This window comes from Bacillus sp. T2.9-1 (assembly GCF_950097965.1).
Lineage (GTDB): Bacteria > Bacillota > Bacilli > Bacillales > Cytobacillaceae > Niallia > Niallia hominis.
The window spans coordinates 57672-115342 of record NZ_CATNHG010000024.1; the positions used below are offsets into that span (position 1 = coordinate 57672).

The window sequence follows — 57671 nt, forward strand, 5'->3', positions numbered from 1 at the left end:
TCTGTAGGTAATGAACCAAATGGTAAACCAGCCCAATCTAACTCATCGTTATCAAACATGCTTAATTCCGTTGTTGGATCTTCTACCATTGACATTTCCACTGTCTCTAATTTAACCGAGTCAGCATCCCAATAATCTTCATTTTTTTCTAAAAGAATAGACTCACTATGATTCCACTCTGTCATTTTGAAAGGACCGTTTGTAACATAATCATCGCCAGCATCTTTATACCAATCTGGATTTGCTTCTGCTACATTTTTATTCACTGGGAAATAAGTATAGAAAGCTAGTAATTGTAAGAAGTATGGTGTTGGATTTACTAAAGTTACTTCTAAAGTTTTTTCATCCACTGCTTTAATAGCAACATCATCAAGTTTACCTTCTCCATTATTAGCTGCTTCAGCACCTTTTATGGCATATAATTGATAGGCATATTGTGATTGGTTTTGAGGATCAATAGCCCATTTCCAAGCATATTCAAAATCTGCTGCTGTTACTGGATCACCGTTTGTCCATGTTGCATCTTCACGAATTTTGAATGTATAGTTTAATTGATCGTCTGAAACTTGAATATCTTCGGCCATTGCAGGCTGAGGCACTCCATCTTTATCAATACGAGTTAAACCTTCAAACGTTTGAATTAACACTCCACCAGACGTTGAATCTGTTGCTAGTGCTGGATGTAATGTTGGTGGCTCTGAAACGATGTTCAAGCGCAAGTTCTGTGATGATTTATCACTTCCACCATTGTCATTACCACATGCAGCAAGAAATGCACTTAGCACAAGCACTAAGCTCATTAGTACAAGCATTCTTTTTCTCATGTAATTACCCCCTAAATAATTTTCCTCAAATGGAACTTCGAAAATAGCTTTCCCATTCTAAACCTTAGAATACACAAGCAATCATTTCCTAAATAGTCTGTTAATTATAATAAACGACTATTGATGTATTAAAAACGATTAAATGCAAACCCCCATACATAGCGTTCAATATTATTATTTCGAAATAACTATTTCGCTAGTTCAACCTTATATGTATTCTTATGTGTTTTAAAAAGTCTGAAAATACAACTACCTAATCCATTCGTAATCACAATTATATAATTGGAATATTTTTTACGCAAGAACTATGTAGAATTTTGTAGAATAAAAACAAATCAGAAATATACAAATCTACAGAATAATTATATTAATATAAATTTATCTAAATTTTTTTAATTCATAGAATTCATTTAACCGTTCTCATCTTCCTCATTTACCTTTAGACGAATCATTTATCTTTCTTTTATCTGGCTCACTCTTTCTGTTTCTTCCACATATAGACTAAGCTGTTTTAAATCTGCATCTACCATCTACTACACTAAATCCAATTTACATGCCGTATACCTTCAACACTCCTTTAGAAACAACATTACTAATAGAAATCCACCATTTTTTCTATGAAAAACGACAAACTTTGAGAAAACAGCCTTTGAATATCAACTAATCATGCTAAAATGGTTATAATAATGAATATAATGTAGTTTCTGGGTTCTCTCTTTTTTGCTCTTTTTAACGAAAAAGTTGCTTTCTGATGCGAAGTGTACTTCACTAACGAGCGCTATACCAACGAATAGAAACCTAGTAAATAATATGAACAGTTTGTTTAGAGGATGCTTTCAACTAAACATTCGTGTCTAGAATACATAATGGAGGAAGTATTATAATGAAAACTATCTTTTCTGGGATTCAACCAAGCGGCACTATAACTTTAGGAAATTATATTGGTGCTTTAAGTCAATTTGTCGAGCTACAAGATGAATATAATTGTTTCTTCTGTATCGTCGATCAACATGCGATTACAGTACCTCAAGATCGAATGGTATTAAGAAAAAATATCCGCAGTTTAGCTGCACTTTACTTAGCAGTAGGTATTGATCCTAATAAAGCAACTCTATTCATTCAATCAGAAGTACCTGCCCATGCCCAAGGAGCATGGTTAATGCAATGTATCTCTTATATTGGAGAATTAGAGCGAATGACACAATTTAAGGACAAATCGACTGGTAAAGATGCTGTTTCTGCTGCATTATTAACATACCCACCATTAATGGCGGCAGATATTCTTCTATATAGTACAGATATCGTTCCAGTTGGAGAAGACCAAAAGCAACATCTTGAATTAACGCGTGATCTCGCAGAGAGATTTAATAAAAAATACAATGATATTTTGACAATACCTGAAGTTAGAATTCCAAAAGTAGGGGCAAGAATTATGTCTCTTCAGGATCCTACGAAAAAAATGAGTAAATCGGATACTAACAACAAAGCTACTATTACGTTATTAGACGAGCCAGCACAGATTATTAAAAAAATCAAAAGTGCCGTTACAGATTCAGAAGGTGTTGTTAAATTCGATCGAGAAAATAAACCGGGAGTTTCTAACTTGCTTTCCATTTATTCTATCCTCTCTGGAGAAAGCGTGGAGAGTCTGGAAGCCAAATATGAAGGAAAAGGATACGGAGATTTCAAGTCAGATTTAGCAAATGTTGTGGTTGATGCATTAAAACCAATCCAAGAGAAATACAATGAGCTTATGAACTCTACTGAATTAGATGATATATTAGATGATGGAGCAGCAAAAGCTAATAAAGTAGCTGGTAAAATGATTAAGAAAATGGAAAATGCGATGGGATTAGGACGTAAGCGTCGTTAATTTAAATCTCTTATGGAAACGATGGATAAGAGGATGTTCCATTATTCCTACTGATTTGATTATTTCTTGGAAAAACAAAATTTTCGAGTAATAAATCTTTAAAAACGAAGAGGAATGAAGCGGAAGACACTCGAGGCGCCGGGGAGGAATCTTAAGACTAGCCCATGGAAAGCGACGTGTATTCAGACTGCGAGCTTCTTCCCAAAATAAAAAAAACGAACAATTATGCATATCGTGATTGTTCGTTTTTTTTTATTAGTTGAAATACTTATGTCCGAGCCTTTATACTTATGCAAACTGGAGATTTTCATAAATCCCCATTTTATATAGTAATTTCTCCACTGAAAACGCTTAGTTTACCTTCGGACCATGCTCCATTTCCCATAGCTTTTCAAAAAACGGCTGACCTTTTATAATATTCTCACAAAAATGCTCATGCTTTTTAGACCAACCATACTTTGTACATTCATATAGTTCCTTCCATGCATTCTCAAAATCTAAGTGCTGAATCTCAAAATAACGTTCTGGACTCCATTCTGTGTACCAATAACGAACCTCTGCAACATTTTCAGAAGAATACAGTTGATCTAACGCCATAAACAATAATTGCTTTAATTGTCTTTCTTTTCTTGTTAATCCATTCATCACATGAGGTTCAGGTGATAAAATATGGAATTCTTTCTTTTCTTCATTGTTTTGAAAGTTATAATGAATCGTTTCTTGATTTTCAAGCAATTCATAGGCCAATTGTTCTTGTCTAGGTATCATTCGACTTTTCCTAATCGGAACAGAATATCCAATTGTATCTACTACTAAAAGTCCAATTCCATCAGAAACTACAAAACAATAATCTAATTGAATTCGTTCATGATTTTTTCGTAGATATGCTTTTTGATAAATTTCTTCTAATAATTGTCGTGGTAGTTCCGCCAAATCGTTTTCTATGTAATTGAATAAACAAGAGTCTACTTTTACTAGCGGAACTTGATCTAATAATTCAACACCATCATCTTTTCTCCATTCATGAAAGTGACAAACATTATATCCGTTTTCTTCTCCTTCAAACCAATTTACCCAAACATCATGAAGATACTGCATATTTTATCCCTCACTTCAACAACTGTTTGTCCATAAGTATTGGCAGAGCGTAGTAAATTTATTCCTATTTTCAAAGGATTATTTTATAATCCTCTATCTGATATGAAAAATATCTATCTTTCATGTATTCAGTTTGCTACGTATTTCTCTTTTTCTATAATTACTAAGAAGAAAGATAAGCAGAAGATATTTTCTTATTGAACCTATTATCATAATATGTACAAACTTTCCTTTCATGTCTTTTTTATTTCGTTTTCAGCCCCTTTTGCTAATTATTTATCCAGTTAAATTATTCTAATAGAAAGGAAATAAGTCTAAGACATAAGTACTTAAACCTAAGAAAAAGCCAACCAATCATACGGAATTTTGATTGATTGGCTTTTAGTTTTTCAATAGACATTTATTTATAAAAAGGCTTCACTTTTTATCGTAAACTGCATCTTTGCTGTTTGTTTTTTCTTTTGAAAATAGGAATTGACAAGATAAAATCCTGTATTGTACCCAATCATGCGTGGATAGCGTCCATGTCCATACAAGAGTTGATCATGTTTCGTCTCTGTTTTTTTTACATCTAAATGTTCCTTTAGCTCCTTCTCCCAAAATTGCTTAACCTCTTCTTCCTCATACAGATGGCACCAGCTTGCATTATATGCCTCCCCACAGTTTTCTTTAACAGCGAACTCTGCTAATCCTTCCATGATGATAGAATCTAATAAGGTATAATCCTCTATTGGTTTTTTCAGACAATGCATGCGACATACATGATGATATTCGTGAATAAAAAGAGCCTCTAGTTCTTTATCGTCTGTTACTTCCCCAACAAATAAAAATAGCTGATTAGGAAATGATACACCTGATTTGTTTTCATCCCCTCTCCATGTCATCTGAAAAGGAAAAAGATATATAGGTACATCGGGTCCATCCCATTTTTTCTTATACTTTTTATAAAACCTCTCTACTTTATTCCAGGTTTCTAATTCTTTCATCTTCTCAAAAGTCTGTTTGGAACGTCTTGATGGTTTATACATTCCAAATCCATTTAAATAACGATAAATATTATGAGAGTCGTCTCCATCAAAGGAAGCTTTCATGTTTTCACATATAGAAGTCGGCTCATAAAAATGTTCCTCGAGCCATTTCTTTGTATTGATTATCCCCACCAATATTTCCCCTCTATTTCATTTTATTCTGTTCATTTAATCAGTATATGAATGGTGAATTGATGGCGTTCCAATGCAACTAATCTCTATTATTGAAAATAGGGGCGTGGACAAAATTAAATAACTAATCTTTAAAGACGAACACTCTCTAATTTAGCTCTTAAATAAAGCTACTTTCTCATGATGGTTATCTATGTTTTTTAAATATAGTCAAGTATAAAAACTAAGTCGTACCATTGCGCTACAGACGCTCGCTTTCCGCGGGGAGGAAGCTCCTCGCTGCGCTGCGGGGTCTCAGCCTTTCCTCCACTTCCCGCAGGAGTCGAACGTCCTCCGCTCCATTACACTTCGTTTTTTAAACCTTTTTCTAAAAAAATAAAAGCGAACATTTACGCGAATTAATCACATTATAGTTCGTGTTTATTGTTAGTTGAGATGCTTATGTCCCATCCTCTATATAAATTATCTATGTGTTTCTTTCATGATTCTACTTCCGCATCCACAAATAATGGAGTGTTTTAATTTTTTGATTGGCTGTTTACACTCTAAACAAATGAACTCGCTTTTTCGCTTAGCCTTTTGAACATTGTTCACAGGTTCCGTAAAATTGGAGACTATGGGAGCTGATATTGAATTTAGATATGGATTTCGCAAATGATTCTACCTCCCTTAATGTAGGATACCATATATCCACTATTTCACCGCAATCGCTACAGACAATATGATAATGTTCTTCTTTTTTCCATTCATATTTACTTAATCCTTCGCCAAATTGTATCTCTTTCAATAGCTCTAATTCTATAAATAAATGGATGTTATTATAAACAGTAGTAATACTTACCGAAGGCATATTCTCATTTAGGACATGATAAATTTCATCTACTGTCCAATGCTTATTGTCTTTAGATAGAATATTAATTAATTCAAGTCTCTGTGGTGTAAGACGAATATTTTTTTCTTTCAACAGGTTTTTAGCCTTTTCTATACTAAGCATAGAATTCTTCCTTTCTACGTAATATCTTCTTAAATAGTAAGTTCACCCTCGAAGAAAGCGTTTTCTTTTAAACATTAAAAATTTCCGAATTTATACCTTAAATAATAGAATTATAGTTTTAATTATATACACTTTATAATAATAGTCAATATTAATTTAAAATAATTATAAATAAAGATTGGATTGGTTTCATTTTTGCAATAAAAAAACTGCTAAGATTCAAGTTGTTAATGAATCCTAGCAGTTTTAATACATGACTATTTTATTAGTAGGAGCTTTTCAACAATCCTTGAATTAATTACATAAATAAGCGAAGTATTTATTGATATTTTTTAAATACAATAGTAGCGTTATGGCCGCCGAAGCCTAGGGAATTACTCATTGCTACATTTACTTCTTGCTTTCTATGGGCATTAATTACATAATCTAAATCACAATCTGGATCTGCTGTTTCAAAATTAATTGTTGGTGGAAGAATGTTGTCTCTAATTGCCAAGACGCTAAAAATAGCTTCGACTCCACCTGCTGCTCCAAGCAAATGACCAGTCATGGATTTTGTTGAGCTCATTGGGACTTTATAAGCATACTCTCCAAAGACTTCTTTAACAGCCATCGTTTCAAATTTATCATTATATGCTGTGCTTGTTCCATGTGCGTTAATATAAGAAACATCTTCTGGTGCAAGTCCGGCATCATTAATTGCCATTTTCATGGCTCTTGCTCCACCTTCTCCTCCGGGTGCAGGGGAAGTAATATGATAAGCATCTCCTGTGGAACCATATCCTACTATTTCTGCATAAATGTTAGCACCTCTTGCTAAAGCATGCTCCAATTCTTCTAGCACCACAATTCCTGCACCTTCACCAATTACAAATCCATCACGATTCGCATCGAATGGTCTACTTGCTGTTTTAGGATCTGGATTAAAGGATAAAGCGGTATTTGCGCAGAAACCAGCTACGGACATCTTTGTAATCGGCGCCTCTGCTCCACCAGTAATCATCGCATCAGCATCTCCACGCTGAATAACTTTAAATGCGTCTCCAATAGAGTTTGTTCCCGTTGCACATGCAGTAACAGTACAAGAATTCACTCCTCTTGCACCTAATGTTATCGAAACTTGTCCAGATGCCATATCTGGAATTAACATCGGTACAAAGAAAGGGCTTACTCGTTTATAGCCTCTTTTTTGGAACATTTCATATTGATTTTCGAACGTTTCCATTCCGCCAATCCCGGAACCAATCCACACGCCAATACGAGGAGCATTATCATCTGTTATTTGTAAATTAGCATCTTTTACAGCCATTAAGGATGCTGCAACCGCATATTGTGTAAAACGATCCATTTTTCTAGCATCTTTTTTTTCCATAAAATCTTCCGGATTGAAATCCTTCACTTCTGCTGCTACCTTTGCGGGATATTCATCAGCATTAATTCTTGTGAGTGGTCCAATTCCCGAAACTCCAGCTATAATATTATCCCATGTAGTTACTGCATCATTACCAAGTGGCGTTACAGCTCCAATACCAGTAACAACTACTCTTCTATTCGTACTCATGTCCTATTCTCCTTTTTGCTATATTTATCAACATAAATCTGCTAGTTTTCTTTTTACAAATCAAGGAATCTTTTATCTTCCCCAACGCATAGCAATTGCACCCCAAGTCAATCCTCCACCGAAACCGACCATTACAAGGACATCATCCTCTTTAATTTTACCTGCTTCTAATTCTTCCACTAAGGAAATGGGAATAGATGCCGCACTTGTATTTCCATATTTATGAACTGTTTTGGATAACTTCTCTTCTGGTAAATCCAATCTTTGTCTTGACGCTTCCATGATGCGAATGTTCGCTTGATGTGGAATAAGGAAATCTACATCTTCCTTGGACAATCCTGCTTTTACCAACACATTTTCACTGCTTTCGCCCATTTGACGAACCGCAAATTTAAAGACTTCTCTACCATTCATGTAAATATAGTCTTCATCATCTAAATAAAGATGTTTCCCACCAGAACCATCTGCTCCTAATTCGAATGAAAGAATCCCTCTTCCATCTGAAACTTTACCTAGTACAGCAGCTCCAGCTCCATCCCCAAAGAGTACAGCTGTATTACGATCTTCCCAATTTGTAATTTTAGAAAGCTTCTCTACGCCAACAACCAGTACATATTTATAAACCCCTGTATCAATAAATTGCTTTGCTGTCACCATACCATACATAAATCCTGCACATGCCGCACTTAAATCCATTGCTGCAGCCTTTTTTGCACCTAGTTTTTCTTGAATCATACATGCAACAGATGGAAATGACTGATCAGGTGTAACCGTTGCGACCATTATCATATCAATATCTTCTGGATGAATGCCAGCATCAGCAATTGCTTTCTTTGCTGCTGCTAATGCAATATCCGATGTATCTGTATTGTCGTCCGCTATTCTTCGTTCTTCTATGCCAGTTCGCGTTCTTATCCATTCATCATTTGTATCAACCATTTTCTCTAAATCAAAGTTTGTTAAAATTTTTTCTGGAAGTTCACGGCCAATACCAATTATTCCTGTACCCAAAGCTTTCAGCTCCTTTATATTCACCGGTTACCCGGTATCTCTCTCTTATTTGTTTTAATGCAGTTATTCCTTATCCTCATTTAAAAAATTGTCATGTATATTCATCCCTCAGTGATCTATAAACAAAATAAGGATGTTTTTTTTTAGTTTACCCTAATTTGTTCAATATGGTCTAAATAGAAAGGAGAAAATTACAGTATTACATTAATATATTATTATCAATTATTATGACTTGGTACTAATTTTATCAAATTCCTCCTCTCTTTTGCAACATATTTTGTTTTCTATTACATTGGTCTAAGCATTTACCGATGTTTTTCATAACATATTAAGAGCATAATTTAGAATGTATTATAGGAGGAAGAAATGTGGACGATTATAAAGAGGAACTATCTGATGAGAAAGATCAAAAGGATGTTATAGCAGATGAAAAAACAGAAATGGATCACTTTTCTCTATTTATGTTTGGTACAAACAGTCGTTCCATAAGAAAAAAGGAGTCACCAGAACATTCTCAACAAACGGATGTGGAGCCTTCCATTTCAAGAGGAGTTAAAGGAGATGATTGGATTCTTGGTAGAAGTAATAGGCAATCCAATCAGGTAGAAGAAAAGGAGGAAAATGCAAATTTTGATGCTGTTGCAAACTTTATAAATCAAATAGACCTTGAACTCCTTATGAAGAATGTCGATATGTTTATGACATCAGCGAATGATTTAAAGCCTCTATTCAAAAAAATAACCCCTTTCGTAAAAAAATGGATGGATTAACTTAGTATGAATTGATTACTTGTTAGTCCATTCCCATTTTTGATTCTATTTTATCTTCTTGCAATACATTAAAAATTATTTACGTCGTGTCAGGTCATCATATACTTATTCTTTTTCTCACTAAAGGACAAGGCTTTCCTAAAATAAAAAGAAATACCATCATGACATTATTGGAAGCCTTTTCCTTTTATTCCTCATTTGGCAGCTTTCCAGTCTTCTTATACCGATTTAAATCCTTCTGTATGGATTCAACAATATCTTGATCAATACTTGGACTGAATTTCCCTAAATATATGGTACCCTCTCTAATTCCACAGATTTGAGTACCGGAGTGAAGTTCCCCTTCATCAAATTCAGTGGCAATTTGTTCATAAAGTTTAGGAATATCTTGAACCGTGCTTGTTAGCACTGTGTACTTTCCTAAATTCGCTTGATCAGAAATATAACCAACTACGTGTAGACCTTTTTCTTTAATGCTTTCTACTATTTCTACATTAAAGCCATCTCCTACTGGATAAACAATATCCACATTCTTACTGATTTGATCATTTAATATGTTCATTGCCTTTTCTCGATTATCCCAATCATTCACAAATTCTTTTATGACTTTTGCATTTTTGTTGACATATTTGACTCCATCTTTAAATCCATTAACTTCTTCTTGCCATTCATAGGCACCAATTACACCAATAGTATTTGTTTTTGTCATCTGTCCAGCTACCATTCCACCAAAGAAGCCCATTGGATAATTTTCAAACTTAATATTGGTTGTATTATCTTTTGTCGCAGGCTCTCTCCCATTTATACTGACAAAATGAATGGAAGGATACTTAGAGGAAAGGATATTAAAATATTGGACAAAATCACCACCATGTCCAAAAATCAAATTGACACCTTTCGCTTTAAATTCCTTTACTGCCCTTTCTGTTATGGTATAAGAATCAATTGACTCTTTATAAAAAACATCCACACCAAGTTTAGTATGAATATTTAACAGTCCCTTATATCCTTTTGTACCCCAAACTTGATCACTTACTGTACCACTGACTAGAAGCCCTACTTTTTCAACCTTTCCTTTTTTAGCAATCGATCCATTAAAAAAAAGGAAAAGCAAAAGAACACACATAATTAGAGGAAGGATAATGATAATCTTTCCTCTAATTATTTTATTTCGAATGTTCATTAATGCTTTTTTCATTATTATTACTCCTATAACACTATTAAATTCTATATAATAAATGGTGCTTTTTCTGTTTATCTAAGTTCTCTGAAATACTGCGTTTATTTATTACTATTATCTCTTCTAATCCTTTTAAATTTTCTATATCTTTATGAACGCTTTTAGGTACATTCCATTTTAAATGTTCTAAGCATCTTTGCCAATGGTTTATTACATTACTTTTTAATAGAATATCCTTATTTTGTCCTTTATTTGTCTGTTTTACTACTTCCGATACAGCATCTTCGATATAAATCGCATCTGTAGGATATTCTCGTAAACCTATGCGAACAGCATCCTTTTCATTTCCTTCTACTAGCTGCTGAAACAAAAAATCGCTTGGCTGCCATGGCCCATATAATGTGGGCATATGTATCATCTGAATCATATAGCCTCCAAGGTCATCTCTAATGGAAGAAAGTAATTCTCTTTCTTTTTCTATTGCCATAATATTTACTAAGAAAACAAGTTTTTTATTAAAAAGCAATTCTTTATCACTACAGTCAAAAATGTGCCTTTTCATTGTTCTATACAAGGATTGTAGGCTTTCTATTGTATATAGGTCAAAAAAAAGATGGTCAATGCTTGCATCTTGGAGTATAGATCCAAGTTGATCCCAGCTTATTTCACTAAAATTTGCATTTCTGCCTATTTCCATTCTTTTATCTTCTATATCAGCTATATTTATATGCGGGAAAGATACACCTATTATCTCCTCTCCCTCTTCTAATAGTGCTCCACATATATGAAAACCGAGGAATTGATATGCACCGAATACTACTGCCTTCTTCATTAAAAAGCCTCCCATAAATAATTACTTAATGTATTCATATGCATGTAAAAGGGTAAATATTTCGAAGTACTTTAGGTACCGTACGTCAAAAATCATACACAGGATTACTTAGTTTCATGAAAGAAAAGCAAAAGATGTTGTTCGTTTAACATATGCTCATTGAACAACATCTTTTCTTCTAAAGTTTTTTTTCATACTTTCTAAAAAAAGAAGCAATTTGTTTCGGCATTGCACTTCGTTTTTCTGGTAGAACATAGGAGACAAAAATCGGCAAACTTTTTTCTTCCCAAATTTCAGAAGCTTTTTTTAATGCATGGGATTGATAATAGGACCTACCATTGTGGAGGATTTGAATGATTTTTGTCGGTGTATCAGTCTCCTCTAGCTGGTACTGCTTTTTATCCTTTAATAACTCCATTAATTCATGCCTATTTGTATTAAAAGCAATACTGATTTCATTGGTTAACTTCTTAATAAAAAACTTATGCTCTTTTTCCCTTTCTAAATGCTCCTTTAAAGATAGAATAGGGTTTAACAGAACAACAGATCGAATATTATCCTTCATTTCCATCATCAAGCGAATAGCTGTTAAGGCACCCATACCTTCTGCAATAATATGAATTCTTTGATTCAGTATCTCTGTACGAATAATATGTTCATATAGTCTTTTAGCCATCTGCAAAGCTTTTTCACTACCCCAATTTTTCCCATATAAATTGGAATAAAAAATGGTATAGCCATTATCCAGCAATGATTCAATTAAGGTTCTCTTTCCCTCATTTTGGTTCCAAAAACTATTTGTATCTGTAACAAAATTCCTTTCGTCTCCAATAATTAAGATACCGAAACCATTAGGTCGATGAGGATAATGTATCATGTTCCATTCGGTATCTAACTGGAAGTTCCGGTTCTCCATCTTAAAAACTCCTTTTTAGCATTTTCCTTTTAATAATGTATGTCTCTTTTATTAAAATGTAAGGGAGTTTGCCTATATTCCAAGAAGAAATGCGGAGTTACACGACCAAATGACATTGATTTTTCTCATCTCTCCTCCCTTAAAAATAATCATTGCATATATGGGAAGACAATTTATATGATGAAAAAGTGAAGAATTTAAGAAAGCTATATCATTCACATTTATTATTTATCTACTATGTGGTAAGATGAGTATGATTAGCAAGCTATAAAGAGGTGATTTCGGTTGCGTTACATAATGACAATTTTTTGGACATTTTTACTTGCTCAAATGTTAGTTTATGTTGTTGGTTCAATGAATGGGGTTCCTTTTGACTTTTCAATGGGAATGATTCTAACAGCTGTCTTTTCCGTAGTAGTTTTCATTCTATCAGCCCTTATTCCAAATGAACCTACTCATGAAGAAGGTTCCCATTAAGAATATGTCACTGTAGTAAATGGTGTTTAAATAATATATTCAATTAGGGGGGAATTCCCTAGTTCGTATATTTATTTAAACACCTTTTTAGTATGGTAACAATAAAGGTAATGTTCTAGCGTCAAAGCAGAAAACTTATGGTTTTTATACTGTAAAAAAGCAGCCTAAAATATCGTTTTCTTTCTATATTTTAGGCTGCTTAGACGAAGGTAAAATCTTTATTCCTTACGTTTTAACACAATATGTTCGTTTTCTTCATCAATCTGTACATGATCATTTTCTTTTATTTTTCCGCCAATGATGTCTTTCGCTAATAATGTTTCAATCGTCTTTTGCAAAAATCTTCTAAGCGGTCTTGCTCCAAATTTAGGGTCAAAGCCATTTTTCGCCACAAATTCTTTCGCTTTGTCTGTCATTTCAATGGTTATATGCTGATCAGTAAGCCGTCCTTGTAATTGATCAACAAGCTTTGAAACAATGTCCTTAATATTCGCTAATGTTAATGGCTTAAATAAGATAACCTCATCTATTCTGTTTAAAAACTCTGGTCTAAAATGACCATTTAATTGTGCCATTACTCCATCTCTAATTTCTTTGGGAATCTCATTTGCATCTCCAGTTTCTAATAATAAATGGGAACCAATATTAGATGTCATAATAATTACGGTATTTTTAAAATCGACCGTCCTACCCCTTGAATCTGTTATTCTTCCATCATCAAGAACTTGAAGCAAAATATTGAATACCTCTGGATGAGCTTTTTCCACCTCGTCTAAAAGAACAACAGAGTAAGGCTTTCTTCTAATTGCTTCTGTTAACTGACCGCCCTCTTCATACCCTATATATCCAGGAGGAGCTCCAATTAAACGAGATACGGCATGTTTCTCCATATACTCAGACATATCAATACGAATCATTTGTTCCTCACTATCAAATAGGGTTGCTGCTAATGTTTTAGCTAGTTCTGTTTTCCCAACCCCGGTAGGTCCTAAAAATAAGAAGGAACCAATTGGTCTATTCGGATCCTTTATTCCAGCTCTTGCTCTTAATACAGCATCACTAACTAGCTCAACTGCCTCTGATTGCCCAACCACTCTTTCTTGCAGAATTGCTTCTAAACGTAAAAGCTTTTCTCGTTCTTTCTCTACTAATTTGGAGACAGGAATACCAGTCCATCTGGCAACAATATTAGCGATTTCTTCTTCGGTAACTTCTTCTCGAAGAAGACGATTTTCCTGCTCTTGTTTCGCTTGACCTTCCATTTCTTTAATTTCTTTCTCTAATTTTGGAATACTTCCATGTCTTAACTCAGCCGCTTTATTTAAATCATAGTTATTTTCTGCATCCTCTAACTCTCTCTTTTTCCGTTCGAGCTGTTCTTTTTTCTCCTGAATGGATTGCAAAGCATCTTTTTCATGTTGCCATTTAGCCTTTAATGCATTCGAACTTTCTCTTAAATTCGCTAGTTCTTTTGCAATAATAGCCAATCTCTCTTTACTTTGGATATCTTCTTCCCCATGTAATGCGGCTTCTTCAATTTCGAGCTGCATAATTTTTCTTGTCAGCTCATCAATTTCAATCGGCATGGAGTCTATCTCGGTACGAATCATCGCACATGCTTCATCAATTAAATCAATTGCTTTGTCTGGCAAGAAACGTTCTGTTATATACCGATCAGATAAAGTAGCCGCTGCAATGATAGATCGATCTTGAATATTAACACCATGATGGATTTCAAATCTTTCTTTTAGCCCTCTTAAAATAGCAATTGTATCTTCTACTGTTGGCTCCGATACAAGAACCTGCTGAAAACGACGCTCCAGTGCAGGATCTTTTTCAATATACTGGCGATGTTCATCTAATGTTGTAGCACCAATACAATGAAGTTCCCCTCTTGCCAGCATCGGTTTAAGCATATTCCCTGCATCCATTGCTCCATCTGTTTTGCCTGCCCCAACTATCGTATGCAATTCATCAATAAATAAAACGATACGTCCATCGCTATTTTTCACTTCCTGTAAAACAGCCTTTAGACGCTCCTCAAATTCCCCTCTAAATTTTGCTCCTGCCACTAATGCTCCCATATCTAAAGAAAATATCGTTTTATCCTTTAATCCTTCAGGTACATCTTTTCGGACAATTCGTTGTGCCAGCCCTTCCACAATAGCTGTTTTACCCACACCTGGTTCACCAATTAAGACGGGATTATTTTTAGTTTTTCTTGATAAAATTCGAATGACATTCCGGATTTCATTATCTCGCCCAATTACTGGGTCAAGCTTCCCCAGCTTTACTTCATCCACGAGATCTCTGCCATATTTACTAAGTACTTCATATGTTGCTTCTGGATTCTTGCTAGTCACTTTCTGTGTCCCCCTTATCTCTTTTATTGCTTTTTTCATTTCTTCAAATGGAATACCCTCTTTTTTGAATATCGTTCCTACCGTTGATTTTTCTATTTTATATGTGGCGAGAATTAGATGCTCTACGGACAAATACTCATCTTCCCATGCAAGCATCTCTTCTTCTGCTTTCGTTAAAAGCTGTTGCAAACCAGCTGTTATATAGACTGCTCCCTGTTCGGAACCACTTAAGGATACTTGTGGCTTTTTCTGTAATTCTTTTGTTAATTTATCCAAAATCCTATTCGGTTCTATTTGTAGTTTTTGTAGTATAGAAGTCAATAAATTATCTTGCTGATGAAGAATAGCCAAAAACAAATGGATATCATCTATTTCTTGATGACTTTCCTTTATTGCAAGGGATTGTGCTTCTGTTATTGCTAACTGGACTCTTTCTGTCATCTGTTCTACATTCATTTTACAAGACTCCTTTTGACCTTTTTTGACCTTTGATTTTATTATAGTATATTTTATCCATATGTAAAGGGATCTCTCTTATACAAAGAGTAATGTTCAACATAATGATATCTCAATGGAGATATTTATCATGAAGCTGACTCTTTAAGAGAAATCCCTTTTATTAAAACTGTTTTACTGTTTTGTGATATAAATCAACCTAATCTCAACAAGAGAAATCCCATATTAAGGTTTTCTTTGGTATGTCCACAATCGATTATGGTTAGATGTTTCTGGAAAGCGATCTCCTGCTTTCATTTTTAACTTTTGAGGATTATTTATGTTGCTTCCTGTTTCACCGATCTCTATATATAAGCCATTGTTTGGTGCCTTTTGCCCTGGACGAAACTGTCTATTTTGACCCAAAATAAACTCCTCCTTTAGCTATCCTTTACCAATTCAGAAGTTAAGTAAACATGAACATAAATACGTTTTACTTAACTGGTTATTATTATTACCCTTTTTGGCATGAACATTACGGAAAATAATAACTGGTAAGCGCAAATACTTTTTCATTATTGGAGCATGCTATACATGGATAAGTAAGCAACATAAAAAAGCTGCTAACGAACACTACATTTGTTAACAGCTTTTAAATAATTTACTTTTCTTTTTACCATTTATTTTAATATTTCAACTAAAAGTGCTTTTTGAGCGTGCAATCTATTTCCTGCCTGTTGAAAGACATATGAATGATTCCCGTCAATAATTTCTGTTGTTACTTCTTCTTCTCGATGGGCTGGTAAACAGTGTAAGAAGATATAATCCGCTTTTGCATGCTTCACTAAGTCTGCATTAATTTGAAAGCCTTGGAAATCCTTTAAACGCTGTTCGTTTTCCGCTTCCTGTCCCATGCTGGTCCATACATCCGAGTATATGGCATCTGCTTGGTGGACAGCTTCCACTGGATCATTTGTAAGGACAATCTCACTGCCGCTTGCTTCAGCAAAAGAATAAGCTAATTCTGCCACTTTTGTATCTACTTCATAATTTTTCGGTGTAGCAACGGAAATATCAATCCCTACCTTTGAGCATGCTACTAGCAAGGAATGGGCAACATTATTTCCATCACCAATATAGGCAAGCTTTAAACCTTTTAAAGTCCCTTTCACTTCTAATATCGTAAGCAGGTCTGCTAATGCCTGGCAAGGATGATACAAATCCGTTAACCCATTAATCACTGGGATTGTTGCATGCTCTGCTAATTCTTCCACAATTGAGTGAGAAAATGTACGAATCATAATTCCATCCACATATTGTGATAGAACTTTTGCGGTATCAGAAATAGTTTCTCCTCTTCCGATTTGGAGGTCACGACTATTTAGATAAAGGGCATGGCCTCCTAACTGATGCATGCCTGCTTCAAAGGATACTCTTGTTCTTGTAGATGATTTCTCAAAAATCATTCCCAATGTTTTCCCTTGAAGAGGAGCAAATAATTCTCCATTCAAGTGCGCTTCCTTTATTGTCTTTGCCTTATCGAGTAATTCAAGAATCGTTTCTTTAGAATAATCAGCTAATGTTAATAAATCTTTTCCCTTTAAATTTAAATCGGATGCTATCATCATACCGTACTCACTCCTTTTTTTATCTCTTCATGCCATTCCTGAATGGAATGAACAGTTAATTCGTTCTCTTTGAAAGAGGTAATAAATGCCTCTAAGCTTTCCTTTTGTGTAAAAGTAATTATCCGATTTCTTGTAGCTAATTCACGAGATAATTTATCTTCTTTTAAATTTGTTGGATTGTAAAAAGCAACTGTTCTCTTATCCTTTAATAACGATTCAACCGTATTATTATCAGCCATTTTTACAGAAAGCTGTACCTGTTCAGCCACTTTATAAATCGCCTCTAAGTCTTCTGTCGTTTTTACAACTACTTTCATTTCATGTTTCGGCATTTTTTTTAAGGTAGGATGAAAGACTTTTTTCAAAGCCTTTTCAACAGTGGAAGCAAGTGCAATCCCCTCGCCTGTTGAACGCATTTCTGGTCCTACTTTAGAATCTAAGCCCTTTAAAGCATAATTGGAATAAACAGGGTACTTGACACAAGTAAATTTAATATCATCGGTAAATGTCTTTTCTTCTTCAGTGAAAGCATATTTCCCAAGCAATATTTTTGTCGCAATTTGTACTAGTGGCACCCCAGTTACTTTACTTACAATCGGAACGGTGCGACTGGCACGAGGATTAACTTCAAGCACATAAACCTCTTCGTTATTAATAATATATTGGATATTCATTAACCCTTTATATCCTGTATGTCTTACAATTTTTTTAGCATAAGTAATCATTTTTTCTTTTATGTTTAACGATAAATTTCTAGCAGGTAATAATGATAGACTATCGCCTGAATGTACTCCTGTTTTCTCAATATGCTCCATAATAGTTGGAACACAAATATCGACTCCATCAGTGGCCAAATCCAATTCTGCCTCAGATGCCTCCATAAATTGATCAACAAGCACTGGATATGGTATATCTGTTTGCAAATATAATTGTAATGCATCTTCATCATTAATACGTTCCATTCCTTTGCCGCCAATAACGTAAGATGGACGGATTAGAACTGGAAAACCTATTTTCTGCACTGATTGTATAATCTTCGCTTCACTTTCCGCTATATCTCCTTGAATATGCGGTATATCTTCTTCTTCTAAAAGCTTATAAAATAAATCCCGATCTTCTAACACATCAATGGTACTGCTGTTTGATCCCAGAATACGAACACCGTATGCTTCTAGCTCTTTTGCAACATTAAGTGCTGTTTGACCACCTAATTGTACAATGACATCCTTGATCCCCTCTGATTCGATAACATTCATAATATCCTCTACTACTAATGGTTCAAAATACAGGCGGTCTGCAGTAGCAAAATCAGTACTGACGGTCTCAGGATTGTTATTAATAATAATCGTTTCAATTCCTTCTTCTTTTAAAGCAAATACTCCATGAACAGAGCAATAATCAAATTCTATTCCTTGCCCAATTCTTATTGGTCCACTACCAATAACAAGCACTTTTCGTTTATCACTTTTATTTTGTTCATTATCTCCATAGTAGCTGGAATAATAATAATTTGTCTTTGCTTCAAACTCAGCCGCACATGTATCCACCATTTTATAAATAGGGAGCACAGCAAATTGTTTACGTTTTGCTCGAATCTCTTTTTCAGAGCAATTCCAAGCACTGGCTAAAAAGGCATCACTAAACCCTTTTTCTTTCCACTTCCATAACTCCTTTTTTGTTACTGTTTGGAGCGAAGAATGGATTATTTCTTTTTCCATATCTATTAATCTTTTAAAATTATGCAGGAAAAACAAGTCGATTTTTGTTATATCATGGATTTTAGTAACTGACTCTGACTTTCTAATAAGTTCGAGAATGACAAAAAATCTTTCATCTGTTTGTTCGAGCATTTTTGCATATAACGCTTCAACAGACATCTCGTTTAATCCAGGTAACGTTAAATCGTTCCCTTTTATTTCAAGGGAGCGAATTGCTTTTAATAAAGCCCGCTCCATATTCCGATCTATTCCCATTACTTCTCCTGTTGCCTTCATTTGTGTTCCTAGTTTTCTTGATACAGCAGGAAATTTATCAAATGGCCATTTAGGAATCTTAACAACTACATAATCTAATGCTGGTTCAAAACTTGCAAATGTATCGCCGGTAACCGGATTTATCAGTTCATTTAGCGTGTAACCAACTGCCAATTTTGCAGCCATTCTTGCAATCGGATAGCCAGTAGCTTTAGAAGCTAAGGCAGATGATCTGCTTACTCTTGGATTTACTTCAATTAAATAATATTTCTTGCTGTTCGGGTCTAATGCAAATTGGATATTGCATCCGCCAATTATTCCTAATGCAGAAATGATTTTAATAGAAGCAGAACGAAGCATTTGATATTCTACATCTGTCAATGTTTGAGATGGAGCAATAACAATGCTGTCACCAGTGTGGATTCCAACTGGATCGATGTTTTCCATATTGCAAATGGTAATACATGTATTCATGCTATCTCGCATTACCTCATATTCTACTTCCTTAAAGCCAGCAATACTTCTTTCCACTAAGCATTGACCAATTGCGCTTTCTTTCAAGCCACCAGTTACAAGATTAGTGAATTCTTCCATATTTTCAGCAATGCCGCCACCTGTTCCGCCTAGCGTATAGGCAGGGCGTACAATGATAGGGAAACCTATTTCATTGGCAAAGTCTACAGCTTCTTCTACTTTATGAACAATTTTGCTTTCTGGTACTGGCTCATTTAAGTGATACATTAATTCTCTAAACGCTTCTCTATCTTCTCCTTTTTTAATCGATTCGATAGAGCTTCCCAGTAATTTCACTTGATACTTTTCTAAAATGCCTTGTTCACTAAGTTGAAATGCAAGATTTAATCCTGTTTGGCCCCCTAAAGTTGCAAGGATTCCATCAGGCTTTTCTTTTTGAATAATCATTTCTAATACATCTACTGTCAATGGTTCGAAATATATCGAATCTGCAAATGTTTCATCTGTCATGATTGTAGCTGGATTATTATTAACAAGTATGACTTTATATCCTTCTTCCTTTAAAGCCATGCATGCTTGTGTACCAGCATAATCAAATTCTGCTGCCTGACCAATTACAATTGGTCCTGATCCTATTACAAGTATAGTTTTTATCGTCGTGTCTTTAGGCATATGCAAAAACTCTCCCATTATTTGCTTTAACGTTTTCTATAAATTCATCAAATATATAACAACCTTCAGAAGGTCCTGGATTCGCCTCTGGATGAAACTGAACAGTTTGCAATGGATACATGCTATGAGACAGTCCCTCTACCGATCCATCGTGAAGATTATAAAATCTTGCTTCACAGCCAGTAGCAGTTAAACTGTCTTCTTTCACTACATAGCTATGATTTTGTGAGGACATAATTACCCTCTTTTTCTTTCGATCCATTACAGGATGATTGGCTCCTCTATGTCCAAATGATAGTTTAGTTGTTTCTGCCCCAAGTGCTAATGCTGCAAGCTGATGCCCTAAGCATATACCAAGTGTTGGATAATGCGTAATCAACGCTTTAATGGTTGGCAAAATCCCCTCTAATTCCTTCGGGTCCCCTGGTCCATTGGAAAGAAGAATTCCATCAGGTTGTAATGATTTAATACTTGTAAATTCTGTATTATATGGTACTACCGTCACTTTACATTCACGTTCTAATAATGCCGTTAACATGCTTTCTTTTTTTCCGAAATCAACGAGGACAATATGATATTCTCCCTGTCCATATGTTTTAAAATTCTTATCTGAAACTTTTGCTACTTTTCCATCTTCCTTTAAAGAAAAGGTATTACTAGTAATCTCTTTTTCTGCAGTCATAACTGCAGGCATGGAACCCGATTGTCTTATATTTTTGACAATCGATCGAGTATCCACATGTGTAAGCATCGGTATATCCCATTTGTTCAAATAATCCTGTAGTGAATATTCAGCCTGATAATGATAAGCCTCGCTATTTGATTCATAAACAATAACACCCGCTACATGTGGCTGTTTGCTCTCAAAATCTTCCTTATTGATTCCATAATTTCCGATTAGCGGATACGTAAATACGATTATTTGATCCTTATACGAAGGGTCTGTTAATACTTCCTGATACCCAGTCATTCCAGTAAAAAATACGATTTCTCCCTTTACCTCTTTGACTTTTGCCTCTATTGCAAAATCGCCTTTATATTTCACACCATTGCTTAAGTGAAGATAACCTTCCATTGTGTTTACACCTCGATAATGAATGTATAGTTACTCTTTATTTCTTATAATTATACATTATCATGCAAAAAAATACATATTAGATTGTGATTTTCGCATGAATATTTAGATTTTTTTCTAATATCTCTAACGCTTTTTCGAAATCTTCTTGTAGAGTATTAAGACTTGGTAATAATCGTATAACCTTTTCTCCAGCATTTAAAACCATTAATCCTTCTTTTCTTAATTCTCCCAAAATCGAAGCTACTGGCATATCCAGTTCAATTCCAATCATTAATCCTAATCCACGAATATCCTTCACTAGTTGATTTCCAACTAGCTTTTCTTTTAGAACACTAATAATCCATTCACTTTTCTTTTGTACATCATCTAAAAAGGATTGCTGAAAGATGATTTCCATTGTTTTTACGGCTGCGGCCATTGCTAAAGGATTTCCTCCAAATGTTGTTCCATGACTACCTGGTCCGAAAAATTCTTTTAACTTTCCATCTGCAACAATAGCACCTGTTGGTATACCATTTGCCATCCCTTTTGCTAAACTGATAATATCTGGTTTAATTCCAAAATGCTGAAATGCAAAGGCTTTTCCTGTTCTACCAATCCCTGTTTGAATCTCATCAATGATTAGCAAAACGCCTTTTTCTTTGCAAAGTGCTTCTACTCCTTGTAAAAACTCTTTTGAAGCAACAAAAATTCCGCCTTCTCCTTGCACCACCTCAAGCATGACTGCTGCTACATCCTCTGTTAATAGCTGCTGTAAAGCTTCTAAATCATTAAAAGGAACATATTCAAATTTATCTAGCATTGGACCAAATCCCTGCTTGATTTTATCTTGACCCGTTGCGGACATTGTTGCAAATGTTCTTCCATGGAAGGATTGCATAAAAGTTAGAATTTTAGTTTTTCCCGTTGCCTTTCTTGCTAGCTTAATCGCTGCCTCATTTGCTTCTGCCCCACTATTTGCAAAGAAAACAAGATCTAATCCAGACGCATTTGTTAACAGTTCAGCTGCCTTCTCCTGCAATTCTATTGGAAAAAGATTAGAAACATGCCAAAACTTATTTAATTGTTGTTCTACAGACTGTTTTACTTCCGGATGGCAATGACCTAAATTACAAACACCTATCCCTGATGTAAAATCTAAATAAACGCCCCCATCCTTACTATATAAATAGCTTCCTTTAGCTGATTCTGGCTCAATTTCCCATTTTGAATAGGTTGGGAATAAATGACTCATTCTATAATCCCTTCTTTCACAACGATTTTTGTTCCAAGTAAGTCTTCCCCATCAAAAAATTGTTTTTTGCCTGATACAATCATTACACTATTTAAACCACTTTCTAATGCAGCTATGGCAGAAGTAACTTTTGGAATCATTCCACCACTAATCTGACCAGTTTCGATAAAATGATTAATTTCCTCCTGTGCCATTACTGATTGAAGCCTTCCATCTATTAAGATTCCCGCTACATCTGTAACAAAGAGACATTGTTCCGCATGTAAATACTTAGCTACTGCTGATGCCACATAATCTGCATTTATATTTAATTTCCTACCATCCTCTGTAATTCCTAAAGGTGTTATAACTGGGATTAAAGCTTCTTCTAATAAGGTGTAAATCAACCTTGCATTCACCTTTGAAACAGCCCCTACTAAGCCAAGCTTTTCTTCATCAATAATAGATGCATTTATACAATTATCGTCTGTCCCATTAAGACCAATACCATCTAAGCCGTTCTCCCTTAACAACTGAACCAACTTACGATTTGTTTTTCCAGACAGAACCATCTCTACAATTTCCAGTGCCTCTTCTGTTGTCTTACGAAGCCCATTATGAAATGTTGCTTTCACTTGAAAATAATCAAGCATCTCGTTAATGTCTGGACCGCCACCATGTACAAATACTAGCTGATAGCCATTAGCTTTTAGCCTTTTTAAACTAGTAAAAAATTCTGAAGTTAGTTGATCGATTACACTTCCCCCACATTTTATAACAATGGTTTTCATCGATTTCACCTCAGGTTCTGTAGCTAGCATTTATCTTGACATAATCATAAGATAAATCGCAGCCCCATGCTTTTCCTTCGCCATCTCCATTATGCAGATCTACAAATATCTGAATGAAATCCTGATTTAAGTAATTGATTGCCGCTTGCTCTGAAAAGGATTGTGGCTCACTTTCCTTGAGCATAATGATATCCCCAATCGCTATATCTACTCTTTCAGGATTTACTGAAGTTTTGGTTTGACCGATAGCAGTGATAATTCTTCCCCAGTTAGCATCTGACCCATAAATTGCGGTTTTTACTAAGTTGGATCCAACAATTTGTTTGGCAATAACACGTGCTTCATCGTCATTATTACTTCCTGAAACTTTTACCTCCACAAGCTTCGTTGCTCCTTCACCATCTTTTGCAATCTGCTTAGCAAGACTCTCACATGATGTAGCAAGCAGTTCCAAAAAGATTGGGTAATCAGGATGATCTTCTGTAAGTGATTCATTTTTCGCCATTCCATTTGCCATAATTAACACTGTATCATTTGTTGAGGTATCTCCATCCACTGTAATTTGATTAAAAGTGGTTGGAATAACTTTACTTAAAGCACCTTGTAGTACTTCAGACGAAATATTTATATCTGTCGTAATAAAGCCAAGCATTGTTGCCATATTAGGATGTATCATCCCCGATCCTTTTGCTGTTCCTCCCATTGTTACCGTAACCCCATTGATAGTAGCGGCAAAACAGCATTTCTTCATTACTGTATCAGTAGTAAGAATTGCCTCTTGAAAGGCTTCGGCATTTTTCAGCGTGGCATTAAAATCGAAGTTTTTAATGCCTTTTTCAATTTTATCCATTTGTAAATATTCACCAATTACACCTGTAGATGAAACAGCAACATATTCTTCCTTAATATGAAGATAGTCTGCCATCATTTTTCTCATTTGATAGGCATCCTTTAAGCCTTTCTCTCCTGTACATGCATTTGCACATGCACTATTAACTACCACTGCCTGTATTTGCTTTTCCTTTGCAATAGATTCTTGCGTTACTTTTAAAGGTGCAGCTTGAAAATGACTTGTTGTATATACGGCAGCACAATTTGCTGGAACTTCACTTATAATGGCGCCAATATCTTTTTTGTTATATCGAAGTCCTGCGTGCACACCAGCAGCTTTAAAGCCAATCGGAGTGACGATATTTCCATCTTTTATTACTTCAATATGTGATGAATGTTCATGAATATTGTTAATAACCTGCACGTAGGCTCCTCCTTATGGGTAAAGCGGAAGAAACTGTAATCCAGTTGTTTCTTCATAGCCATTCATCACATTTGCATTTTGAATGGCCTGACCCGCAGCCCCTTTCATTAAATTATCAATAACGGATACAATCGTTAACCTTCCTGTACGTTCATCCACATTTATTCCAATATCACAATAATTGGAACCTGTTACTTCTTTAATGGAAGGATAGGTATGAAGTGGTCTCACTCGCACAAAAGGACTATTCTTATACATTTCCATATATAAATCATGCAAATAATCATTTGTGACCATTTTATTTAATGTTGCGTATATAGTTGCCATTAGCCCCCTGCTTGTCGGCAGCAGATGAGTTGAAAAAGTAATAGCTTTCATCTCAGAATTCCATTCAGCTAATTGTTGCTCTATTTCGGGAATATGCTGATGTTGATTCACTTTATAAATTTTAAAATTTTCACTCATTTCAGCAAACATATTAGCCCTAGACGGACTCCTTCCCGCTCCCGATATACCAGATTTCGCATCAACAATGATACTATTTGGTAAAATCATATTTTCTTTCACTACTGGTGCTAATCCTAATAGAGTTGCAGTGGGATAGCATCCTGGGTTCGAAATTCTCTTACTAGAAGCTATATTTTCTTTATTCCATTCGGAAAGACCATATACAAAACTATTGACAAGTTCAGCTGAAACAGGTTCTTTTTGATACCATTTTTGATAATCATCTGTATTCCTTAATCGAAGATCCCCAGATAAATCGACCATTTGTATTTCTTTATCTACGAATTCTTGAACCAATCTTCCAGATACACCTGTAGGAGTAGCAAAAAAAACAATATCACATTCTTTTGCTATTTTTTCTGGATTAATTTGTTCTAATTTATTCTCCATAATATTAAATAAATGGGGATATTCATTCCATACTGGAACTTCATCTCTTGTTGTATGTACAGACTTAATTGTAAATAATGGATGGCTATGCAAAATTCTAATTAATTCCGCACCACCATAGCCAGTTGTACCAATTATAGCTGCCTTCATGACTTCCTCCTTCCGATTGAATAATTGTATATTTAATCATTTTTATTTATAATTATTAATCTAAGATTCTCTTATTATAAAAACTACTGCACATAAAATCAACACTTTTTCATAAAAGTAATAGTTTTCTTATTTTTCTGATAATAATATAGGTAATAGGTTAATGAATTTAATTAGATTGTTTGTGTGGAAAATTTTTAGATGAAGATTGTTGGAATATGTGTGGATCGTATATGCTATTTTGATTATTTCTTCTTTTGTTTGGATCATATCTGCTTATTTTCAATCCTTTCTCCTTTGCTTCGAACACTATATGCATTTCTGCCGGTATCCATTCTACTCGAGAAAATTCTAAGCCCTCTATCTTCATGGAAAAAACTTCACTTTAATCCATAAAGATAGAGAATTTCTTGATTCAACATCAACATCATATGAGGCATTTATCTAGTGGTGTCAGAAATTTTCACAAAAAGCTCATTTATAAATCTTCTACTACTATATAAACAGCTTTTACTGGCCCATGGACCCCAACAACTAAATCCATTTCAATATCAGCTGAGTTACTTGGTCCTGTAATATAGTTAATACAAGACGGAAGCACTTCTCCGTTTTGTACTTTTTCTCTTAAGATTTTTGCTGCCTGCGTCATTCGTGGGACAATCGTGCTTTTTGGAATAATAACCACACTGTTTATAGGTAAAAAACTGACCGTTCTTCCACGATTTTTTCCACTATAAACAACAACTGTACCTGATTCTGCTAAAGTCATTTCACTTATCGTAATTCCAATATTTGCTTTCTCTGCCTTTTCAATATTCTCTTTTCCTAATATTGGGTCCCACTCAAATACCTCGATTTCTTCTTTGGGTAGCTTTTCGTTAAATAATTCCTCGAGTCCATACTGTTGATATCGAACATCCTTCCAAGTAACAATATTTCCGCCACCATACTCTTTAATGAAATGATGCAGTGTATTGGTGAGTTCCTTTTGGGAAGTAATGACTAAATCTGTATGAATAAGCGTACATTGCGATTTTAAAACCTCAACCAGTTCATCCTTCGATGCCTCTTTAAGTACCTCTTCTTGTGGCTGATAGGCCCAACGAGGTTTTTCTAACTTCGTTTTTCTTTGTCTGCCTAATTTAGAAGCAATTGTTTCAAGAAAAGCTTCCCTGTTCTCGATTGTCCCTGTCATTTTTTATCTTCTCCTTTCTCTCGATTCTTGAACCAATCACGGAATCTTTCTTTATTTGGTGCAGGAAGATCGCGAATATCTGTCCATTCTTTTAACATGCCAACACCTTTTGTAATTTTATCGCCTTTTGCTAATGGCTTTGTCACTGCAGGAGCCATTTTAGATCCAATATTATATAGTTTTGGGGAAGATGCTCCAATACCAAAAGCTTTAAAAATCATTTTTTCAGAAATTGGTGCTTTTCCTTCCTTTTCGACAATTACTTGTCTATGCTTATGCAACAACTCATGTAGAGGAATTTTAACAGGACACGCATCTGTACATGCTCCGCAAAGAGTCGAAGCATACGGCAACTCCTTATACTCTTCATAGCCACCTAACAAAGGAGAAAGAACTGCCCCAATTGGTCCAGAGTATATGGAGCCGTATGAATGTCCACCAACCTGTCTGTATACAGGACAAACATTTACACATGCTGCACAACGTATACATTGCAGAACAGATTGGAACTCTCCGCCAAGTATATCCGAGCGGCCATTATCCACAATAACTAGATGAAAGTCCTCTGGTCCGTCCACATCTCCCTCTTCTCTTGGCCCAGTTAGTGTTGTTACATAACTCGTTAGCTTTTGCCCAACAGCACTTCTCGTTAACATCCCAACCAATACTTCCATTTCGGAAAAAGTAGGGACTATCCGTTCCATTCCCATTACAACGACTTGTGTTTTTGGGAGAGCTGCGACTAAGTCTGCATTTCCTTCATTCGTTACGAGCGTAATCGATCCTGTTTCTGCTACAGCAAAATTGCAGCCAGTAATCCCCATATCTGCTGTTAAGTACTCATTTCGAAGCACCTGTCTTGCATGCCATGCTAATTCTTCTGGCTTTTCCGTATTGGTGTAGTTTAGTTTTTTTGTAAACACATCACGGATTTGTTCTTTGTTTTTATGCAAGGCTGGAACAACGATATGGGAAGGGGGATCATGATCATCCACCTGCAAAATGTATTCTCCTAAATCCGTTTCAATAACCTCGCATCCAGCCTTCTCCAACTTTTGGTTTAAGGAGATTTCTTCTGTGACCATCGACTTTGCTTTTACTACTTTTTTCACCTTTTTTTCTACAGCTACTTGTTCAATATACTTACTTGCCTCTTCACCGGTTTTCGCAAAAAAGACGTGACCTCCACGCTTTGCTACCTGTTCACTTAGTTCAAATAGATAGTAATCTAGATTTTCTAATACATGCTGACGGATTTCCTCACCATGGGACCGCCATTCCTCCCAATTCCCCATTGCCTCTGTAACTGTGTTTTTTCTTGTCTGAATGGTTTGTTGCGCCTTTGATACAGCACCACGCATAAATTCATTTTCCAACTCTGTTGAAACTCTCTCTTTAAATTTTTGTGAGCTTGTTTTCATCGACATAGCTATTAAATCCCCCCATTTTATTCTCGACTATTTAATACCTCTGCTATATGTAAAGCTTTTATTGCTTTGCCCTTTCGATCCATTCTTCCTCCAATATTCATTAGACAGCCTGCATCTGCACTAACTAAATATTCAGCATTTGTTGATTCGACACAAGCGACTTTTTCATCCACCATCTGTTCTGAAATTTGCCCCATTTTCACCGAAAAAGTCCCCCCAAATCCGCAGCAATTCTCCTTTAATGGCAATTCGGTATATTCAACTCCACGAACATTTTTTAATAGTTTAATAGGAGCTTCCTTTACCCCTAGCAATCTTGTCATATGACAGGATGTATGATAGGTAACCTTCCCGTGAAATGTTGCCCCGACATCTTCTATTTTTAAGACATCTACAATAAACTGTGTTAATTCAAATGTCTTTGTGACAAGCTCTTTTGCGATTGGCTCCCAGACCGGATCCCCTTTGAAAATATGCTCATATTCATGAAACATATAGGCACAAGAACCAGACGGACAGACAATATATTCTGCATCCTGAAAGGTCTTCATCATTGTTTTCATCGCTTCCTTCGTTTCCTTTACATAGCCACTATTATAGGATGGCTGCCCACAGCATATTTGTGTTGTTGGAAAGTCTATTTCACATCCTAATCTTTCTAACAATTCAACTGTTGCTTTCCCAACATCACTTTGAAACATATCAACAAGACAAGTAGCAAATAATGTTACTTTCATTTCAAATCCCCTCTTTCTAGATATACACCATCATTTTCTAAAAGAATATGAACACTAATGAACAGGTCATCTGATGACTTAATAAGTTTTTAAAGCGATTTCAAAACTTTAAATAGTTCTAGTAAACGATTAAAACCAAACACCTATTATTTATGTCACTTCTCCTTTTTAGCAAAATATTTGATTAATATCTCTTCTACATTTTCTAAATGCTGAGTCATGGCACTAACTGCCTTTTCTGATTCTTGATGCAAAATAGCTTGATAGATAAGCAAATGTTCCTCATAAAGCTGAGTCATCGTTGTCTGCTTTGAATATAACCAAATTTGCCTTGTTTCTTTCATCGTTTCTTGCATGAGATCTGATACATTCATTAATAGATTTACGAGCAATGCATTATTTGTCGCTTTAGCTACAGACAGATGAAATTCCAAATCGGCCGCTTCCCCTAATTCCTCTCCTCCATTCGCAGCACTCATCTTATCTAATGCAGCTTTCATTTCTATTAAGTCTTGATTCGTGCGGTTTTCCGCAGCAGATTTTGCCGCTCCACTTTCAATCATTCTTCTTACTTCCAGTAAATTCATGACATCTTTCTTGTTCATAAGAACCGCTTGGGGAAAAGAAAATACTACTTCCTCTGGATGATATGTTTTTACAAATGTTCCTTCCCCTTGCTTCAGTTCAATTAACCCCTTTGCCTTTAAGGCTGTCAGCGCTTCTCTCATTGCGGAACGACTAACTTGAAAGTTGTCAGCTAATTGCTGAACAGAGGCTAATTTTTCGCCAGACTTCAATTGTCCTTTTTTTATTGCTTCGTACAGAGCATCTGCTACTTCTTCGTATATTTTTTTCGGTTTTATTTGCTTAAATTCCATCTATTCACCTCCTTTAAATAAAAAATTTCCCTTCAGCTAGTTCTTACCCTCGCACTGTTAATTCCAGGGCCATTCAGAGCCTTCTTCCTCTTCCAATAAAAGAACATTTACACGCTCCCCCTTTTGATAACCTGTAGAATTGCTAGGAAGGATCGTTAATGCATTAGCAAAGGCAAGACTTGTTACAATATTCGATTTATCTACACCACTTGGTACGGTATGTAATCCATCCTCTTTCCAACTAACTGTACTACGGAAAAAACGAGTAAAAGCATTGGCTGTCAAAAAATCCTCTCCTAATATTGCAGGTGCAGATTGTAAATGCGGTTTGGAAGAAAAGAGATATCTTCTAATGATTGGTTTTGTAAAAATTTCAAATCCAACATAGCAAGCTGATGGATTCCCTGATAAGCCATATAAAAGTTTGCCATCTAAATGAGCAACCGTTGTCACACTTCCAGGTCTCATCGCAACTTTGTTAAAAAGCACTTCAGCTCCCAGTTCTTTGTAAATAGCTGGAAGCAAATCATAGTCACCAACCGAAACTCCACCGGTTGTAATTAATATGTCTACCGATTCAAGTTTTTCCTTCATCGCTTCATAGCTTACTGTAAATACATCTTGTAATTTTCCAAAATAGACAGGTATTGCTCCTGCTCTTTCTATTTGCGCCATTATCATATAGGCATTACTATTTCTGATTTTTCCTTTTTCTAACGGTTCATCTACTTCTAATAATTCCGTTCCCGTAGCAAATATTCCAATAATCGGCTTTTTAGCAACTGGAACTTTCTCGTAACCAAAAGTAGCTAGAAGCGCCATAATGCCTGGGTTAATTTTTGTTCCTTTTTCTACAAGAACTTTCCCCTTTTTTACATCTTCTCCTTGAAAAGAAAGATTCGTTCCTTTCTCCACTTCATGATCGATTATAATATAAGGCTGATCATATTCTCTGCCCTCTTTAACGACCTCAAACATTACTACTGCATCACAATCACTAGGTAGCATTGCACCTGTCATAATTCTGACAGCCTCATATTCTCCAATTCTTTTTTGACAAACTTGACCAGCACCTATTTCATCAATGACTGATAGTGTAATTGGCTTTTCCTTGCTTGCCCCTTTTAAATCAACAGAGCGTATGGCAAACCCATCATATGCAGACCGATCAAAGGAAGGGACATCATGATTCGCTACAATATCTTCACATAAAAACCTTCCATTGCATTCATAAATAGAGACTTCCTCTTTTTTCCCCTCTTTTGCAAATTTCATTACTCTCATTACAGCTTCCTTTACAGAAATCGGAATTCTTCTTTCTACCACTATTATCACCTTTGATACATATTTATTAATGAATAAAAATCAGCCACCAATATAAGACATTTCGATTTTTTTTCGTAGCTTTGCCGTTTCTTCTGTTCTTTCATCTGAATACCTGTCTGTTCGCTGTTGCCAAATATTCTTGATAAAAGCAGACAAAGCTAAATCATCTGCGCCTTCTCTAATAAAGTCCCGAATACTATGCCCTTTTTCATTAAACAGGCATGTATATAAATAACCATTAGCAGATAGCCTTGCTCTTGTGCAGCTTGTGCAAAAGGATTCAGAAACGGAAGTAATAAAACCGACAAGCACATCGGAATCTTTATATTGATACTTTTTGGCAACTTCTCCAAAGTAATCGGCCTCTACCGGCTCTAAGTCAAAGTTTTCTTGCAATTGCCTATAGATTTCTTTCTTTGTAATGACATCCTTCATCTTCCATCCATTTGTGCTACCAACATCCATGTATTCAATATATCGAAGCTCTAATTCATTTTCTTTGCAATAGGTGGCCATCGGAATTATTTCTGAATCATTCATCCCTTTTTTTACTACCATGTTTATTTTAATTCCTAAGCCAGCTTTTTTAGCTGCTTCTATTCCTTTTTTTACAGGAGTGACGCCTACATTTCTTCCATTCATAGCCCCAAATAATTCATCATTCATACTATCCAAGCTAATATTTACTCGCTTGAGACCAGCCTTTTTTAAATCATTCGCATATTTTGGAAGAAAAATCCCGTTCGTAGTTAAAGCAATATCATGAACACCCTCTAATTGAACAAGCCTTTCAATTAGCAAAGGCAAATCCTTTCGTAACAATGGCTCTCCGCCAGTTAATCTAATTTTTTCGACACCTAACTGAACAAACTGTTTTGCAATTCTTTCTATCTCATCAAAAGTTAATAATTCACTTGGAGGAAGAAAGGGATAATCTGGACCAAAAATTTCTTTAGGCATGCAATATTGACACCGTAAATTACAGCGATCAATAACACTAATGCGTAAATCCCTTAGTGGTCTATCTAGCTGATCCTTCATATTCAATCTCACTCCTTCTTACTAAACGTTCACAAAAATTTCACTTTTAACTATCATACCACTTTTCATAATATACAGTATATTAAAAATAAAGAAAAAAAGAAGGTTTCCCTTCTTCTTAATACGAGCTACTTATCTCACGCCTAAGGCGATTTTTGCATATCTTGACATTCTATCTTTCGTCCAAGCTGGAGACCAGACAATATTTACTTCTGTATCACTTACTTCTGGAATGTCGGTTAAGGCTGCTTTTACTTGATCAACAATAACACCTGCAAGTGGGCATCCCATTGCTGTTAACGTCATCGTTACCACCAATAGACCATCTTCTTTAAGCTCCAAATCGTAAACTAAACCTAAGTTTACAATATCAACACCAAGTTCTGGATCGATTACAAGCTCCAGTGCACCCATTATACTATCTTTTAGTTCTTCATTCATGTGAAGGCACCCCTTATATTTATTTATGGTCAAGCATATTTCCTATCTTCTTCAAGAGAAATTTTATCTTTATAATAACACTATAACAAATAATGATGTCTAGAAAAAAGGATTTGAATCACTCTTTTTACAATCCAGCTTCTAAATGTTTTTCAAACCATTCCACTGTTTTCAGCATAGCACTTCTACTTACTTTATGACCTGTATTTTCTTCCGAAAGATATACTAATCGATCGGGTACTTCCTCATACAGTGGCTTTATATGTTCATAAAACTGATGAGAATAGGAATATGGTACAACTTCATCCTTCTTCCCATGCCAGAACATCAGAGGACGATGCTGTAAAGCTTCTGGTGCCTTGCTTAAATCCAGTTCTTCTAATTGCCTAATTAGCTCCTCGATTTCCCTCTCACTAAGCGGCAGCTCATAGCCTCTTTTTTTCACTTCAGAAATGGTATAGTGAGCAAATTTCTCATAATATGGCATTCCCATCAAACTCACAGCAGTATTAATCCACGGATACTTTTTTAATGCACCTAATGTAACAATCCCGCCCATACTTGTTCCAACAATACCTATATACTTTTCATCAATAAGTTCTTTCTTGCTAAAATAATTTTTTATCTCTTCCATTTCATCAATCGTTTTCATCACAATTTGCCAGAAATTCATCGATAATTCCATAGAGGATAATCCCTGCTCTCGATCTCCGTGATATAAACAATCAGGGAGAACAACGCGAAATCCCTTCTCTGCTAAGTGATAGGCAAAATGGAGATTATGCTCCTTTGCACTGGTAAAGCCGTGTGTAAATTGAATATATGGTCGTTTTTGATCATAGTGGTCTTTTTTTACAATATGCAAAACTGGAATTTCTTCTATATGTAATTTTTCAACCAGAATCATCTCTCGCCCCTCCTTTTTGGAAAAAATAAATAATTCATGTACAATAAAGTGAAACTTTCATCAGTGGGATGCCTTCCCCCACTGATGATTAGTTGAACCAATCGGACCTTTACGGACAGTTCTTCTCCCATTAACCTCTTCGCATTCTCCTACTGCTTAAAGGGGAGAGTTACTGTCCGTTAAGAGTGGGATAAAGTGAAACTTTCATCAGTGGGATGCCTTCCCCCACTGATGATTAGTTGAACCAATCGGACCTTTACGGACAGTTCTTCTCCCATTAACCTCTTCGCATTCTCCTACTGCTTGAAGGGAATCTCACTCTGTTAAAAATGGGGAAAACTGAAACATTATAAAGGGAGTTTATCTACTATTTCATATATTTTACATAACTTAACAAGCTAAAAGTAGAATTAACGAATAAAGTGTAATAATATTCTATATGTATTAGTAAGTGTAACATGAAGTGGCATTTTTTTCGAAAATTACGCCCCTAAAAAGAAGAATTTCAAATTACTATATTGACACTAAAGGAGACACTATGACAGAAAAACACCTAATTGCCTTAGACCTTGACGGAACTTTATTAAAAGATAATAAAACCATTTCTCCCCTTACAAAAAAAGTCATTCAAAAAGCGATGAATGATGGTCATGAAGTGATGATTGCAACTGGGAGACCATACCGCGCAAGCGAAGCGATCTATCATGAATTAAATTTACATACTCCTATCGTTAACTTTAATGGAGCTTTTATTCATCATCCAAAAGATTCAAATTGGGGTTTTTATCATTCCCCGCTTGATATAAAAACAGCCCGTGATATTGTAGCTGCATGCAATGATTATCCTTTTCACAACATTATCGCAGAAGTAATGGATGATGTTTACTATCATTATCATGATGAAAAATTAATCGATATTTTTTCTTTAGGAAATCCAAAAGTAACGGTTGGAAACCTACTCGAATTTTTGGAAAGTGCTCCTACTTCTATCCTAATTCATGCAGAAGAAGAGCATGTTCCTGCAATCCGCAAGCATTTATCTGAAGTCCATGCAGATTTAATTGACCATCGCCGTTGGGCAGACCCATTTCATGTCATTGAAATTGTTAAAACAGGGATAAATAAATCAATTGGATTGCAAAAAGTGTCTGATTACTATCAAATCCCACAAAAAAATATTATTGCCTTTGGCGATGAAGATAATGACTTTGAAATGATTGAATATGCTGGAAAAGGCGTAGCAATGGGCAATGGGATCGATGAGTTAAAAGCCCTTGCTAATGACATTACTTTATCCAATGAAGAAGACGGAATAGCTATTTATTTAAATGAGGCTTTAAATCTTCGTGCTCTTTAAAAGTTGGGTATCTTTACCGTCTTTAAAGCTGATACTTTCGACCATACTATAACGGAAGCAGTAAATTACTGTTTCGCTTGAAAATGAAATGCTTCTTTGTCTTTCCAATTATACTCTAACACTCGGAGGGATCATGAATGGGAAAACGAAATAAATCGAAACGCTTCGTACAGCAAGGAGTAGACTCCGTATCAAAGCATTCCGAACGTATCCCTTATCATATGACATATGCTGAAGCTGAGAGCTACAAAATGTCAAATCAAAGACAATCTCATGGAGGATTAGAATAAATGGGAAATAGACTTTTTCAAGAAGCCAGACAAGCAGTTGAAGTAGCTAAATATGCGAACGGCAAAGATTTAGAAGGCTTAGTTGATAAAGCAAAGAATGCCATTAGCTCTGCATATTCGAACACAACTACAGCCGAACAGTCGCAATTAGCAGCATTACAAAAAGAGCTAGATCAAATTCACACACAATAATGAATGAAGCTGTCCAAATAAAGGTACTCTTTACAAGCATATAAAAAGAAAACGCTTGGGAGATACACTTTATTGGACAGCTTTTTTTAGTAGTTTCGCAAGCATGTTATAGAAATAAGCCGTAAGTTCAAGAAAATGTTTCTAACACCACTGGGTATGGCTCTTTTCCATCTTCCGAAAAGTATAAAATAACCGTTCCATTCGTTGGAAGATCTTTCTTATCCAAATGAATTTCTAGCATAAATTTGTGATCGGTTAATGGCACTTTCTTTTTGGCGATTAATTCATTGTGACCGTCCTCCACTGTATAATAGACATCTTCACTACCAAATATCATCCCTTTAACGAGATAATTTCCATTTGTCCCATTTACAGAGAGATTAGAAAGATTCACTTTTTCTTTATTAGAATTTGCCGATACTATGGACATATACGGAATAAATCCACTTATGAGAACACATAACACAACTGCTAATATTTTCTGCAAACAAACAACCTCCTTTATGCTTTTCGAAAGAAACCTAGTACTGCTGTCGTCTGTACGACATTGGTAAATGCATGTGGATCAACTTCTTTAATGACTCGTTCTATATCAAATAGTTCATAACGTGTCACAACAATCATTAGCATTTCCTTTGGTTCATTGGAAAATGCTCCTCGCGCTGGCAAAATTGTAATACCCCTAACTAATTTTTCATGGATGGCAATCTTTAGTTCTGTCGTTTTCTTTGTAATAATCATCACGGTTAATTTTTGATGTGCAGTATGTATCGTATCAATCACCTTTGTTGCCGCATAGAGATTCACTAGCGTATATAAAGCTTTTTCCCAACCGAACATGGCGCCTGCTGTAATGATAATTGCTCCATTTAATATAAAGAAATAAGTACCGACTGGCTTATCTTGCACCCGAGAAAGAATCATTGCGATAATATCCATTCCGCCAGTAGATGCTCCCCACTTTAACGTTAACCCCACGCCAACTGCAGCAATTACACCACCAAAAACAGCATTCAGCAAAATATCATGGGAATAGCTTGTTACTGGAATGATTTCCATAAACAAAGACATAAAAACTACGCTTAAGAAGCTAAAACAGGTAAAGGATCGCCCTACCTTTAACCAGCCAAGTATAGCAATGGGAACATTGAGAATAAATAATAATATCCCTGTGGAAATTGGTGTTACTTTTGATACAAGTTGAGCTACTCCTGCAAAGCCGCTTGCATACACATCAGCAGGTATTAGGAAAAAATTCATGGCAATAGCATTTAATAATGCCCCAAAAATAACAACAATTAATTTTTTTGTTAATAACCAATACATATGTATCCTCCATTACTTTATATAGTAATTTTTACTATTATTGCATTTACTATTCATTGTTTTTTCCCTTGAAATTTTATAAACTACAAATAAGTATGCCTTGTTATCAAAAAACAAGGCATTTTCACAGAGATTATTGTTATTTATCATAACTGTACTCCAATTACCATATGTTTTTATAAAAAATAGAAAGAAGTGGAATGAATATGACTTTTAAAATCCTAGCAGATAGTGCAAGTGATTTACCTCTATCCTATTATGAGAAACATGAGGTGACACTATTACCGCTAAAAGTTAATTTAGACGGGATAGAATACGAGGATTTAAAAACAATTGAACCAACCACTGTCTATAATGCTATTCGTAGTGGACAAGTTCCAAAAACATCACAAGTTTCTCCAGCATTATTTAAAGATGTTTTTACAGCATTAGCCCAAAATAATGAAAAAGCTGTGTATGTTGCATTTTCTTCGCAATTATCTGGAACATACCAAACAGCAGTAATGATTTCGGAGCAAGTAAAGGAAGAATATCCTAATTTTGATTTCACAATCATTGATAGCAAATGCGCATCATTAGGTACTGGTTTAGTTGTTCAAGAAGCGGTGAAACTCCGCGATCAAGGTAAAGACGTAAGTGAAATTATACCACGACTAAAGTTCTTATGCGAGCATATGGAACACTTATTTACAGTGGAGGATCTAGAATATTTAGCCAAAGGTGGCCGTGTTTCAAAAGCATCTGCATTTCTCGGTGGGTTACTAAATATAAAGCCTCTTCTTCATGTAGAAGATGGAAAATTGGTTCCTCTTGAAAAAATTCGTGGCAAAAAGAAGCTCTTGCGCAGAATGATGGAACTAATAGAAGAGCGGGGCGAAAAATTGGATCAACAAGTGTTTGCCATAAGCCATGCAGATGATGAAGCAACAGCTTTAGAAGTGAAAGAAATGATTGTAGAAAAATTCCATCCACAAGACGTATTCATTTCTTCCATTGGTGCATCTGTTGGTTCACATACTGGTGCAGGAACAATCGCTATTTTCTTCTTAAATAAAGTTTCGGAATAACAGCTTTAACATAGAATAAAGTTTACTCCTTTCACTCATACTATCAATGTTCTATGGAACAAAAGATGATGCTGAAAGGAGTATTTATTATGCCACATACTTCTGATAATGATAAAAAAGCAAAAGACAACAATGCATTGCGTCATGAAAAGAACATGATGCGTGAAAAAAACCGCAAAAATGGTAAACATCAATACAGCAAAAAAACAGATCATTTATAAGTTATGGAGGGGCTGTCAATGGGATTGGCAGCTCTCTTGATAGGGTTTGTTTTTGGTGTGGTGATTTATGGTTTCTTTGTTTGTTACCTTTTGATGCTGTTTTTTGTTAAGAAAGGCGTAGAGAGCGATTCTCTGTTACCTTTCCATGCAGATTTCTGCTCTAGTGGGCTTAGAGAACACTCCTCTGTTACCTTTCCATGCAGATTTCTGCTCTAGTGGGCTTAGAGAACACTCCTCTGTTACCTTTCCATGCAGATTTCTGCTCTAGTGGGCTTAGAGAACACTCCTCTGTTACTTTTCCATGCAGATTTCTACTCTAGTGGGCTTAGAGAACGTTTCTCTGTTACCTTTCCATGCAGATTTCTGCTCTAGTGGGCTTAGAGAACACTCCTCTGTTACTTTTCCATACTGCGTTCTGCTTTAACTATAAATGGCTTATATAAAAAGTGCATTCCAAATTTGGAATGCACCCATCTCATTTATTATAGATTAATTTTCACTATCTTCCTTTAAATACGTCCAGCCTTCTTCTTGATACACTTTATTTTCTTTCATTAACTTTCCAAGTGCACGTTTAAAGGAACCTTTACTTAGATTAAAACGTTCTTTAATGTCCTCAGGCATACTCTTATCTCCATAAGGCATTGCACCTTTTCGCATAATTAAATAATCCAAAATTAGTTGGGCGTCCTTATCAAGTGCTTCTTCTTTTCTTGGTAATAAGGATATATTTACTGTGCCATCTAGCTTAACGTCGATTATACGACCACTAACTTTTTCCCCTAATCTTGGTTCTTGACCTCTCTCAGATTCGTGAATAAATCCTTTATAGCCTTCAGCTGTATAAATCCAGCTTCCAACTTTTGCTGTTCGATAAATATAGCCATGAATGTTTTTATTAAAATCTTCTCTTGTCGCCTTTGTTGACATTTCTTCAATAATTGGATCCGTAGCTGGTTTTACATATAAATAATTATTTTTATTTACCTTTAAAGTAATATATAGCATATCTCCAACTTCTGGCCAAACCTCTTCATGAACTGGTAAATCATCTTCTCCTAATAGCATGTCCTTTTTCAAACCAATATCAAAAAAGCAGCCAATGCCCTCTTTCCGATCAGTTACTTTTACCCAATCATATTTACCAACCGCAATAGACGGGATATATGTACTGGAGCATGCTCTTCCTTGTGAATCGCTGTAAATAAAGACGCGTACTTCATCGCCTTCTTCGAATTTTTGATCTGTTTCACTAAAATGCAAAAGCACATCCTCGTCTTCCTCTTCAATTGTCAAAAAATAACCGAAAGATGCTATTCTTGCAACCGTTAATATTTCTACACGTCCCATATAATCTCTTAACGACATTTGTTTTCCTCCTTTATTTCTTGTCTATTCAACTTTTCATCTATATTCTTTTATCATCATTATTCCCTATTTAGTGAATACTTCATGCCTAAAGTTGTTACAACTGCTATATTTTACTATAATACAAGCATAAAAGAAATGGAATTAGCACTAGATATACTTAGAAATCGTGTATGATTCCATAAATCAGGAGGTAATTATGGCAAAAGATAGCTCATTTGATATTGTTTCAAAGGTAGATTTTTCTGAAGTTACAAATGCAGTACAGCTAGCAATGAAGGAAATTCAAAATCGCTATGATTTTAAAGGAAGCAAAAGTAATGTAACATTGGACAAAGAAGAATTAGTTCTTGTTTCAGATGATGAATATAAATTAGAGCAGCTGAAGGATGTCCTGATAAGCAAAATGTTTAAACGCGGCATTCCCATTAAAAACTTAGATTATGGCAAAATAGAAGGAGCTTCAGGGGGAACAGTCCGCCAAAGAGCTAAATTAATCCAGGGCATTGATAAAGATAACGCTAAAATAATTAATGCGTTAATTAAGAACAGTGGATTAAAAGTGAAAACACAACAGCAAGACGATCAAATCCGTGTAACCGCTAAAAGCCGTGACGATTTACAAAAGATTATCGCAGCTGTAAAAGACGAATCAAAAATTACGATTGATGTGCAATTTGTCAATTATCGCTAACTAGTAGTCGGATGGCAGCCAAATTAGGCTGCCATCTTTTTTTCGAATGCCTCCTTTTCCACTAACCCTATTTTTTCCATGTTTATATTAGTAGATTTGGGAAAAATAAGTAAACATGGACAAAAAGATAGAAGGAGTGATTGATATGAGTAATAGCAATAAGGAAAAATTACAACAAACCTTACCCCCACAGCATCAGAATCAGCAGCCAGGCATTCAGACAGAAATGAATCCAATGCCTAAAGATGTCGATCCCGCTTACAAAGGCTCAGAAAAATTAAAAGGAAAAACTGCTATCATTACTGGTGGAGATAGTGGAATCGGCCGGTCTGTAGCTATTTATTATGCAAAAGAAGGTGCAGACATCGTAGTTGTTTACTTAAATGAGCATGATGACGCCCAAAAGACAAAAGAGCTAGTAGAAGCAGAAGGAGTAAAATGCTTATTGCTTGCCGGGGATGTTGGTGATGAGAGCTTCTGCAAAACAATTGTGAAAAAAACTGTATCTGAATTTGGAAAAATTAATATTTTAGTGAATAATGCAGCTGAACAGCATCCACAACAAAGTTTGCTAGATATTAGTGCCGAACAATTAGAAAAAACATTCCGAACAAATATTTTCTCTATGTTTTACTTAACAAAAGCGACCCTTCCTCATTTAGAGTCAGGAGATACAATTATCAATACGACATCAATCACTGCCTATAAAGGGAATGAAATATTAATCGATTATTCGTCCACAAAGGGAGCGATTACTGCTTTCACTCGTTCCTTATCACAGTCTCTTGCCGGACAAGGCATTCGTGTGAATGGAGTAGCTCCGGGACCAATTTGGACACCGCTCATTCCTTCTACGTTTGACAGTGAACAAGTGGCATCCTTTGGTGGAAATACTCCTTTAAAACGTGCAGGTCAGCCTTGTGAGCTTGCTCCAGCCTATGTATATTTAGCTAGTAATGATTCAACATACGTTACTGGACAAGTTCTTCATGTTAATGGAGGAAGCATCGTTAACGGATAAATCATTTAACGCTCTAGCAATCCCAAACCGCTCGCGCCTTTATTGCGAGTGGTTTTTTCTATGATAGCTAATTTTATTTTCCCTTTTAAAAACTTTCTATTCTGTCAACACTAGTGGCAAAAAGATATAGAAAGAATATATAGGGAGTGTGAAAAATGATTGATTTGGCTTCAATCTATCATCGAAGTGACGGTAATTACTGCTATTTACAAAATGGAGATACCCTCCATATTCGAATTCGAACAAAAAGAGCAAATGTGAATGAAATGGAAATAATTTACGGTGATCAATACGAAATGAGTGATTATCATTGGGTATCCCACCGAATGATGATGGAAAAAAGCGGCACTGATTCTCTTTTTGATTATTGGCATTGTTCCATTTCTAATAAAAAAAGAATTCGCTATGGCTTTATAATAAGAGATAATGAACAACAAATAACCTATACCGAAAAAGGGTTTTTCCCCTTTGTTCCCGATGATGCAGGCTATTATTTTTGCTTGCCCTATCTTCATGAGAAAGACGTTTTTTCTCCTCCTTCATGGGTTTCTTCAACTATTTGGTATCAAATATTCCCAGAAAGATTTCGAAATGGGGATAGTTCTTTAAATCCTATAGACACTGCACCGTGGGGACAAGAGGAACCTGAATTATGGAATTTCTTTGGCGGCGATTTTCAGGGAATAATCGATTCTTTAGACTATCTTTCAGACCTTGGGATAACAGGGATTTATCTTACTCCTATTTTTCATGCAAAAAGCAATCATAAATACGATACGATTAACTATTTAGAAGTGGACCCACAATTCGGCGATACAGAAATGCTTAAAAAGCTAGTAAAGGAATGTCATAACCGCGGGATTCGTGTCATGCTGGATGCTGTATTTAATCATTGCGGCTATCATTTCCCACCATTTCAAGATGTTCTAAAAAACAAAGAGAAGTCGCGCTATAAAGACTGGTTCCATATTCACAAATTCCCTTTAAAAGAAGCTAACACGATAAATTATGAAACATTTGGCTTTTATGAAGCAATGCCCAAATTTAATACAGCAAATCAAGAAGTGAAAGAGTATCTTTTACATGTAGCAAAATACTGGATAACAGAATGTAATATCGACGGCTGGCGCTTGGATGTTGCCAATGAAATTGACCATGACTTTTGGAGATCTTTCCGCTCAGCAGTGAAAGACTTAAAACCAGACCTTTTTATATTGGGAGAAATTTGGCATGATTCCCTACCATGGCTTCGAGGAGAGCAATTTGACTCGGTAATGAATTATCCTTTACTAACGAAAGCACTTCAATTTTTTGCCTATGATATGATTTCTGCTAAACAATTTATGGAGGATATGACGACAACTTTACATGCATACCCAAGTACGGTGAATAACGTATTATTTAATATTATCGGGAGCCATGATACACCGAGGATACTACATGAATGTAGTTATCGAAAAGAACGTGTGAAGCTTTTATTCACCTTTCTCTTTACCTATCCTGGCACTCCTTGCATTTACTATGGAGACGAAATTGGTTTAGGAGGAGGAGCGGACCCTGGTTGTCGAAAATGTATGCTTTGGAATTCAGGAGAGCACGATGAAAAGCAAAAAGAATTTGTTAAGCGATTAATTCAAGTGCGTAAGCAAAGCTCTTTTCTCATAAATAGCAGTAATTTCCACTTTTTAACAAACACAGATTCTTGTTTAGCCTATTATTCAAAAAATGAGGCAGAAATCATACTCACCGTTATTAATAAAAGTGAAACGGAAGCACAATTTCTACTCCCCTTTCCATTACGAGGGAAAAAAATCTCTCTTTTATTAACAGACGAAGAATATGCAGCTGAATCAAATGATCTAGCAGTAATACTCGGACCATATGAATCCAGTATCCTTCGCTTTAATATGAACTATGAATATATCCATGTAAGATAAAGTGTGTTTTTCTATTAAAAGGTGTCCATTTGCAATGTACTTCCTCGTGGGCACCTTCTCCTACCTCTTCAATAATTTTTTCCAAGAACTGAAAATAATGATTGTTTCCTAACGTGGAACGTACTATATTTACTATTAGATCGAATTGTTTGAATTGTCAGGAGGAAATAAAGTGAATCAGCAAGCACCATCCAAATCAATTGGGCTTCCCTTACTTATCTCTATTATCGCAATCTCCTTTTCTGCGATATTCGTGAAATGGTCGGAGGCTCCTGCCACTATATTAAGCATGTATCGAATGTGGCTCGCATGTCTTATTATGATTCCCATGGTGTACATACACAGAAATGATTTTAAAAAGCTTTCCAAAAAAGATTGGTCGTTCTTATTTTTTTCCGGCTCTTTTTTAGCGTTGCATTTTGCCCTTTGGTTCAGTTCTCTAAAGTTTACTACTGTAGCTAGTTCTACGATTATCTTGGCACTTCAGCCTATTGTCTCTCTTCTTGGTGGATTTATTTTCTTTCGAGAAAGAACCAATTCTATTGCTATTATGACTATGGGTATTGCGATTATTGGTGCTGTGATGATTGGCTGGGGAGATATTGGACTTGACAGCAATGCAATTATAGGAGACGTTCTTTCCTTCTTGAGCGTGATTGCAGTAGTTGGCTATTTATTAATTGGTCAAAATATTATTAAAAAAATGACTCATTGGATTTATACATTTACCGTTTTCTTTTTTGCTGCCTGTTTGTTAACTGTCTATAATCTTATAGCAGGTGATTCATTAACTGGATACTCTGGCAGAGAATGGGGTATTTTTGTTCTGCTGGCAATTGTTCCAACGCTTGCGCATGTTATCAACAATTGGTTACTAAATTATGTGAATGCAACAACTATTTCTATGAGTATTTTAGGAGAGCCTGTTGGAGCTACCCTTTTAGCTGTACTGCTATTAAATGAGCGATTAATCCATTCTCAAATAATAGGTGGTATCCTTGTTTTATTCGGTGTATTCTTTTTCTTACTGCAAAAACAGCCTAAACATGCCATTACCCAAGAAAAGCCAATTGGATAGATTACTACCATTTTTATTAAATACCTTTCAATCAGTGGGCTCCCCCACTGATTTTTTCATTAACTGATTAGATTCCACTTAGAAAGCAGCCTAGTGTGTAGTCAATCTTAAATTTCGTACACAAAAACATCCTTTTTCTTGCATATTACTGGTAAATGAATCAAATACTACTTTAAGCATCTACATATTTCCAATTAGGAGATTCCTTTTCATGCTAAAAGAAAATCTATCGTTAAGTCAGTTATTTGCTATTATTATTGGTTTTAACCTAGGTACTACGCTAGTTGTCGTCCTTGGTATTACCGCAAAAGAGGATGCTTGGATTACCGTACTTCTCTCAACCTTTACAGGCTTAATTATTGCCTCTTTTTTTCTTAATATAAATGAATTAGTGCCTTCCAAGAATTTATTTGAGATCATTGAGTTTGGATTCAATCGATTTATTGCTATTCCCATTACGCTTGTCTATTCTCTTTACTTTTTTTATCTTGCGGCTAGAACCATAAGGGATTTTGGCGAATTAACGTCTACCTTTATCCTTCCGTTAACACCAATTGAAATTATTACTCTTTCCTTAATGTTGATAATTGGTTATATACTATATTTAGGAATTGAAATCTTAGGAAGAACGACGGAAATATTCACACCCTATTCTGCTTTATTTCTTTTCCTACTCATTATTTTCCTATTCGCAAGTCAAAATATTTCTATTACAAAAATACAGCCAGTATTGGCAAGAGGCTTACTGCCAGTAATCGATGCTATGTTTCCAATTGAAGTTAGTAGACCTTACGGTGAATTAATTGTAATGACATGTGTTTTCCCACACATTTCCAACTTAAAAATGCGTAAGAAATCTGTTATCTATTCAGTAGCAGTGTCTGGGATATTGCTCACTATTGCTACATTAATCATTACTTCATCTTTAGGGATAACAACGGCTTCAAGAGCTACCTTTCCACTTTTGAGCACAACAAGGCTTATTTCCATCGCGGACTTTTTTGAAAGAATTGATGCTCTTGCTGTTTTTATCATTATGTTAGGAATTGTTATTAAAAGTTCCATCTTTATTTATGGTGGGTTAAAGGGGTTAGAATATATTTTTAAATTCCCTTATCGCTATTTTGTCGTACCTAGTGTCTGTATTATTTCCATGTTTTCTATTTTCATTAGTTTAGATATTAATGATCATATTAAAGAAGCTTCTCTAGTTGTTCCATATTTACTATATTTACCTTTACAATTTGCTTTCCCTTGCTTCCTCTTATTTGTCCTATTACTAAAAAAATTCATCCATAAAGGAAACTCTCCACTTCATGATAAAACATATAAAAACCCCTAGATAGCACGATAGGATCGTCATTCTAGGGATTTTTTTATTTTCTTACTCTACAATATTGATATTATAATCTTTGAACCAATGATGGATTTGTACTAAGTGTGCAAGCAGCTGTGGTCCAGTCATTAGTTGGCCAAACCATGGTTCTTTGAATGCAGAACCTTCTGTTTCGATAATTTCTGACAGTCGTTCTTTATCAAAGAATTCATATAAAGCTGAACTTTTATCTGTTAATGCACTCTTTAGCATATTTGTTACTGTTTTTGTGTAAATCGGATTATGCGTCTTAGGATACGGACTTTTTTTGCGATAAAGAACTTCATCTGGAAGAATTCCTTCTAATGCTTTTCGCAGCAATCCTTTTTCTCTTCCTTTGTAATTCTTCATTTCCCATGGTACATTCCACACATATTCTACTAAGCGATGGTCTGCAAACGGCACGCGCACCTCAAGACTTGCTCCCATACTCATTCTGTCTTTGCGCTCTAATAATGTGGTCATGAACCATAATTGATTAAGATAGAATAATTCTCTTCTTTTTGCATCTTCTTTACTTTCGCCAGCTAATTTAGGCGTTTCCGCAATAGTTTGGTTATATTTATCCATCATATACTCTTTTAATTGCAATTTATTACTCCATGAATCTTTCAATAAATTTTGTCGTTCTTCAATCGATCTCATCCACGGGAATCCTGCTCTTTGCAAGTCAGCCTCTCTTCTAAACCATGGATATCCCCCAAAGATTTCATCTGCACATTCTCCAGATAAGCTAACGACAAAATCTTTTTTTATTTCTCGACAAAACCATAAAAGGGAGGAATCAACATCTGCCATCCCAGGTACATCTCTTACCGTTACAGCTTCATGTAAAAAGTCGGCCAATGTTTCTTGGGTGATAATACAATTATGATGGATGGTTCCAAATGTATCTGTCATTTTTTTAATATAAACACCATCAGAGTTTGGCTGGAACTCATTTGCTTTAAAGAACTTATCATTTCCTTCATAATCGATTGAATAGGTGTGCAGAGGTCCTTTACCATTTTTCGCATATTCCATTGAAGCGATTGCTGTAATGGCACTGGAATCCACTCCACCTGAAAGAAAGGTACTTAACGGTACATCTGATACCAATTGTCTAGTCACAGCATCTTTAAAAAGGAAACGAACTTTTTCAACGGTTTCATCAAACGAATCTGTATGTTCTTCACTTTTCACATTCCAATAACGCCATACTCTCAAGCCATCCTGTGTGAACTTTAATGCATGCCCTGGTCGAAGCTCTTTAATCCCTTTAAAGATACCGCTCCCTGGTGTATGAGAAGGTCCAAGAGCAAATACTTCTGCTAATCCTTCTCTATCTAGCTCCGTCTTCACATTTGGATGTGCAAGCAATGCTTTCAATTCGGAGCCAAAGATAAAGCTAGATCCTACCTCAGCGTAAAATAGTGGTTTTACTCCTAAACGATCTCTTCCAATAAATAAAGAATTTCGCTTCTCATCCCAAACAGCAAAGGCAAATATCCCATTTAAGTACTGCAGACATTCTTCTCCCCACTCTATATAGGAAGTAAGTAAAACTTCTGTATCAGAATGACCTTGGAATGAATATCCTTTTATTAGTAATTCTTTTCTTATGTCTTCTGTATTATACAATTCACCATTGTAGCAAATAGTGTAATGAAAGCCTTGTTTTTCTTTTGTCATTGGTTGAATACCATTTAGCGGATCTACCACCACTAAGCGTTTATGTCCGAAACCTGCATGTAACGCAGTCCAAACGTTTGTATCATCTGGTCCTCTTTTTGCCAATGTTTCTGCCATAGCGGATAAAATGACCGACTCGTTTCTTAAATCTTTTTTGTAATCAACCCAACCTGTTATTCCACACATGATTATCATCCTTTCTTCCGTGGAACTTATGATTAGATACCAATCAATCAGTATGAGGTATTCTATGCATCAAAATAAAAATGGTTATTTGTCCATACCAGGTTTATCTCATGATCCACTCAAAAAGGATAAATTAATCGTTTTCAATATTTTAATGAAGGAAAAAGAAGGATTAGTTATAAAATTTTGTTTATCTGTCTAAAAAGAATTTATGGGCGTGTAATCTTTGGGAGGTTTACAATGAACAATCAGCATAGATCAAAACTTATTGAATTTCAAACACGTGCCTTTACGAAGGGTACAGTTGAGTATATAAACAATCAATGGATTTTTTTTGATGAAGAAACAGAGGATGCTTCGATGCTTGACGAATATTTACATCAAGAAATCGAAATTCATTCCTTAAATCGCTGGCGAAAAGGAATTCTTCTAGAGGATGGGAAAGTAAATATCTCTGGATCAGTCCATTTTTTAAAGCATGAAGATCCTATTCGGATACGAAAGCATCTTGTCTTTGCATTGGAAGAATTATTAGATGATTTAAGTGATGATAGCTTTTATCAATTTATTACTACTCTAAATTCGATGAGATTCTCCATATATGATTGTATATATTGTTATAATCATCTTACTTTCTTAAAAGACGAAAAGCGCAAGAGTGGCGTTAATATGATGATTTTTGATAATGAGGAAGACCTTTGCAGTGTGAATCACCATTTCTTCTATAATGAAAAAAATACAGACCGCTTTGAGTTTACCTTAAATACTGGAAAGCGGATGATTGTGGAGAAGCTCTCTTCTTAAAAGTAATCCCTTATAGAAAAATAGTAGCACCAAGCAAAGATGCAAATAGTGAGTAGGTTTCCCGAGTGTCCGCTTTTATTTACAAGTTGACACCTCGGGAAACGAATGATTTTTTGCTTTCAAATGGCTTATATCCTTTCCTTATTTATCCGAAAGAAAAATGCCTTTAGTACCAGTAGGGGTTTTTAATTATCTAATGAAACATATTCAGGGCACCAACTTGGTCGTAAATGTATTCTTGCACTACGCCAGATTCCATCCAAATACGACTTCGGTAAACTCCTCGCCACCAATTTCTATCTCTTCTGTACCAATTCTTTTTCCACCGATGGCTTCATAAAACTTACAAGCTGGATTTTCCGCTAATGCAAAAATAATCATGCTATTAAACCCTTTTTCTTTTAAATATTCGAAAACTTTTTTCGCAAGTGAGCTGCCAATTCCTTTTCCTTGATAGGCTTCCAAAAGATAAATGGCATATAGCTCTCCATCATAACCTGAATACTGCCCACTTCTTTCTTTTCCACCATTTGCAAACCCAACAATCTGTCCCTCTTCATTTTCAGCAACAAAGACACTTCCTGTCAGGATAGCTCTTTTCCAGATTTCTTCTTTTTCTTCGTAAATAAGTGCCTTTAAATAGGTATCTGGAACAATCCCTCTATAGGTTGTTCGCCAACTATCTATATGTACTTTTGCTATTCCTTTGGCATCCTCACTTCTTGCTTTTCTTATCATCATATGTACGCTCTCCTTTCTTTATATATGGAAGGTTTTTTTCACCTCCCATTCTGGAAACCATGTAACCTCCCATCCGAGTGATCCGGTTTGTATCCATTCTACAGCCTTTAATACAAGTGGCGATGCGTTATGGATAGTAATATTTTCTATAGAAACCCATTCAGCTCCTAACGAATCTTGCCCCTCAAATTGCTCTGGAACGGTAATTTCCCCACCTATTTTTCTAGCTGTGTAAAATGCAGCGATATGGTGAATATGTGTAAATTCCCTCCAGTTACATGGGAACATAAAATCAGCCATCCCAATTTGCTTCTGTATTTCTATTTCTATCCCTGTCTCTTCTAAGAACTCTCTTCTCATTGCCATCGTTAAACTTTCTCCTTGCTCCAAACTCCCACCAGGTAAATCAAAGCGATTGGCATATGGCCCCCTCTTCTTATGTATAACGAGCAATCTATCTTTTTCTACAAGAATTCCATAGACTCCAAATGGTTGATGAAACTTCCTCTCTTCCTTCAATCGTTATCCCCCCATATTCGTTTAACTGACACCCTATCTGAATGGTAATTAATTTGAATGACATCAGGGTTCGAAAGCTTGCTCCATTCTATATAACCGACGGAAGGATCAACATATTTCCACATTAATGCAAGCAAATTCCCATGTGTCACTATTGCAAACCTATTCTCTGGTCTTTGAAGACACTCCTTCATTACTTCTGTTGCTCTTGTCATCGCTTGTCTACTGGATTCTCCGCCTTCGTATGCAATATCTAAATCTGTAAAAGATTGTTTCAATAAAGATTGCCAATTGTTTAGATTTCGGCTACTAAGCTTTCTTTCTATCAAGCGCTCCTCATTTTGAATCGGTATTTGGAGTCTTTCTGCCAATGGCTTAGCAGATTCATATGCACGAAGATAGGGACTAGAGAGGATTAATTGGATGCCTTCATCTTTCAAAAAATCCGCTAACTCACTCGACTGTCTCTTTCCATTAGCAGTTAAAGGAGCTTCCGCTTTCTGGCCATAAGCCTCACAATGACGAATTAGGTAAATATTTTTACTATTAATCAAATTTTCACCAGCCTTCCCACAATAGCCTATAACCAGTTTAACAAATTATTGGAAAATTCTATAGATAAATCATAAACTACACGTTTCTAAATAAATATCTGCTGTTGATAGTTTTAAAGAGGATTTATACTTTAGGAGGAAATATGAATAAATAGAGAACTAGATATTCTTTAAGATAATAACCGCATAAACCTTGTCCTATTTTCCGATAAATAATTAACTCATTTGTTAATCAATTCTTATTTAGAAAGAAATTATTTACAGAGATTAATTTACATGTTATCTTTTGTACAAGAAGAAAACTTTAATGTTAACTAGATATTCTGAAAGAAGGGGTCTACATGCAATTGGGAATCGATAATTCCTCTTTAGTAGTGTACGAAGCTTTAGCAAGTGAAGTTCGTATGACAATTATTCAGTTACTGTCTAAAAATAAAATGAATATAAAGGAACTTGCCAAAGAATTAGGCATCAGCAGTGCCATTGTAACAAAACATGTAAAAAAATTAGAAGATGCAGGACTGATAAAAACAGAGAAAGTACCAGGTAAATCAGGATTACAGAAGATTTCCATGTTAAAGGTGGATCATATCGAAATCAACTTTCCGAAGAAAATCTATCATTCTTTCGCTTCATATGAAACCTCTGTTCCAATAGGCCATTACACTGATTATGATTTAAAGCCAACATGTGGATTAGCTTCAGAAAAGGATTTTATCGGAAGAGTAGATGAACCGAAACTATTTATGGATCCCAAAAGAGTAGAAGCAGAAATTCTGTGGTTTACGCAAGGCTTTATTCAATACACAATTCCTAACTTTTTAAAAAAGGAGGAAAACATTCAACAATTTGAAATTAGTTTAGAAGTATGCTCTGAATTTCCATTCTCTAATGACAATTGGCCTTCTGACATTACCTTTTCATTAAATGGGATAGAACTGGGAACATGGAGAAGTCCTGGAGACTTTGCTGATACAAGAGGGAAACTTACACCAGAATGGTGGCCACATAATCTTAATCAATATGGGCTTCTTAAAACACTCCGAATTACTAACCATGGTACGTATATTGATGGAGACCCTATTTCATCTGTCACCATCAATGACCTAGATGACAATTGTGATCGCTGGACGTTTCGCATTGAAGTGAAAGAAGATGCGGAATGTGTAGGTGGCGCTACAATTTTCGGAAAGAAATTTGGGAATCACCCACAGGATATCATTTTCAAAGTGTATTATTTATAGAAGATTCTGCTCTATTTAATCAGCTAGGAGAAACTGCCTTTTTATTTCCCCTAGCTTTTTTTAATCGATTCCTACCCTACCAATATTTGATGGAAGAGGCTATCACTACTCTGTTTTCGTTTATATAATTTGTTCAAACCTTCCTTACACCTTCTCTTTAAAGGCTTGAATTAATCGCTTGTAATAAGAAATAGGATGAGGGGCAAAATTTTCTCTGCCCACTTTACGATGAATCTTAATTTTCTCCCCTCTTGAGTTGAGTTCAAATCCATTTACTTCAATTAATTCTTTTCTGCCCTGCCATAAATCGTAAAAATCGGCTAGTTTAGTGGATACAATGCCCGCTACTTCCTCTTCTTGCAAATGAAATTCTTTAAAATCCATGGTCTTTTTATATAAAAAAGTGTGAGCAAATTCCTTATCCAAAATATCTCCATTATTCATTTCATAATGGAAAACACCTAAGTGGATTAGCTCCTCTATTTCTACTTGGATACCGATTTCTTCCTCCATCTCTCTTACACCGTCTTTCGCATCTTCATGTGCTAACAAGTGACCTGCAGCCGTTATATCTAAAAGATTTGGATAATCCTTTTTTAATGGACTTCTAATTTGCAAGTAGAGATATGATTGTCCATCTTGTTCAGATACAATCCAACAATGAAAGGTCTCATGCCATAATCCCTTTTTATGTACTTCACTACGGGCAGCAGTTCCGATTGGTGTTCTGTTTTCATCAAATATTTTTAGTTGTTCCTCTTCCATGATGGATGCTCCTCTGCTATTTTTTCCATAAAATAGTATCTTGCTTACCCTGTTTCCTTATTGCTATGCCAGCATTTTACGAATAAACCCTCTTTGAATAAGTACTTCCCTTCCTTTGTATCTTCTTCCAAAGGATAAGATTAACAAAGAAAAGCAATATCCCATAAATATAAACACCAAATGGAAGAGATATACTGATATAATGAATTCCTGCTAAAATCGGCAACGGAAGCAAGAGCAGAAATAACCTCCAACTTTGCTGATTCGCTCCTGAATCAAATGACATAGAAAAAGGCACTTCTTTATCTAGCATTCCATAGCAAATCACTGAATAGAGGAAAGCGGAGATAAATACTACTAATAAATCTGGTATAATTCGCATTCCAAACAAAAACAAAAAAACAATGCTTATTAAAAAATAGATTGGTAAATATAATTTTATAATTAGCGCTTTTAATGCTCCTTTATAATACATAGAAAAATCAGAGATTGGAAGAATCGTAAAAATACATGCACCTTTATATTTCCCTGAATACCGCATCATAAAAATTATCGTCGGAATATTAATCATCGTAAAATAAATGGTTAAATACGAGGAACTTGTTGTAAATGAAACATCTTCCAAATTTGTTCCACTATAAAGAAAGATAAAGGGAATAACAATCGAAAAACCTAATGATGGATATACCTTTAATTTAAAATCTCTTTCTTGCCTAATCATTTGCCCTGTAAATTGATAGAATGCTTTTTCTTCCTTGTTGTTCATTAAAAACGATAATAGCAGTTCTCCCCATTTTGAGACCTTACCTTTTCTCGCTTTACTTTGACTAGTTAACTTTTCTAAATTTTTCTCAAAGCTAGGAATTAGCTTTCCATAAATGATAATAGCTGCAATTGGTAAAATAATCGCAAGAGCTGCTAGCAAAATAATCATCGTGTTGATATTGCCATTCAATATCCACTCATATGGTGCTGCGAACCACATTGGAACAAAGAAAACATGCCACCAATGCACTTGATACACAATATGTAAATCAACTAATTCAAAGCTCCGAATGACAACCTGGTATCCTATCATTATGACAATAGACAAACCAATCTGTACGTAATTAATCATATCCTTAAGTTTTTCTCCATCAAAAAATCGAAGGATAGCCAAGTAAAGTAATGCCGTGATAACAACAATAAATAAATTTGCTAAAACAAGTAGTACAACTGTCAACAGAAAAAAGATAAATCCTTGTTTAACAAGACATACAACTAACGGAATAAGTGTAATAGTTATCGTTAATTGAGAAAGATAAATCATAATATGCAGAACTTTTGCTGCATTAATTGTGCGCCTATTTATTGGTTTCGTATGTAGTATATGTTTATCCCGAACATCTAACAAAACACCTGAAAAATCAGAAATCATCGAGGTCATGACCAGAAATAAAATAATTCCGAAAGAAATGCTCATTTGAAATAAGTAATTATCACCGAAGGCCATCAATGGAATAAGAATCAACCCCATAAAAGCATACAGCCATAACGATTTTATATAGGCATATTTATCTTCTTTCTTTTCTTTTCTCTGATTAGATTGGGAGAAGATGGTTGGAAGCTTACGTTGATCCATTGTCAGTTTCACTTGTAAAATCGTTCTTAAAACGGAATAATCGATACCTATTTTCAAAAATAAACCTTTAAAACGGTCAAAGAACTTTAATATAGTAAATTCTCTCATGATTGTACCTCTTGCACAATGGATACAAAGGATTCGCCTATTTCTTTATGGTTGTTAAAGCCAGTTAATTGATTGAAGATTCCTTCCAAGCTACCTTGTTCGTTTTGTGTTTGTAACTCTTTGAAGCTTCCGTCTATCACTATCTTTCCATCGTTCAATAGAATGATTCTACTGCTTATTTTTTCTACTACATCCATTATGTGTGACGAATAAAATATCGTTTTTCCGCTTGATGCAAACTGGGCAAGAATCTCCTTAAACACCATCACACTATTCGCATCAAGTCCATTGATTGGCTCATCTAGAAAAAGAATATCTGGATTATGCAAGACACTTGATATAATTAACAGCTTTTGACGCATCCCTTTTGAATAAGAGGAGATTCGCGAATGATATACCTCTCCTATACCAAACAGTTCCATTAATCTTTTTGCCTTATGTTCAACAAACTCTGCACTCATTCCATATAGTTGACCGATAAATGTTAAATACTCATATGCCGTTAGATTATCATATACTTCTGCTATTTCTGGTACATAACCGATTTTTCGCTTATATTCCATCGAATCATCCCTAATATTTTTGCCAAAAAGCATTACTTCTCCACGATAATTTCCCTCTATACCGAGAATAATTTTAACTGTAGTACTTTTTCCTGCACCATTCGGACCTATATATCCAATAATTTCTCCTCGATATACATGTAAATCCACTCCTTTTAGTACTTCCTCGGTGCCATAGTTTTTTCGTAAGTTCTTTATTGTAATAATTTCTTCACCAACCATCTCATTTGCTCCTTCCTACACATCTCTTTTCTACCATTCTAGAAAAAAAGGAAAAAACCTCCCAATAACCAGGTGAATTTTCTGTCACGATTATCTCACTTCCCACTCCTTATAATTAGGGGTGATTGTTTACAAAAAAAACCTATAGTAGCCAATTTCCAAGGCTCTATAGGTGATTAGTGTCACATTATCTTATTTACATTTCACTTTAAGAAAAAATCTTGATTGGGTTACATCAAAATAACCTACTTTTCCGATGTGCAGATACAGACGATACAGGGCATCCTCGTACTTCTTAATGCTGAAATCAGGAACTTGCCAAGGAATCGCTTTTAAATAATAAATCAATGCACCCAAGTCATAGAAACGCTGGATTGGAAAATCCTCCTTTTGCTCAACGATTTCCCATTCGTCCACTGGGAACATTTCGAGTGCAGATAGAAGCTTCCACTCTTTAAATTCCGGATTAACCGAAGTTCCAAACCATTCATTTATTTCCTTACAATCCCAACCTCCGACTTGCTGAGTAAGAAAGATTCCATTTGGCTTCACTATTCTCTTTAGCTCTTTTACCGAGTAAGATTCGTGCCTATTGATAATCAAATCAAAATGTTGGTCGGAAAATGGCAATTGTTCATCATCGACCACTTCATATACGCTTACACCTAATGGTTCTAACTTCTTTTTGGCAATTGATACATTCGGTTTATATCCTTCTGTAGCATAAATTGTTGGTGGAAAATAGCCATTTAATAAAGACAGAAATTCTCCTCCACCGGTTCCCATATCTAATACTGTTGTAGCATCCTGCATGGCAGCAACCACCTTACTTCCGTAAGACCAAGAAAGCAAGCTGCTTTGGATTCGTCCTGTGTCATGGATACTAGAAAAATCCCATCCTGTAAACTTCTCCTTTATCTCTTCTAAATATTTGTGAAAATTAATCTCTTTCACGCTCCATTCCTCCTCTATTTTTCTTATTCATCTAAAAAATTAGTGGAGGACCTCTGCAATAACGGTTTTATCTTTCATGCTCTAAAGAAGTCATGATCTACCCTTCCTTTACTTTATATTTGCTATAAAAAATAAGAATAATAGGTTATCAACGTGACAAAAAAACTAATTATTATATAGAGAATAAGTCCAATAATAATTGGTGACACACGAAAACGAAACGGACCAATTCCAGCTTCCTCCCATGTCCAGCCTGCTATATTTGCGTTAAATACTGTGTTTGTTTGATGAATGTATAAGCGGATGAGATAAACTATTCCAAAAAGCAATAGACTACCTAAAAAGATGGTGTCGACAAATTTCCATTGCAGTAAATAGGATGCAAACCAAATTAGCACTGTTTCAATTGTTAAGGTTGCTAAAACAATATATATTTTTTTCATGTAAACACCTATTACTCCTTTGCTTATTAGTAAATGATTTATTAGATGTCTGCCTTTTAATAGAGTGGGAAAGATTTTCCGCTCTTTAAAGAAATAAGCACCTGCCAATAGATGCAGATACTTAACAAATATCCTGTCTACATATCTCTAATTATATCATTCGTTAATCTAACGAGGTTACCACTTGGCTCAAACAATGTTCACCGACATAAATCTCTGGACAAAAACGACAAGATAGTTTGTACAATACCCTTTGAACCCTTTGAGAAAGTTTAGGACAAAAAAGCTTGTACAAAAAAAGACAAGAATCTTTGTACAAACTTTTCTCTTTATGGTTTTTTATTATTAGCCTTTTCAAGAGGATTGATTTATACTAACTAATACTTGTAGCATTTAATGCATTTTGTATTAGATTTTCACTGGGGATATATGGATTGAATTGTAAAACTATTGTCAAAAGTTTATTCCTCTCCATAATTATAAATCCAAGTTTCTCTAACTCTTGAATATTAGAAAGAATATCCTCTTCATTACAATCAACATCCTTTATGACATTTTCAATAATTTTTTTAATTGAGGTTATATTTCTTGCATATACAAGAATTTTCCCTTGTATTTCATTCAATTTATAAATACTGTTTGATTCCCCAATTCTACAGACAAATTTATCCATGTTCCTTTGATACATAAATAAGTCCGTTTGATTGAAATTATCTTTCCAATTTTCAAATTGAGACACAAATTCATTAAGAATTTTATTTTCAAATACAGCATCATTATTATAATCAAAATAATAAGCTAGTTTATTGATATTTATTCCCTTATCCCGATAAATATATTTATAGCTCTTAATCGGTCCGTTTATTCGAATATTATATTTTTTCTGTTCATTAAAGTAGGGACTGAACCTATCCAACCTAATTTTAGAGATTGCCACAGGAGGCTGTAAATGATTTATTTTTTTCATAATATCTATCTGACCCTGTATTTCTTCTGAACTTTCCCCACTAAATCCAAAAATAATGTTCCAAAAAGGTATAATACCATATTCTTTACATAACCGTAATAGTCTAAGGTTTTGTAATAGATCTACTCCTTTGTTCATTAACTTCAAACTATTAGTGGCTAAACTTTCTATTCCTGGCTGTATCTTAGTTACACCAGCTTCTTTTAAAACACAAACTTGTTGTTCATTTAAGTTACTCTTTACTTCCATAAACATATCAATTTTAATCTTGTCTTGTTTTAATTTTGGTAAGATATATTCAAAGTATTCCATGCTCATTATATTATCTGTGAAAAATAGTGTGTTTGTGTGTTCACCATAACTTTCAATTAATGTTTTCATTTCATTGTAAATTTTTTTCTGTAATTTACCTTTATATTCAATAGCATTTGCATTTAGGCCACAAAAGACACATTGATGTTTTTCTCCCCACCAGCACCCTCTTGAACCTTCATATAATATCACTGTTTCCTTTTGCTTTTCTGGGAAACTTTGAAATAATTCCTTGAAATAACTACCAAAGTTTGGAATACTATTATTATTTAAATTATAGCTATTATCAATATCAATATACTTATATCCTTTTTTGGTTGCGAATCCTACAATAATATTTTCACTTGGTGATTCACTGAAAACACTGAAATTATCTAATAAATTTATAAAAGCACCTTCACCTTCACCAATGCATACACCATCGATATCCTTAAAGGTATTTATTAGTTCCACACCCATTTCACCAAAACAATTCGCTCCACCCATTATTA

The 57671-nt window shown here is 35.1% G+C and carries 55 protein-coding genes (2 of these 55 cut by a window edge); 16 read left to right on the forward strand and 39 right to left on the reverse strand.

Annotated elements, in window-relative coordinates:
* On the reverse strand, positions 1-824 hold the 5' portion of the coding sequence (locus QQZ16_RS02560) for a peptide ABC transporter substrate-binding protein (RefSeq protein ID WP_031538213.1). Its footprint begins 790 nt before the window's first position; the window shows 824 of its 1614 coding nt (coding positions 1-824); it begins with the start codon at positions 822-824; its stop codon lies off the left edge, out of view.
* A gap of 880 nt (positions 825-1704) precedes the next feature.
* Between QQZ16_RS02560 and trpS the strand changes: the two genes are divergently transcribed.
* The gene (gene trpS, locus QQZ16_RS02565) at positions 1705-2697 is read left to right on the forward strand and encodes a tryptophan--tRNA ligase (protein ID WP_192840922.1); all 993 of its coding nucleotides are present in this window, start codon (positions 1705-1707) and stop codon (positions 2695-2697) included.
* 351 nt (positions 2698-3048) lie between these two features.
* On the opposite strand, the gene QQZ16_RS02570 is transcribed toward trpS, so the two are convergent.
* From QQZ16_RS02570 to QQZ16_RS02590, 5 genes are all read right to left on the reverse strand, one after another.
* Entirely contained in the window at positions 3049-3795 is a 747-nt protein-coding gene (locus tag QQZ16_RS02570) for a YjbA family protein (protein ID WP_031538211.1), read from the reverse strand.
* Between the two features lie 404 nt (positions 3796-4199).
* Positions 4200-4955, reverse strand: coding sequence for a DUF2268 domain-containing protein (locus QQZ16_RS02575; protein ID WP_235251669.1), 756 nt, complete (start codon positions 4953-4955; stop codon positions 4200-4202).
* Between the two features lie 571 nt (positions 4956-5526).
* Positions 5527-5949 carry a Fur family transcriptional regulator gene (locus QQZ16_RS02580; RefSeq protein WP_235251670.1) on the reverse strand — a complete coding sequence of 141 codons (423 nt, stop codon included), beginning with the start codon at positions 5947-5949 and terminating at the stop codon, positions 5527-5529.
* A gap of 319 nt (positions 5950-6268) precedes the next feature.
* Positions 6269-7510, reverse strand: a complete 1242-nt coding sequence (gene fabF / locus QQZ16_RS02585; protein ID WP_031538208.1) for a beta-ketoacyl-ACP synthase II — start codon at positions 7508-7510, stop codon at positions 6269-6271.
* 72 nt (positions 7511-7582) lie between these two features.
* Positions 7583-8521 (reverse strand): beta-ketoacyl-ACP synthase III, encoded by a 939-nt coding sequence (locus tag QQZ16_RS02590; protein WP_235251671.1) that lies wholly within the window; start codon positions 8519-8521, stop codon positions 7583-7585.
* 368 nt (positions 8522-8889) lie between these two features.
* Between QQZ16_RS02590 and QQZ16_RS02595 the strand changes: the two genes are divergently transcribed.
* Complete coding sequence (locus QQZ16_RS02595) at positions 8890-9291, forward strand: hypothetical protein (RefSeq protein ID WP_235251672.1); 402 nt, start codon at positions 8890-8892, stop codon at positions 9289-9291.
* 187 nt (positions 9292-9478) lie between these two features.
* On the opposite strand, the gene QQZ16_RS02600 is transcribed toward QQZ16_RS02595, so the two are convergent.
* The 3 genes from QQZ16_RS02600 to QQZ16_RS02610 all read right to left on the reverse strand — a co-directional run bounded on the left by QQZ16_RS02600 (position 9479) and on the right by QQZ16_RS02610 (position 12219).
* Positions 9479-10489: a BMP family ABC transporter substrate-binding protein gene (locus QQZ16_RS02600; RefSeq protein ID WP_235251673.1), complete on the reverse strand. Its 1011-nt coding sequence runs from the start codon at positions 10487-10489 to the stop codon at positions 9479-9481.
* A gap of 22 nt (positions 10490-10511) precedes the next feature.
* Positions 10512-11303, reverse strand: a complete 792-nt coding sequence (locus QQZ16_RS02605) for an NAD(P)-dependent oxidoreductase (protein WP_031538204.1) — start codon at positions 11301-11303, stop codon at positions 10512-10514.
* A 178-nt stretch (positions 11304-11481) separates the two neighbouring features.
* Positions 11482-12219, reverse strand: coding sequence for a hydrolase (locus tag QQZ16_RS02610; RefSeq protein WP_284561065.1), 738 nt, complete (start codon positions 12217-12219; stop codon positions 11482-11484).
* A gap of 297 nt (positions 12220-12516) precedes the next feature.
* Between QQZ16_RS02610 and QQZ16_RS02615 the strand changes: the two genes are divergently transcribed.
* Complete coding sequence (locus QQZ16_RS02615; protein WP_235251674.1) at positions 12517-12696, forward strand: YjzD family protein; 180 nt, start codon at positions 12517-12519, stop codon at positions 12694-12696.
* Between the two features lie 218 nt (positions 12697-12914).
* Here QQZ16_RS02615 and clpB read toward each other — a convergent pair whose 3' ends face one another.
* From clpB to QQZ16_RS02700, 17 genes are all read right to left on the reverse strand, one after another.
* Complete coding sequence (gene clpB / locus QQZ16_RS02620; protein ID WP_284561066.1) at positions 12915-15515, reverse strand: ATP-dependent chaperone ClpB; 2601 nt, start codon at positions 15513-15515, stop codon at positions 12915-12917.
* Between the two features lie 225 nt (positions 15516-15740).
* Positions 15741-15920, reverse strand: a complete 180-nt coding sequence (locus QQZ16_RS02625; RefSeq protein WP_251628601.1) for a YjzC family protein — start codon at positions 15918-15920, stop codon at positions 15741-15743.
* Between the two features lie 254 nt (positions 15921-16174).
* The gene (argF, locus tag QQZ16_RS02630) at positions 16175-17122 is read right to left on the reverse strand and encodes an ornithine carbamoyltransferase (RefSeq protein ID WP_396953883.1); all 948 of its coding nucleotides are present in this window, start codon (positions 17120-17122) and stop codon (positions 16175-16177) included.
* On the reverse strand, positions 17119-20241 hold the full coding sequence (locus tag QQZ16_RS02635; protein WP_284561067.1) for a carbamoyl phosphate synthase large subunit: 3123 nt from the start codon (positions 20239-20241) through the stop codon (positions 17119-17121). The genes argF and QQZ16_RS02635 overlap by 4 nt, the downstream gene beginning before the upstream one ends.
* A complete protein-coding gene (locus QQZ16_RS02640) occupies positions 20234-21316 on the reverse strand; it encodes a carbamoyl phosphate synthase small subunit (protein ID WP_284561068.1) in 1083 nt (360 codons plus the stop codon). The genes QQZ16_RS02635 and QQZ16_RS02640 overlap by 8 nt, the downstream gene beginning before the upstream one ends.
* A 79-nt stretch (positions 21317-21395) precedes the next feature.
* Positions 21396-22553, reverse strand: a complete 1158-nt coding sequence (locus tag QQZ16_RS02645) for an acetylornithine transaminase (RefSeq protein WP_251628597.1) — start codon at positions 22551-22553, stop codon at positions 21396-21398.
* Complete coding sequence (gene argB, locus QQZ16_RS02650; protein ID WP_031538194.1) at positions 22550-23323, reverse strand: acetylglutamate kinase; 774 nt, start codon at positions 23321-23323, stop codon at positions 22550-22552. Before argB ends, QQZ16_RS02645 begins: the two co-directional genes overlap by 4 nt.
* A gap of 10 nt (positions 23324-23333) precedes the next feature.
* Complete coding sequence (argJ, locus tag QQZ16_RS02655) at positions 23334-24578, reverse strand: bifunctional ornithine acetyltransferase/N-acetylglutamate synthase (RefSeq protein ID WP_031538193.1); 1245 nt, start codon at positions 24576-24578, stop codon at positions 23334-23336.
* 12 nt (positions 24579-24590) lie between these two features.
* Positions 24591-25625 carry an N-acetyl-gamma-glutamyl-phosphate reductase gene (gene argC / locus QQZ16_RS02660; protein ID WP_031538192.1) on the reverse strand — a complete coding sequence of 345 codons (1035 nt, stop codon included), beginning with the start codon at positions 25623-25625 and terminating at the stop codon, positions 24591-24593.
* A 478-nt stretch (positions 25626-26103) separates the two neighbouring features.
* A complete protein-coding gene (locus tag QQZ16_RS02665) occupies positions 26104-26820 on the reverse strand; it encodes a LutC/YkgG family protein (RefSeq protein WP_031538188.1) in 717 nt (238 codons plus the stop codon).
* A complete protein-coding gene (locus QQZ16_RS02670; RefSeq protein WP_284561069.1) occupies positions 26817-28247 on the reverse strand; it encodes a LutB/LldF family L-lactate oxidation iron-sulfur protein in 1431 nt (476 codons plus the stop codon). Before QQZ16_RS02670 ends, QQZ16_RS02665 begins: the two co-directional genes overlap by 4 nt.
* A 20-nt stretch (positions 28248-28267) precedes the next feature.
* Complete coding sequence (locus tag QQZ16_RS02675) at positions 28268-28987, reverse strand: (Fe-S)-binding protein (RefSeq protein ID WP_284561070.1); 720 nt, start codon at positions 28985-28987, stop codon at positions 28268-28270.
* A gap of 155 nt (positions 28988-29142) precedes the next feature.
* Complete coding sequence (locus tag QQZ16_RS02680; protein ID WP_284561071.1) at positions 29143-29865, reverse strand: FadR/GntR family transcriptional regulator; 723 nt, start codon at positions 29863-29865, stop codon at positions 29143-29145.
* Between the two features lie 57 nt (positions 29866-29922).
* A complete protein-coding gene (locus tag QQZ16_RS02685) occupies positions 29923-31191 on the reverse strand; it encodes a molybdopterin molybdotransferase MoeA (RefSeq protein ID WP_284561072.1) in 1269 nt (422 codons plus the stop codon).
* A 39-nt stretch (positions 31192-31230) separates the two neighbouring features.
* Positions 31231-32244, reverse strand: a complete 1014-nt coding sequence (gene moaA / locus QQZ16_RS02690) for a GTP 3',8-cyclase MoaA (protein WP_284561073.1) — start codon at positions 32242-32244, stop codon at positions 31231-31233.
* Positions 32245-32364: 120 nt separating this feature from the next.
* On the reverse strand, positions 32365-32673 hold the full coding sequence (locus QQZ16_RS02695; RefSeq protein ID WP_031538181.1) for a metal-sulfur cluster assembly factor: 309 nt from the start codon (positions 32671-32673) through the stop codon (positions 32365-32367).
* Positions 32674-32800: 127 nt separating this feature from the next.
* Positions 32801-33580 carry an alpha/beta fold hydrolase gene (locus QQZ16_RS02700; protein WP_284561074.1) on the reverse strand — a complete coding sequence of 260 codons (780 nt, stop codon included), beginning with the start codon at positions 33578-33580 and terminating at the stop codon, positions 32801-32803.
* A 538-nt stretch (positions 33581-34118) separates the two neighbouring features.
* Here QQZ16_RS02700 and QQZ16_RS02705 point away from each other — a divergent pair.
* The 3 genes from QQZ16_RS02705 to QQZ16_RS02715 all read left to right on the forward strand — a co-directional run bounded on the left by QQZ16_RS02705 (position 34119) and on the right by QQZ16_RS02715 (position 35419).
* The gene (locus QQZ16_RS02705; protein ID WP_235252317.1) at positions 34119-34937 is read left to right on the forward strand and encodes a Cof-type HAD-IIB family hydrolase; all 819 of its coding nucleotides are present in this window, start codon (positions 34119-34121) and stop codon (positions 34935-34937) included.
* Positions 34938-35074: 137 nt separating this feature from the next.
* Complete coding sequence (locus QQZ16_RS02710) at positions 35075-35227, forward strand: hypothetical protein (RefSeq protein ID WP_235252318.1); 153 nt, start codon at positions 35075-35077, stop codon at positions 35225-35227.
* Complete coding sequence (locus QQZ16_RS02715) at positions 35228-35419, forward strand: DUF3813 domain-containing protein (protein WP_031540711.1); 192 nt, start codon at positions 35228-35230, stop codon at positions 35417-35419.
* 127 nt (positions 35420-35546) lie between these two features.
* Here the strand turns inward: QQZ16_RS02715 and QQZ16_RS02720 are convergent, their stop codons facing one another.
* Complete coding sequence (locus QQZ16_RS02720; protein ID WP_235252319.1) at positions 35547-35906, reverse strand: hypothetical protein; 360 nt, start codon at positions 35904-35906, stop codon at positions 35547-35549.
* A 14-nt stretch (positions 35907-35920) separates the two neighbouring features.
* Positions 35921-36745, reverse strand: a complete 825-nt coding sequence (locus tag QQZ16_RS02725) for a YitT family protein (RefSeq protein ID WP_031540713.1) — start codon at positions 36743-36745, stop codon at positions 35921-35923.
* 206 nt (positions 36746-36951) lie between these two features.
* On the opposite strand from QQZ16_RS02725, the gene QQZ16_RS02730 reads away from it, so the two are divergent.
* The 3 genes from QQZ16_RS02730 (at position 36952) to QQZ16_RS02740 (ending at position 38249) form a co-directional block, all read left to right on the forward strand.
* Positions 36952-37812, forward strand: coding sequence for a DegV family protein (locus tag QQZ16_RS02730; protein WP_031540714.1), 861 nt, complete (start codon positions 36952-36954; stop codon positions 37810-37812).
* Positions 37813-37901: 89 nt separating this feature from the next.
* Positions 37902-38033, forward strand: coding sequence for a DUF3941 domain-containing protein (locus QQZ16_RS02735; protein WP_081836758.1), 132 nt, complete (start codon positions 37902-37904; stop codon positions 38031-38033).
* An 18-nt stretch (positions 38034-38051) separates the two neighbouring features.
* The gene (locus tag QQZ16_RS02740) at positions 38052-38249 is read left to right on the forward strand and encodes a hypothetical protein (RefSeq protein ID WP_235252320.1); all 198 of its coding nucleotides are present in this window, start codon (positions 38052-38054) and stop codon (positions 38247-38249) included.
* A gap of 273 nt (positions 38250-38522) precedes the next feature.
* On the opposite strand, the gene QQZ16_RS02745 is transcribed toward QQZ16_RS02740, so the two are convergent.
* Positions 38523-39401 carry a CvfB family protein gene (locus tag QQZ16_RS02745; RefSeq protein ID WP_031540715.1) on the reverse strand — a complete coding sequence of 293 codons (879 nt, stop codon included), beginning with the start codon at positions 39399-39401 and terminating at the stop codon, positions 38523-38525.
* Between the two features lie 199 nt (positions 39402-39600).
* On the opposite strand from QQZ16_RS02745, the gene QQZ16_RS02750 reads away from it, so the two are divergent.
* The 5 genes from QQZ16_RS02750 (at position 39601) to QQZ16_RS02770 (ending at position 45473) form a co-directional block, all read left to right on the forward strand.
* Positions 39601-40095 (forward strand): YajQ family cyclic di-GMP-binding protein, encoded by a 495-nt coding sequence (locus QQZ16_RS02750; RefSeq protein ID WP_031540716.1) that lies wholly within the window; start codon positions 39601-39603, stop codon positions 40093-40095.
* A gap of 145 nt (positions 40096-40240) precedes the next feature.
* The gene (locus QQZ16_RS02755; RefSeq protein ID WP_031540717.1) at positions 40241-41116 is read left to right on the forward strand and encodes an SDR family oxidoreductase; all 876 of its coding nucleotides are present in this window, start codon (positions 40241-40243) and stop codon (positions 41114-41116) included.
* A 155-nt stretch (positions 41117-41271) separates the two neighbouring features.
* The gene (locus tag QQZ16_RS02760) at positions 41272-43053 is read left to right on the forward strand and encodes a glycoside hydrolase family 13 protein (RefSeq protein WP_031540718.1); all 1782 of its coding nucleotides are present in this window, start codon (positions 41272-41274) and stop codon (positions 43051-43053) included.
* Positions 43054-43225: 172 nt separating this feature from the next.
* On the forward strand, positions 43226-44131 hold the full coding sequence (locus QQZ16_RS02765) for a DMT family transporter (RefSeq protein WP_031540719.1): 906 nt from the start codon (positions 43226-43228) through the stop codon (positions 44129-44131).
* A gap of 211 nt (positions 44132-44342) precedes the next feature.
* Entirely contained in the window at positions 44343-45473 is a 1131-nt protein-coding gene (locus QQZ16_RS02770; RefSeq protein WP_031540720.1) for a GerAB/ArcD/ProY family transporter, read from the forward strand.
* A 42-nt stretch (positions 45474-45515) separates the two neighbouring features.
* Here the strand turns inward: QQZ16_RS02770 and asnB are convergent, their stop codons facing one another.
* Positions 45516-47363: an asparagine synthase (glutamine-hydrolyzing) gene (asnB, locus tag QQZ16_RS02775; protein ID WP_031540721.1), complete on the reverse strand. Its 1848-nt coding sequence runs from the start codon at positions 47361-47363 to the stop codon at positions 45516-45518.
* Between the two features lie 240 nt (positions 47364-47603).
* On the opposite strand from asnB, the gene QQZ16_RS02780 reads away from it, so the two are divergent.
* Positions 47604-48167 carry a DUF2777 domain-containing protein gene (locus tag QQZ16_RS02780; RefSeq protein WP_031540722.1) on the forward strand — a complete coding sequence of 188 codons (564 nt, stop codon included), beginning with the start codon at positions 47604-47606 and terminating at the stop codon, positions 48165-48167.
* Between the two features lie 243 nt (positions 48168-48410).
* Here QQZ16_RS02780 and QQZ16_RS02785 read toward each other — a convergent pair whose 3' ends face one another.
* Genes QQZ16_RS02785 through QQZ16_RS02795 form a run of 3 tightly spaced genes read right to left on the reverse strand, consistent with a single transcriptional unit; the run spans position 48411 to position 49981 of the window.
* Positions 48411-48908: a GNAT family N-acetyltransferase gene (locus QQZ16_RS02785; RefSeq protein ID WP_031540723.1), complete on the reverse strand. Its 498-nt coding sequence runs from the start codon at positions 48906-48908 to the stop codon at positions 48411-48413.
* An 18-nt stretch (positions 48909-48926) separates the two neighbouring features.
* Positions 48927-49427 (reverse strand): NUDIX hydrolase, encoded by a 501-nt coding sequence (locus tag QQZ16_RS02790; protein ID WP_031540724.1) that lies wholly within the window; start codon positions 49425-49427, stop codon positions 48927-48929.
* Positions 49424-49981, reverse strand: coding sequence for a histidine phosphatase family protein (locus tag QQZ16_RS02795; RefSeq protein ID WP_048719196.1), 558 nt, complete (start codon positions 49979-49981; stop codon positions 49424-49426). The genes QQZ16_RS02790 and QQZ16_RS02795 overlap by 4 nt, the downstream gene beginning before the upstream one ends.
* A gap of 341 nt (positions 49982-50322) precedes the next feature.
* On the opposite strand from QQZ16_RS02795, the gene QQZ16_RS02800 reads away from it, so the two are divergent.
* The gene (locus QQZ16_RS02800) at positions 50323-51225 is read left to right on the forward strand and encodes an ArsR/SmtB family transcription factor (protein WP_031540726.1); all 903 of its coding nucleotides are present in this window, start codon (positions 50323-50325) and stop codon (positions 51223-51225) included.
* A gap of 144 nt (positions 51226-51369) precedes the next feature.
* Here QQZ16_RS02800 and QQZ16_RS02805 read toward each other — a convergent pair whose 3' ends face one another.
* From QQZ16_RS02805 to QQZ16_RS02830, 6 genes are all read right to left on the reverse strand, one after another.
* Positions 51370-51990 (reverse strand): NUDIX hydrolase, encoded by a 621-nt coding sequence (locus QQZ16_RS02805; RefSeq protein WP_031540727.1) that lies wholly within the window; start codon positions 51988-51990, stop codon positions 51370-51372.
* Positions 51991-52066: 76 nt separating this feature from the next.
* Positions 52067-53719, reverse strand: a complete 1653-nt coding sequence (locus QQZ16_RS02810) for a hypothetical protein (RefSeq protein ID WP_031540728.1) — start codon at positions 53717-53719, stop codon at positions 52067-52069.
* Positions 53716-54504: an ABC transporter ATP-binding protein gene (locus tag QQZ16_RS02815; RefSeq protein WP_031540729.1), complete on the reverse strand. Its 789-nt coding sequence runs from the start codon at positions 54502-54504 to the stop codon at positions 53716-53718. Before QQZ16_RS02815 ends, QQZ16_RS02810 begins: the two co-directional genes overlap by 4 nt.
* Positions 54505-54696: 192 nt before the next feature.
* Positions 54697-55458, reverse strand: coding sequence for a class I SAM-dependent methyltransferase (locus QQZ16_RS02820; RefSeq protein WP_031540730.1), 762 nt, complete (start codon positions 55456-55458; stop codon positions 54697-54699).
* A gap of 122 nt (positions 55459-55580) precedes the next feature.
* On the reverse strand, positions 55581-55901 hold the full coding sequence (locus QQZ16_RS02825; protein ID WP_031540731.1) for a hypothetical protein: 321 nt from the start codon (positions 55899-55901) through the stop codon (positions 55581-55583).
* A gap of 373 nt (positions 55902-56274) precedes the next feature.
* Positions 56275-57671, reverse strand: partial view of a RiPP maturation radical SAM C-methyltransferase gene (locus QQZ16_RS02830; protein ID WP_031540732.1) — the 3' portion only. The gene runs 490 nt beyond the window's last position; only the last 1397 of its 1887 coding nucleotides appear in the window; its start codon lies off the right edge, out of view — the gene reads right to left on this strand; the stop codon is at positions 56275-56277.

Bases quoted from the DNA above. Each gene is read 5' to 3' on its own strand.
- QQZ16_RS02715 (WP_031540711.1), top strand. From the start codon at position 35,228: ATGGGAAATAGACTTTTTCAAGAAGCCAGACAAGCAGTTGAAGTAGCT.
- QQZ16_RS02705 (WP_235252317.1), top strand. From the start codon at position 34,119: ATGACAGAAAAACACCTAATTGCCTTAGACCTTGACGGAACTTTATTA.
- QQZ16_RS02740 (WP_235252320.1), top strand. From the start codon at position 38,052: ATGGGATTGGCAGCTCTCTTGATAGGGTTTGTTTTTGGTGTGGTGATT.
- QQZ16_RS02600 (WP_235251673.1), bottom strand. From the start codon at position 10,489: ATGAAAAAAGCATTAATGAACATTCGAAATAAAATAATTAGAGGAAAG.
- QQZ16_RS02610 (WP_284561065.1), bottom strand. From the start codon at position 12,219: ATGGAGAACCGGAACTTCCAGTTAGATACCGAATGGAACATGATACAT.
- QQZ16_RS02675 (WP_284561070.1), bottom strand. From the start codon at position 28,987: ATGAAAGTAACATTATTTGCTACTTGTCTTGTTGATATGTTTCAAAGT.
- QQZ16_RS02745 (WP_031540715.1), bottom strand. From the start codon at position 39,401: ATGTCGTTAAGAGATTATATGGGACGTGTAGAAATATTAACGGTTGCA.
- QQZ16_RS02815 (WP_031540729.1), bottom strand. From the start codon at position 54,504: ATGGTTGGTGAAGAAATTATTACAATAAAGAACTTACGAAAAAACTAT.
- QQZ16_RS02710 (WP_235252318.1), top strand. From the start codon at position 35,075: ATGGGAAAACGAAATAAATCGAAACGCTTCGTACAGCAAGGAGTAGAC.
- asnB (WP_031540721.1), bottom strand. From the start codon at position 47,363: ATGTGTGGAATAACAGGTTGGGTTGATTACAAAAAAGATTTAAGAAAC.
- QQZ16_RS02580 (WP_235251670.1), bottom strand. From the start codon at position 5,949: ATGCTTAGTATAGAAAAGGCTAAAAACCTGTTGAAAGAAAAAAATATT.
- QQZ16_RS02730 (WP_031540714.1), top strand. From the start codon at position 36,952: ATGACTTTTAAAATCCTAGCAGATAGTGCAAGTGATTTACCTCTATCC.
- QQZ16_RS02615 (WP_235251674.1), top strand. From the start codon at position 12,517: ATGACAATTTTTTGGACATTTTTACTTGCTCAAATGTTAGTTTATGTT.
- QQZ16_RS02605 (WP_031538204.1), bottom strand. From the start codon at position 11,303: ATGAAGAAGGCAGTAGTATTCGGTGCATATCAATTCCTCGGTTTTCAT.
- argB (WP_031538194.1), bottom strand. From the start codon at position 23,323: ATGAAAACCATTGTTATAAAATGTGGGGGAAGTGTAATCGATCAACTA.
- QQZ16_RS02700 (WP_284561074.1), bottom strand. From the start codon at position 33,580: ATGATTCTGGTTGAAAAATTACATATAGAAGAAATTCCAGTTTTGCAT.
- QQZ16_RS02770 (WP_031540720.1), top strand. From the start codon at position 44,343: ATGCTAAAAGAAAATCTATCGTTAAGTCAGTTATTTGCTATTATTATT.
- QQZ16_RS02805 (WP_031540727.1), bottom strand. From the start codon at position 51,990: ATGGAAGAGGAACAACTAAAAATATTTGATGAAAACAGAACACCAATC.
- QQZ16_RS02760 (WP_031540718.1), top strand. From the start codon at position 41,272: ATGATTGATTTGGCTTCAATCTATCATCGAAGTGACGGTAATTACTGC.
- QQZ16_RS02695 (WP_031538181.1), bottom strand. From the start codon at position 32,673: ATGAATGAAGAACTAAAAGATAGTATAATGGGTGCACTGGAGCTTGTA.
- QQZ16_RS02665 (WP_031538188.1), bottom strand. From the start codon at position 26,820: ATGACAGGGACAATCGAGAACAGGGAAGCTTTTCTTGAAACAATTGCT.
- QQZ16_RS02670 (WP_284561069.1), bottom strand. From the start codon at position 28,247: ATGTCGATGAAAACAAGCTCACAAAAATTTAAAGAGAGAGTTTCAACA.
- QQZ16_RS02785 (WP_031540723.1), bottom strand. From the start codon at position 48,908: ATGATGATAAGAAAAGCAAGAAGTGAGGATGCCAAAGGAATAGCAAAA.
- QQZ16_RS02780 (WP_031540722.1), top strand. From the start codon at position 47,604: ATGAACAATCAGCATAGATCAAAACTTATTGAATTTCAAACACGTGCC.
- QQZ16_RS02680 (WP_284561071.1), bottom strand. From the start codon at position 29,865: ATGGAATTTAAGCAAATAAAACCGAAAAAAATATACGAAGAAGTAGCA.
- QQZ16_RS02570 (WP_031538211.1), bottom strand. From the start codon at position 3,795: ATGCAGTATCTTCATGATGTTTGGGTAAATTGGTTTGAAGGAGAAGAA.
- QQZ16_RS02750 (WP_031540716.1), top strand. From the start codon at position 39,601: ATGGCAAAAGATAGCTCATTTGATATTGTTTCAAAGGTAGATTTTTCT.
- clpB (WP_284561066.1), bottom strand. From the start codon at position 15,515: ATGAATGTAGAACAGATGACAGAAAGAGTCCAGTTAGCAATAACAGAA.
- argC (WP_031538192.1), bottom strand. From the start codon at position 25,625: ATGAAGGCAGCTATAATTGGTACAACTGGCTATGGTGGTGCGGAATTA.
- QQZ16_RS02825 (WP_031540731.1), bottom strand. From the start codon at position 55,901: ATGAAAAAAATATATATTGTTTTAGCAACCTTAACAATTGAAACAGTG.
- QQZ16_RS02735 (WP_081836758.1), top strand. From the start codon at position 37,902: ATGCCACATACTTCTGATAATGATAAAAAAGCAAAAGACAACAATGCA.
- QQZ16_RS02725 (WP_031540713.1), bottom strand. From the start codon at position 36,745: ATGTATTGGTTATTAACAAAAAAATTAATTGTTGTTATTTTTGGGGCA.
- QQZ16_RS02800 (WP_031540726.1), top strand. From the start codon at position 50,323: ATGCAATTGGGAATCGATAATTCCTCTTTAGTAGTGTACGAAGCTTTA.
- QQZ16_RS02755 (WP_031540717.1), top strand. From the start codon at position 40,241: ATGAGTAATAGCAATAAGGAAAAATTACAACAAACCTTACCCCCACAG.
- fabF (WP_031538208.1), bottom strand. From the start codon at position 7,510: ATGAGTACGAATAGAAGAGTAGTTGTTACTGGTATTGGAGCTGTAACG.
- QQZ16_RS02635 (WP_284561067.1), bottom strand. From the start codon at position 20,241: ATGCCTAAAGACACGACGATAAAAACTATACTTGTAATAGGATCAGGA.
- QQZ16_RS02645 (WP_251628597.1), bottom strand. From the start codon at position 22,553: ATGAGTCATTTATTCCCAACCTATTCAAAATGGGAAATTGAGCCAGAA.
- QQZ16_RS02640 (WP_284561068.1), bottom strand. From the start codon at position 21,316: ATGGAAGGTTATCTTCACTTAAGCAATGGTGTGAAATATAAAGGCGAT.
- argF (WP_396953883.1), bottom strand. From the start codon at position 17,122: ATGATGATAGCATCCGATTTAAATTTAAAGGGAAAAGATTTATTAACA.
- QQZ16_RS02810 (WP_031540728.1), bottom strand. From the start codon at position 53,719: ATGAGAGAATTTACTATATTAAAGTTCTTTGACCGTTTTAAAGGTTTA.